The organism is Kribbella sp. NPDC048837, assembly GCF_055586945.1.
Map to the genome: position 1 here is coordinate 278,387 of NZ_JBVJHF010000005.1, position 55,961 is coordinate 334,347.

Annotated in this window: 53 protein-coding genes (2 of these 53 running past the window's edge); 27 read left to right on the top strand and 26 right to left on the bottom strand. The window is 69.1% G+C overall.

The features are described from left to right. Window positions 1-1,033, bottom strand: partial view of a DEAD/DEAH box helicase gene (locus ACZ6O0_RS24775; RefSeq protein WP_465767344.1) — the 5' portion only. 548 nt of this gene lie to the left of the window's left edge; 1,033 of the gene's 1,581 nt are visible here — the first part of the coding sequence; the start codon lies at window positions 1,031-1,033; the stop codon falls past the left edge of the window. A gap of 320 nt (window positions 1,034-1,353) precedes the next feature. Here ACZ6O0_RS24775 and ACZ6O0_RS24780 point away from each other — a divergent pair, with 320 nt between their 5' ends. Next, a complete protein-coding gene (locus ACZ6O0_RS24780) occupies window positions 1,354-2,034 on the top strand; it encodes a ferritin-like fold-containing protein (RefSeq protein ID WP_465767345.1) in 681 nt (226 codons plus the stop codon). Window positions 2,035-2,113: 79 nt separating this feature from the next. On the opposite strand, the gene ACZ6O0_RS24785 is transcribed toward ACZ6O0_RS24780, so the two are convergent. From ACZ6O0_RS24785 to ligD, 5 genes are all read right to left on the bottom strand, one after another. Further along, entirely contained in the window at window positions 2,114-2,389 is a 276-nt protein-coding gene (locus ACZ6O0_RS24785) for a GlsB/YeaQ/YmgE family stress response membrane protein (protein WP_465767346.1), read from the bottom strand. Window positions 2,390-2,535: 146 nt separating this feature from the next. Beyond that, window positions 2,536-2,763: a DUF3107 domain-containing protein gene (locus tag ACZ6O0_RS24790; RefSeq protein WP_132326680.1), complete on the bottom strand. Its 228-nt coding sequence runs from the start codon at window positions 2,761-2,763 to the stop codon at window positions 2,536-2,538. Between the two features lie 116 nt (window positions 2,764-2,879). Next, a complete protein-coding gene (locus tag ACZ6O0_RS24795) occupies window positions 2,880-3,509 on the bottom strand; it encodes a TetR/AcrR family transcriptional regulator (protein WP_465767347.1) in 630 nt (209 codons plus the stop codon). Window positions 3,510-3,635: 126 nt separating this feature from the next. Next, window positions 3,636-3,842, bottom strand: coding sequence for a hypothetical protein (locus tag ACZ6O0_RS24800; protein ID WP_465767348.1), 207 nt, complete (start codon window positions 3,840-3,842; stop codon window positions 3,636-3,638). Between the two features lie 39 nt (window positions 3,843-3,881). Next, window positions 3,882-4,808, bottom strand: coding sequence for a non-homologous end-joining DNA ligase (gene ligD / locus ACZ6O0_RS24805; RefSeq protein WP_465767349.1), 927 nt, complete (start codon window positions 4,806-4,808; stop codon window positions 3,882-3,884). Window positions 4,809-4,850: 42 nt separating this feature from the next. Between ligD and ACZ6O0_RS24810 the strand changes: the two genes are divergently transcribed. From ACZ6O0_RS24810 to moeZ, 3 genes are all read left to right on the top strand, one after another. Next, on the top strand, window positions 4,851-5,765 hold the full coding sequence (locus tag ACZ6O0_RS24810; protein WP_465767350.1) for an alpha/beta fold hydrolase: 915 nt from the start codon (window positions 4,851-4,853) through the stop codon (window positions 5,763-5,765). A gap of 133 nt (window positions 5,766-5,898) precedes the next feature. After that, window positions 5,899-8,661, top strand: coding sequence for a Calx-beta domain-containing protein (locus ACZ6O0_RS24815; RefSeq protein ID WP_465767351.1), 2,763 nt, complete (start codon window positions 5,899-5,901; stop codon window positions 8,659-8,661). Between the two features lie 266 nt (window positions 8,662-8,927). Continuing rightward, the gene (moeZ, locus tag ACZ6O0_RS24820) at window positions 8,928-10,118 is read left to right on the top strand and encodes an adenylyltransferase/sulfurtransferase MoeZ (RefSeq protein WP_131516340.1); all 1,191 of its coding nucleotides are present in this window, start codon (window positions 8,928-8,930) and stop codon (window positions 10,116-10,118) included. Between the two features lie 38 nt (window positions 10,119-10,156). Here the strand turns inward: moeZ and ACZ6O0_RS24825 are convergent, their stop codons facing one another. Together ACZ6O0_RS24825 and ACZ6O0_RS24830 are read right to left on the bottom strand one after the other, a co-directional pair. Further along, the gene (locus ACZ6O0_RS24825; protein ID WP_465767352.1) at window positions 10,157-10,942 is read right to left on the bottom strand and encodes a maleylpyruvate isomerase family mycothiol-dependent enzyme; all 786 of its coding nucleotides are present in this window, start codon (window positions 10,940-10,942) and stop codon (window positions 10,157-10,159) included. After that, window positions 10,939-11,580: a TetR/AcrR family transcriptional regulator gene (locus ACZ6O0_RS24830; RefSeq protein ID WP_465767353.1), complete on the bottom strand. Its 642-nt coding sequence runs from the start codon at window positions 11,578-11,580 to the stop codon at window positions 10,939-10,941. Before ACZ6O0_RS24830 ends, ACZ6O0_RS24825 begins: the two co-directional genes overlap by 4 nt. An 88-nt stretch (window positions 11,581-11,668) precedes the next feature. Between ACZ6O0_RS24830 and ACZ6O0_RS24835 the strand changes: the two genes are divergently transcribed. The 6 genes from ACZ6O0_RS24835 to ACZ6O0_RS24860 all read left to right on the top strand — a co-directional run bounded on the left by ACZ6O0_RS24835 (window position 11,669) and on the right by ACZ6O0_RS24860 (window position 20,119). Next, window positions 11,669-11,935 (top strand): DUF2277 domain-containing protein, encoded by a 267-nt coding sequence (locus tag ACZ6O0_RS24835; protein ID WP_465767354.1) that lies wholly within the window; start codon window positions 11,669-11,671, stop codon window positions 11,933-11,935. A 9-nt stretch (window positions 11,936-11,944) separates the two neighbouring features. After that, window positions 11,945-12,301, top strand: coding sequence for a hypothetical protein (locus ACZ6O0_RS24840; RefSeq protein ID WP_465767355.1), 357 nt, complete (start codon window positions 11,945-11,947; stop codon window positions 12,299-12,301). Window positions 12,302-12,393: 92 nt separating this feature from the next. Then, entirely contained in the window at window positions 12,394-13,233 is an 840-nt protein-coding gene (locus ACZ6O0_RS24845; protein ID WP_465767356.1) for an LLM class F420-dependent oxidoreductase, read from the top strand. A gap of 31 nt (window positions 13,234-13,264) precedes the next feature. Then, entirely contained in the window at window positions 13,265-13,561 is a 297-nt protein-coding gene (locus ACZ6O0_RS24850; RefSeq protein ID WP_465767357.1) for an MGMT family protein, read from the top strand. 205 nt (window positions 13,562-13,766) lie between these two features. Continuing rightward, the gene (locus ACZ6O0_RS24855) at window positions 13,767-16,889 is read left to right on the top strand and encodes an ATP-dependent helicase (protein ID WP_465767358.1); all 3,123 of its coding nucleotides are present in this window, start codon (window positions 13,767-13,769) and stop codon (window positions 16,887-16,889) included. Next, complete coding sequence (locus ACZ6O0_RS24860; RefSeq protein ID WP_465767359.1) at window positions 16,889-20,119, top strand: UvrD-helicase domain-containing protein; 3,231 nt, start codon at window positions 16,889-16,891, stop codon at window positions 20,117-20,119. Before ACZ6O0_RS24855 ends, ACZ6O0_RS24860 begins: the two co-directional genes overlap by 1 nt. Here ACZ6O0_RS24860 and ACZ6O0_RS24865 read toward each other — a convergent pair whose 3' ends face one another. The 3 genes from ACZ6O0_RS24865 to ACZ6O0_RS24875 form a co-directional block, all read right to left on the bottom strand. Next, entirely contained in the window at window positions 20,120-20,680 is a 561-nt protein-coding gene (locus tag ACZ6O0_RS24865; RefSeq protein WP_465767360.1) for a Uma2 family endonuclease, read from the bottom strand. It lies immediately after the preceding gene. 120 nt (window positions 20,681-20,800) lie between these two features. Then, window positions 20,801-21,304, bottom strand: coding sequence for a Uma2 family endonuclease (locus tag ACZ6O0_RS24870; protein WP_465767361.1), 504 nt, complete (start codon window positions 21,302-21,304; stop codon window positions 20,801-20,803). Continuing rightward, complete coding sequence (locus ACZ6O0_RS24875) at window positions 21,301-21,987, bottom strand: mycothiol-dependent nitroreductase Rv2466c family protein (protein WP_465767362.1); 687 nt, start codon at window positions 21,985-21,987, stop codon at window positions 21,301-21,303. The genes ACZ6O0_RS24870 and ACZ6O0_RS24875 overlap by 4 nt, the downstream gene beginning before the upstream one ends. A 60-nt stretch (window positions 21,988-22,047) precedes the next feature. Between ACZ6O0_RS24875 and ACZ6O0_RS24880 the strand changes: the two genes are divergently transcribed. Then, a complete protein-coding gene (locus ACZ6O0_RS24880; RefSeq protein WP_465767363.1) occupies window positions 22,048-22,635 on the top strand; it encodes a TetR/AcrR family transcriptional regulator in 588 nt (195 codons plus the stop codon). On the opposite strand, the gene ACZ6O0_RS24885 is transcribed toward ACZ6O0_RS24880, so the two are convergent. Continuing rightward, on the bottom strand, window positions 22,616-24,349 hold the full coding sequence (locus ACZ6O0_RS24885; RefSeq protein ID WP_465767364.1) for an IucA/IucC family protein: 1,734 nt from the start codon (window positions 24,347-24,349) through the stop codon (window positions 22,616-22,618). The genes ACZ6O0_RS24880 and ACZ6O0_RS24885 overlap by 20 nt on opposite strands. Then, window positions 24,350-24,937: a GNAT family N-acetyltransferase gene (locus tag ACZ6O0_RS24890; protein ID WP_465767365.1), complete on the bottom strand. Its 588-nt coding sequence runs from the start codon at window positions 24,935-24,937 to the stop codon at window positions 24,350-24,352. A 152-nt stretch (window positions 24,938-25,089) separates the two neighbouring features. Here ACZ6O0_RS24890 and ACZ6O0_RS24895 point away from each other — a divergent pair, with 152 nt between their 5' ends. Beyond that, on the top strand, window positions 25,090-25,773 hold the full coding sequence (locus ACZ6O0_RS24895; protein ID WP_465767366.1) for a GOLPH3/VPS74 family protein: 684 nt from the start codon (window positions 25,090-25,092) through the stop codon (window positions 25,771-25,773). Here ACZ6O0_RS24895 and ACZ6O0_RS24900 read toward each other — a convergent pair. Genes ACZ6O0_RS24900 through ACZ6O0_RS24910 form a run of 3 tightly spaced genes read right to left on the bottom strand, consistent with a single transcriptional unit; the run spans window position 25,759 to window position 29,272 of the window. Then, complete coding sequence (locus ACZ6O0_RS24900) at window positions 25,759-27,327, bottom strand: acyl-CoA synthetase (protein ID WP_465767367.1); 1,569 nt, start codon at window positions 27,325-27,327, stop codon at window positions 25,759-25,761. The genes ACZ6O0_RS24895 and ACZ6O0_RS24900 overlap by 15 nt on opposite strands. Window positions 27,328-27,336: 9 nt before the next feature. Next, window positions 27,337-28,461 carry a DUF5938 domain-containing protein gene (locus ACZ6O0_RS24905; protein WP_465767368.1) on the bottom strand — a complete coding sequence of 375 codons (1,125 nt, stop codon included), beginning with the start codon at window positions 28,459-28,461 and terminating at the stop codon, window positions 27,337-27,339. Between the two features lie 4 nt (window positions 28,462-28,465). Continuing rightward, window positions 28,466-29,272, bottom strand: a complete 807-nt coding sequence (locus tag ACZ6O0_RS24910) for an SDR family NAD(P)-dependent oxidoreductase (protein WP_465767369.1) — start codon at window positions 29,270-29,272, stop codon at window positions 28,466-28,468. Window positions 29,273-29,430: 158 nt separating this feature from the next. On the opposite strand from ACZ6O0_RS24910, the gene ACZ6O0_RS24915 reads away from it, so the two are divergent. After that, window positions 29,431-30,087: a TetR/AcrR family transcriptional regulator gene (locus ACZ6O0_RS24915; protein ID WP_465767370.1), complete on the top strand. Its 657-nt coding sequence runs from the start codon at window positions 29,431-29,433 to the stop codon at window positions 30,085-30,087. A gap of 6 nt (window positions 30,088-30,093) precedes the next feature. Here ACZ6O0_RS24915 and ACZ6O0_RS24920 read toward each other — a convergent pair whose 3' ends face one another. Continuing rightward, the gene (locus ACZ6O0_RS24920; protein WP_465767371.1) at window positions 30,094-30,501 is read right to left on the bottom strand and encodes a hypothetical protein; all 408 of its coding nucleotides are present in this window, start codon (window positions 30,499-30,501) and stop codon (window positions 30,094-30,096) included. 125 nt (window positions 30,502-30,626) lie between these two features. After that, window positions 30,627-31,340 (bottom strand): purine-nucleoside phosphorylase, encoded by a 714-nt coding sequence (gene deoD / locus ACZ6O0_RS24925; RefSeq protein WP_465767372.1) that lies wholly within the window; start codon window positions 31,338-31,340, stop codon window positions 30,627-30,629. Between the two features lie 39 nt (window positions 31,341-31,379). On the opposite strand from deoD, the gene nudC reads away from it, so the two are divergent. Continuing rightward, entirely contained in the window at window positions 31,380-32,303 is a 924-nt protein-coding gene (nudC, locus tag ACZ6O0_RS24930) for an NAD(+) diphosphatase (protein ID WP_465767373.1), read from the top strand. On the opposite strand, the gene ACZ6O0_RS24935 is transcribed toward nudC, so the two are convergent. Further along, on the bottom strand, window positions 32,304-34,688 hold the full coding sequence (locus ACZ6O0_RS24935; protein ID WP_465767374.1) for a DUF6923 family protein: 2,385 nt from the start codon (window positions 34,686-34,688) through the stop codon (window positions 32,304-32,306). It abuts the gene before it with no gap. Between the two features lie 98 nt (window positions 34,689-34,786). Beyond that, complete coding sequence (locus ACZ6O0_RS24940; protein WP_465767375.1) at window positions 34,787-35,026, bottom strand: mycoredoxin; 240 nt, start codon at window positions 35,024-35,026, stop codon at window positions 34,787-34,789. 99 nt (window positions 35,027-35,125) lie between these two features. Here ACZ6O0_RS24940 and ACZ6O0_RS24945 point away from each other — a divergent pair, with 99 nt between their 5' ends. The 4 genes from ACZ6O0_RS24945 (at window position 35,126) to ACZ6O0_RS24960 (ending at window position 38,526) form a co-directional block, all read left to right on the top strand. Further along, window positions 35,126-37,249, top strand: coding sequence for an ATP-dependent DNA helicase UvrD2 (locus tag ACZ6O0_RS24945; protein WP_465767376.1), 2,124 nt, complete (start codon window positions 35,126-35,128; stop codon window positions 37,247-37,249). A 393-nt stretch (window positions 37,250-37,642) separates the two neighbouring features. Then, window positions 37,643-37,840: a hypothetical protein gene (locus ACZ6O0_RS24950; RefSeq protein WP_465767377.1), complete on the top strand. Its 198-nt coding sequence runs from the start codon at window positions 37,643-37,645 to the stop codon at window positions 37,838-37,840. A 149-nt stretch (window positions 37,841-37,989) separates the two neighbouring features. Beyond that, the gene (locus tag ACZ6O0_RS24955; RefSeq protein ID WP_131285495.1) at window positions 37,990-38,277 is read left to right on the top strand and encodes a WhiB family transcriptional regulator; all 288 of its coding nucleotides are present in this window, start codon (window positions 37,990-37,992) and stop codon (window positions 38,275-38,277) included. A 30-nt stretch (window positions 38,278-38,307) separates the two neighbouring features. After that, window positions 38,308-38,526, top strand: coding sequence for a hypothetical protein (locus ACZ6O0_RS24960; RefSeq protein ID WP_465767378.1), 219 nt, complete (start codon window positions 38,308-38,310; stop codon window positions 38,524-38,526). Between the two features lie 616 nt (window positions 38,527-39,142). On the opposite strand, the gene ACZ6O0_RS24965 is transcribed toward ACZ6O0_RS24960, so the two are convergent. Next, complete coding sequence (locus ACZ6O0_RS24965; protein ID WP_465767379.1) at window positions 39,143-39,670, bottom strand: NUDIX domain-containing protein; 528 nt, start codon at window positions 39,668-39,670, stop codon at window positions 39,143-39,145. 54 nt (window positions 39,671-39,724) lie between these two features. Here ACZ6O0_RS24965 and ACZ6O0_RS24970 point away from each other — a divergent pair, with 54 nt between their 5' ends. Further along, a complete protein-coding gene (locus ACZ6O0_RS24970; protein ID WP_465767380.1) occupies window positions 39,725-39,898 on the top strand; it encodes a hypothetical protein in 174 nt (57 codons plus the stop codon). A gap of 737 nt (window positions 39,899-40,635) precedes the next feature. Beyond that, window positions 40,636-42,078: an MFS transporter gene (locus ACZ6O0_RS24975; RefSeq protein ID WP_465767381.1), complete on the top strand. Its 1,443-nt coding sequence runs from the start codon at window positions 40,636-40,638 to the stop codon at window positions 42,076-42,078. A 23-nt stretch (window positions 42,079-42,101) separates the two neighbouring features. Here ACZ6O0_RS24975 and ACZ6O0_RS24980 read toward each other — a convergent pair whose 3' ends face one another. After that, window positions 42,102-43,412, bottom strand: a complete 1,311-nt coding sequence (locus tag ACZ6O0_RS24980; protein WP_465767382.1) for an ABC1 kinase family protein — start codon at window positions 43,410-43,412, stop codon at window positions 42,102-42,104. 149 nt (window positions 43,413-43,561) lie between these two features. Next, entirely contained in the window at window positions 43,562-43,720 is a 159-nt protein-coding gene (locus ACZ6O0_RS24985; protein WP_012922897.1) for a DUF5679 domain-containing protein, read from the bottom strand. A gap of 524 nt (window positions 43,721-44,244) precedes the next feature. On the opposite strand from ACZ6O0_RS24985, the gene ACZ6O0_RS24990 reads away from it, so the two are divergent. From ACZ6O0_RS24990 to ACZ6O0_RS25000, 3 genes are all read left to right on the top strand, one after another. Beyond that, on the top strand, window positions 44,245-44,781 hold the full coding sequence (locus tag ACZ6O0_RS24990; protein ID WP_465767383.1) for a YgjP-like metallopeptidase domain-containing protein: 537 nt from the start codon (window positions 44,245-44,247) through the stop codon (window positions 44,779-44,781). A 253-nt stretch (window positions 44,782-45,034) separates the two neighbouring features. Continuing rightward, a complete protein-coding gene (locus ACZ6O0_RS24995) occupies window positions 45,035-47,227 on the top strand; it encodes an MMPL family transporter (protein ID WP_465767384.1) in 2,193 nt (730 codons plus the stop codon). A gap of 93 nt (window positions 47,228-47,320) precedes the next feature. Then, complete coding sequence (locus ACZ6O0_RS25000; protein WP_465767385.1) at window positions 47,321-47,527, top strand: hypothetical protein; 207 nt, start codon at window positions 47,321-47,323, stop codon at window positions 47,525-47,527. On the opposite strand, the gene ACZ6O0_RS25005 is transcribed toward ACZ6O0_RS25000, so the two are convergent. Beyond that, window positions 47,490-48,065: a CGNR zinc finger domain-containing protein gene (locus tag ACZ6O0_RS25005; RefSeq protein ID WP_465767386.1), complete on the bottom strand. Its 576-nt coding sequence runs from the start codon at window positions 48,063-48,065 to the stop codon at window positions 47,490-47,492. The genes ACZ6O0_RS25000 and ACZ6O0_RS25005 overlap by 38 nt on opposite strands. A 67-nt stretch (window positions 48,066-48,132) precedes the next feature. On the opposite strand from ACZ6O0_RS25005, the gene ACZ6O0_RS25010 reads away from it, so the two are divergent. Beyond that, window positions 48,133-49,311, top strand: coding sequence for an MFS transporter (locus tag ACZ6O0_RS25010; protein WP_465767387.1), 1,179 nt, complete (start codon window positions 48,133-48,135; stop codon window positions 49,309-49,311). Here the strand turns inward: ACZ6O0_RS25010 and ACZ6O0_RS25015 are convergent. After that, window positions 49,286-51,547, bottom strand: coding sequence for an FdhF/YdeP family oxidoreductase (locus ACZ6O0_RS25015; protein ID WP_465767388.1), 2,262 nt, complete (start codon window positions 51,545-51,547; stop codon window positions 49,286-49,288). The genes ACZ6O0_RS25010 and ACZ6O0_RS25015 overlap by 26 nt on opposite strands. Before the next feature lie 146 nt (window positions 51,548-51,693). Between ACZ6O0_RS25015 and ACZ6O0_RS25020 the strand changes: the two genes are divergently transcribed. Genes ACZ6O0_RS25020 through ACZ6O0_RS25030 form a run of 3 tightly spaced genes read left to right on the top strand, consistent with a single transcriptional unit; the run spans window position 51,694 to window position 55,520 of the window. Then, on the top strand, window positions 51,694-52,422 hold the full coding sequence (locus tag ACZ6O0_RS25020; protein ID WP_465767389.1) for a 3-hydroxybutyrate dehydrogenase: 729 nt from the start codon (window positions 51,694-51,696) through the stop codon (window positions 52,420-52,422). 15 nt (window positions 52,423-52,437) lie between these two features. Continuing rightward, a complete protein-coding gene (locus tag ACZ6O0_RS25025; protein WP_465767390.1) occupies window positions 52,438-53,739 on the top strand; it encodes an MFS transporter in 1,302 nt (433 codons plus the stop codon). Window positions 53,740-53,756: 17 nt separating this feature from the next. Then, on the top strand, window positions 53,757-55,520 hold the full coding sequence (locus tag ACZ6O0_RS25030; RefSeq protein ID WP_465767391.1) for a helix-turn-helix domain-containing protein: 1,764 nt from the start codon (window positions 53,757-53,759) through the stop codon (window positions 55,518-55,520). Here the strand turns inward: ACZ6O0_RS25030 and ACZ6O0_RS25035 are convergent. Continuing rightward, on the bottom strand, window positions 55,517-55,961 hold the 3' portion of the coding sequence (locus ACZ6O0_RS25035) for a methyltransferase family protein (RefSeq protein WP_465767392.1). Its footprint extends 209 nt past the window's final position; only the last 445 of its 654 coding nucleotides appear in the window; its start codon lies off the right edge, out of view — the gene reads right to left on this strand; the stop codon is at window positions 55,517-55,519. The genes ACZ6O0_RS25030 and ACZ6O0_RS25035 overlap by 4 nt on opposite strands.

A 55,961-nucleotide genomic window follows, 5' to 3' on the forward strand; every position in this document is an offset into this window, starting at 1 on the left:
ACGGCAGGTCGAGCGCCTTGTTGATCGTCTTCCACCGGGTCACGTCCGGCCAGTCGACGAAGGTCACCGCGATCCCGCTCGCGCCGGCGCGACCGGTCCGGCCGATCCGGTGGATGTAGGTCTTCTCGTCCTCGGGGCAGGTGTTGTTGATGACGTGCGTGACGCCCTCGACGTCGATCCCGCGGGCCGCGACGTCGGTGCAGACCAGGACGTCGATCTTGTCGCCGCGGAACCGCATCAGCGCCCGCTCGCGGGCCTGCTGGTTCAGGTCACCGTGGATGGCGGCCGCCTTGAAGCCGCGGTCCTGCAGATCGTCGGTGAGCCGGGACGCCTCGCGCTTGGTCTTGCAGAAGATCATCACCCGGCCGCGGTCGTCGGCCTGCAGGATCCGGGCCACCACCTCGGGCTTGTCCAGATCGTGCGCCCGGTAGACGAACTGGGCCGTGGTCGGCACCATCTGGGTGTCCTCGTGCGACTCCGCCCGGATGTTCAGCGGGTGCCGCATGTGGGTGCGGGCCAGCGCGATCACGGCCGACGGCATCGTTGCCGAGAACAACATCGTCTGCCGGAGCTCGGGCGTCTTGCGCAGAATGCGTTCCACGTCGGGCAGGAAGCCGAGGTCGAGCATCTCGTCGGCCTCGTCGAGCACCAGCACCTTGATGTGGCTGAGGTCGAGGACACCGCGGTTCGCCAGGTCGAGCAGTCGTCCCGGCGTACCGACGACGACGTCGACGCCGGTCTTCAGGGCGTCCAGCTGCGGCTCGTAGGCGACGCCGCCGTACACGGTGAGGATGCGGACGGTACGCACGGTGGACGCGGTCACCAGGTCCTTGGCGACCTGGATGGTCAGCTCACGGGTCGGGGTGACGACCAGAGCCTGTGGCTTGCCGGGGGCGGCCAGCTCCTCGTAGTCGGCTTCGCCGGGGGAGATGGTGCGCTGCAGCAACGGGATGCCGAAGCCGAGCGTCTTGCCGGTGCCGGTGCGAGCCTGGCCGATCAGGTCGGTGCCCATCAGCGCGACCGGGAGGGTCATCTCCTGGATCGGGAACGGCTCGATGATGTTGACGCGCTCGAGCGCGTCGCAGATCTCGGGCAGGACCCCGAGCTCTCGGAAGGTGGTCAGGCTGATCGCCTCTCACATGCTTGGTGCGGACAGGTGTGCTCAGTGGCCGGGCGCCTGGGGCTTCTCAGCCCCGATCGTGAGGCGCGGGGACACTGTGCAAGCACCTCGCACCAGCTTGCCCATCTGGGCGCGTCACCGGCGAATCGCTCACCAGTGTAACCGCAACCGTCGTCAAGCCCGCTTCGTGTGGTTTGCGCCACTCGCACTCCGGGCCGGATAGGGTGCCGGGCATGGAGCAGACGGCCTTTGATGATCCCGCCTACCGGGCCGCGGCGGTGGATCTGCTGGGAGTGCTCGCGTACGGCGAGCTGACGGCGTTCGAACGGATCGCGGAGGACGCCAAACTGGCGCCGACGCTGAACGACAAGGCGGAGCTCGCCGCGCTGGCGACCACCGAGTTCGGCCACTTCCGGCAACTGCGGGACCGGTTGGTCGCGCTCGGCGTGGACCCGATGGAGGCGATGAAGCCGTTCGTCACCCCGCTGGACGCGTTCCACGACCACACGGCCCCGTCGGACTGGCTGGAGGGCCTGGTCAAGGCGTACGTCGGGGACGGCCTGGCGAACGACTTCTACCGCGAGATCGCGTCGTTCGTGGACGCGGAGACCCGGGCCCTGGTGCTCGAGGTGTTCGCCGACTCCGGGCAGGCCGAGTTCGTGGTCGACCGGGTCCGGGCCGCGATCGAGGAGGACCCCAAGCTGGGCGGCCGCCTGGCGCTGTGGGGACGCCGCCTGGTCGGCGAGGCGCTCAGCCAGGCGCAGCGGATCGCCGCGGACCGGGACTCGCTGGCCGCACTGCTGGCCGGCAGCGTCGACCGGCCAGGGCTGGACCTGGCCGCGATCGGCCGGATGTTCACCCGCCTGACCGAGGCCCACACCGCCCGGATGACCGCCCTCGGCCTGCAGGCCTGAGACACACAACGGCCGCCTGCCCGGGAGTGGGCGGCGGCCGTCGGGATGCGCGGGGAACTCGCCCCGCGGGCGGTTGCGGTCAGGCGGCTTTGGCTTTGCTGTTGCGCGACGAGATGAACGCGACGACGATCGCGGCGCAGATGATCTGAATCAGGTACTGGATCCAGTCCGGGCCGGAGGTGTCCTTGACGCCGAGGAAGTAGGCGATCAGACCACCGATGAAGGCGCCGATGCCGCCTCCGAGGATGGTCCAGCCGAGGCTGATGTTCTGCTTGCCGGGGAGCACCAGCCGGGCCAGCGGCCCGAAGATGATGCCCGCGATGAGACTGACGATGAGCATCCAGACCCAGTACACGGTTCCTCCTTTGAGGGATGGCCGACCTGCGCTCCGGTCCGTTTGCCCCGTAGCAACCAGACCACCGCAACGCAGGTCTTACGGCCATCGTGCCCCTTCGGTGGCACTCCGCAACCAAGACACGCGCGACTGTGTCCGGACCGCGATCAGATCGCGCCGAAGCCCACCTTGCGGATCGACACCTCGCCGATCTCGACGTACGCGAGCCGGTCGGCCGGGACGATCACCCGGCGGCCCTTGTCGTCGGTCAGCTGCAACAGACCGGACTTGCCGCTGAGCGCGTCGGCGACGGCCTGCTGCACCTCGTCCGGGCTCTGCTCGCTCTCCAGCACCAATTCACGATTGGCGTGCTGCACGCCGATCTTGACCTCCACGAAACCCTCCGGGCACGTTCCGACCGGCGGCTCTCGCCGGTGACGCTTCGAGCCTATCCGTTGCCGGCCGTCAGCTCTCACCCGTCCGCCCAGAGCAGAACAGCCGGGGCAGCACCTCAGGTGTCGGTGCGGGGGAAACCGCGAATGCCCCGCCAGGCCAGCGAGGCGACCAGGTCGGCGGCCTGCTGCTGGGCCAGCGTCGGGTCGTCGGAGGCCAGCCAGTAGCGGGCGCTGACCTGGGCCATCCCGACCAGGCTGACGGCCAGCACCATCGACTGCTCGCGGCTCAGGCCGGCGTCGGCGCTGATCACCTCCGAGACCGCCTCGGCGCAGGCGTGCGTGACCCGGTCCACCCGCTCCCGGACGGCCGGCTCGTTGGTCAGGTCCGACTCGAACACCAGCCGGAAGGCGCCCTGGGCGTTGGCCACGTAGTCGTAGAACGCGTGCATCGTCGCCGCGACCCGCAACTTGTTGTCCTCGGTCGACTTCAGCGCGTCCCGGACCGAGGCGATGATCGCGTCACAGGACGTGTCCAGCAGCGCCAGGTACAGCTCGAGCTTGCCGGGGAAGTGCTGGTAGAGGACCGGCTTCGAGACGCCGGCACGGTCGGCGATGTCGTCCATCGCGGCGGCGTGGTAGCCGTTGGCGACAAAAACCTCCTGGGCCGCCTCGAGCAGTTGCGCGCGGCGGGCCAGCCGCGGCAGGCGGCTGCCGCGCTTGGGCGCGGTCTCGGGTGTCGTCGACACGTCGGCTCCTTCGGTGGTTCGGCGCCGGCGGCTCGGGCTCGACCGCCGGGTCGTTCCCCGAATCCTACCCAGCAGTCCTCCCGGCCAGTAGCTTCCCCGCCGAACGGCGTTCGAACGTGAGAGCGCTCACCGGTAGTCGTCCTCGCCGGAGTCGCCGATCTCGCGGCGCTGCTCCTCCACATCGGCCGGGTCGGCCTCCAGCAGTACGCCGGAGTCCTCGGGCCGGTCGTCCACCACGGTCGAGCTCTGGCGCTGCTCGAGTACGTCGGCCTCCGGGGCGTCGTCCGGGACACTGCCGGCGGCAGGGCCCTCGTAGTCGCTCTCACTGGTCATGCGACTCGCTCTCCTCTCGGACTGCGATCTGAATGACTCCTACGACGGTAGCGGCTGGGGGTCGTCGTACAGCCCCTCCAGCACATCGCCGTACTCCTCGATCCGGGCCAGGACGTCGTGCGGGAGGAACCTGAGGTCCTCGGGCGTGGTGGCGGACGCCACCTCGTCCCAGTCGATCGGGGTGGACACCCGCGGCTCGTCCGACCCACGCAGTGAGTACGGCGCCAGCGTGGTCTTGGCGCTGGCGTTCTGGCTCCAGTCGATGAAGACCTTGCCGGGCCGGAGCGCCTTGGTCATGTTCGCGGTGACGTTCTCCGGCAGCGCCTCGGCCAACTGCTCCGCCAGTTGTTTGGCGAAGGCGCTCGTACGGCGGGACGACGCGGGCTCGATGGGCACGTAGAGATGCATGCCCTTGTTGCCGGACGTCTTCGGCCAGCCCTCCAGCCCGTAGTGGCCGAGCAGTTCGCGCAGGGCCAGTGCGACGTCGCAGCACTCGACGATGGTCGCGCCCGGCCCCGGGTCGAGGTCGAACACGATCAGGTCGGCCTGCGGGTCCTTGCCGTTGTCCGACAGGCCGATCCGCCACTGCGGTACGTGCAACTCGAGTGCGGCCAGGTTGGCCAGCCACACCACGGTCTGGATGTCGTCGGCGACCACGAAGTCGGCCTCGTCCCGGCCGGTCGAGCTGCCGGGCGTGGGAAGGGTCACGATCCGCACCCAGGCCGGCGTCCCGCGCGGTGCGTTCTTCTCGAAGAAGTACGGCGCCTCCGTGCCGTCCGGCCAGCGCTTTCGGGTCAGGGGCCGGTCGGACAGGTGGGGAAGCAGCAGCTCCGCGACCTGGTGGTAGTAGTCGATCACCTCGGCCTTGGTGAAGCCGGTCTGGGGGTACAGCACCTTGCCGAGGTTGGTGAGCTTCATCGTCTGCCCGTCGACCTCGGTCGTCAGCTGCTGCGGCGCGCTTGCCATGTGTTCCAGTGTCCAGCCTCAGAGCGTCTTAACATGGGTTTCGTGGAGAGTTACGCAGCAGTAACCGGCGACGGAGTGCCGTTGGGGGCACAGGAATGGCCGGCGCGACGAGTGCCGGTCGGTGGCGTGGATCTGCTCGTCAGAGATGCGCCTGGTGCGGCGGCCGACCTGCCGCCGGCGTTGTTCGTGCACGGCCTCGGTGGGTCCTCCCTGAACTGGACCGCTCTCGGGCTCCTGCTCAACGACACAGTCCGCGGTATCGCGCCCGACCTGCCCGGTTTCGGCCGTACGCCGCTGTCCGGACCGGCGGGGATCAGCGAGCAGGCCGCCGTACTGGTCGAACTCCTGGAGCAAGAGGTCAAGCGGCCGGTGCACCTGTTCGGGAACTCGATGGGTGGGGCGTCCGCGGTGACGCTGGCCGCGCGGCGTCCGGACCTGGTGGCGTCGCTGACGCTGATCTCTCCCGCACTGCCGCATCCGCGCGTGTCCGCGAGCGCCCTGTGGTTCACCGCACTCGCGACACCTCGGTTGGGATCCGTCGTCCTGGAGCGGAGCCGGCGGTTGCCGTTCGACCGGAGGTTCCAGGCGTCGCTGGCGATGGTGTTCGGCGATCCGCGGTCGCTTCCGCCCGAGGTGCGAGCGGCGTACGAGGCCGAGCTGCGGCGGCGGGACACCGATCCGTGGGTCGGGCAGGCGACGCTCGACGGGGCGCGGAGCATCCTGCGGTCGTCGCTGGCGCCGCCGCGCCGCTCGTTGTGGGCGGACGCGGCGAAGGTGGAGTGCCCGGTGCTGCTGATCTACGGCGGCAAGGACCGGCTGGTCGACGCCCGGATCCGGACCAAGGCCCAGCGCACGTTCCCGAACGCGCGGCTGCTCTACCTGCCACGGTCCGGCCATGTCGCGCAGATGGAACACCCGGACCAGGTCGAGCACGCGTTCCGCCAGCTGATCTCCTGATCTCGCGGGCTCCTGATCGAGTCGAATCCGACGCCGGACTGAGACACGACTGAGCGGCGGATCCGGTCAACTTTCCTCTCGCCCGGGAAGTCATGACGAACGACCCTGTTCGTCGACGAACGAGAGGACCACTGTGCGAGTGATCGCCCACGCCGTACGAAGTCTGTCGCTGGGGATGGTCGCACTGCTGGGTGTGGGGACGTTGACTGCTGCCGCCGCCCCGCCCGTGCCGCCGCCATCCGTTGTTAAGGGCAACAATTGGACCGTTGAACCGGTTGCCGGTGGCTACCGGCTGACCCTGCGCCTGGACGCGCCGGCGCCGCTGCGGGCGTCGCTGCCGCTGCTCGCGGCCGACGGCGTACCGCTGGGAGTCGCCGCGCAGTCGCCGGACCGGCGGACGCTCACCCTGACCAGTACGGACGCGGCTGTGCTGACGGCCCGCGACGTACGCCTGATCTGGTCCGGCGACCTCGGTAAGGACACCGGCCGGAACCGGAGTCAGGCCGGCGGACCGACCGACGCGGACTGGTTGAAGGCGCGGCGCGGGCCGTTGCTGCCTTCGGATCCGGGGGCGCTGGGGAAGTACAAGGTCGAGACGTCGGAGTACAACCTCGGTGACGAGGCCGCGTACCTTCCGGGCCTCGGGCAACGATCCGAGCTGCGGGGCAAGGTGTACACGCCGAAGGGCGCGATCGGGCCACGGCCGTTGGTGATCTTCCTGCACGGCCGGCACGAGTTCTGCTACGGGGACGACCCGGGCGAGGTGGACAAGCCGTGGCCGTGCCCGAAGGGGATGAAGCCGGTCCCGAGCTTCCGTGGGTACGACGCTCCCGCGACCGCGCTGGCGAGCAACGGGTACCAGGTCGTGTCGATCAGCGCCAACGCGGTCAACGCGTATGACGGCGGTGTCTACGACTCCGGCGCGCAAGCCCGGGCCGAGTTGATCCTCGACCACCTGGCGCTGTGGAAGAAGTGGTCGACGATCGGCGGCGGGCCTTTCGGCCGTGCGTTCGTCGGCAAAATCGATTTGCAGAACGTCGGACTGATGGGGCACTCGCGCGGTGGGGAGGGCGTCGCGCGGGCGGCGGTGCTGAACGCGGACCGCGGCGGGCACTACGGCATCCGCGCCGTGCTGCCGCTGGCACCGACCGACTTCGCCCGGGCCGCGGTTCCGGGGGTCGCGATGAGCGTCCTGCTGCCGTACTGCGACGGCGACGTCTCCGACCTGCAGGGGCAGAAGTTCTACGACGACACCCGGTACTCCGTCACCGGGGATGCCGCGCCGCGGTCGACCATCACCGTGCTTGGCACCAACCACAACTTCTTCAACACCGAATGGACGCCGGGGCAGTCCGAGGCGCCGTCCAACGACGACTGGTTCGGCGACGAGAAGGAGCCGCCGTGCGGTGCGAAGTACGCGGGCCGGTTGACGGCGAAGGAGCAGCAGGCCGTCGGTACGGCGTACATCGCCGGGTTCTTCCGGTTGCAGTTGGGGCATGAGACGAAGTTCCTGCCGCTGCTGGACGGATCCGATGCACGGGCGGCGTCCGCCGGGCGGGCCGTCGTACGCGTGGTGTCGCAGGCGCCGGTGCGGTCACGGCGGGACGTGAATCACTTGGACCAGGCACTGCCGGCCGGATCGGTCACCGGGAAGGTGACTGCGGCGGTGTGCGCGGGTGTGACCCAGCCAGCTGGTCGTTCTGCCGCTGTGGAGACCTGCATGACGTCGGACGATTGGGCTAACGCGCCGCACTGGGGCACAGCGTGGTACGCCGCGAAGACGCCAACGACTGCGGTGACCAAGCTGACCTGGAGCGGTACGAACGGGGTCGTGCGACTTGGTGTGCCGGCCGGGCAGCGCGACGTACGACGGTTCGCCGCACTGTCGTTCCGTGCGGCTCCGGACCCGGTTGGATCGCCGAAGACGGATCTGAGTGTCCGGGTGGTCGATGGGCACGGGCGGGCGGCCGTGGTGCCGGTGTCCGCGGTCAGCGATGCGCTGGTGCGGATGCCGGGGAACAGTGAGGCCGGACTGCCGAAGAACCTGTTGCGGACCGTGCGGATCCCGCTGGCGTCGTTGAAGGGGGTGGATCTGTGGGACGTGCGGGCGGTCGAGTTGCGGACCGACAAGGTGGCGCGAGGGTCGGCGTACGTGAGTGATCTGGCGTTCTCGTCGCCCGGGCTCGGGTTCTCGGCGCCGGCGGTGTTGCTGCCGAAGCTGTCCGCGTCGAACGTGACGGTTCGCGAGGGGGACCAGGGGGTTCGGTCGATGGACTTCTGGGTGACCATGTCGCGGCCGAGCATCCGTCCGGTCAGTGTGTACGTCGAGTCGAACGGCGACCTCGGTGAGTCGGTCGGGGAGGTGGCGCGGAAGCTGGTCTTCAAGCCGGGGCAGGTGCGGCAGAAGGTGAGTGTGCCGGTCACCGGGAACACCCGGGACAGCTACGACCTGCCGTTCAACCTGGTGCTGTCGGCGCCGCGGGAGGGGCTGCTGGACGCGTCGTTCGGCCACGGGCTCGTGGTCGACGACGATCCGACGCCGGCGCTGACCATCGGGAACCTCACGACGGCGGAGAAGACCGGACTGGTCAACTTCCCGGTCAAGCTGTCGGCGCCGAGTGACAAGTACGTCACGTTCTCCGGGGTGCTGAAGGACGGCACCGCGACGATCCGGAAGGACTACACGTCGGTGAACGACGACGGCACCGGCCCCGCCGCCCGAGCCATCGACGGCTTCGTCGAACCCGGCAAGACCACGGGCGAACTGACGGTGAAGATCCTCGACGACACCCTGAAAGAGCCGGCCGAGACCTTCACAGCCGTCATCCAAACCGTCGACGGCGCAACCCTGAAGGTCCCACTAACAGTCACCGCCACCATCCCCGCCAACGACTGAAACGCGTGCCGGGCGCCCTGGGGGCGCCCGGCACGCGGGTCGGCCTGCAGCCGCCGGCACCGAGTGCTGAAGCCACCCCCGCCACAGGCAGCACCACCCCCCCACCCACGCCGCCCGCCACGGGGCGGGCGGTGTTCGTGGGGTGAGATGGGGGGACCGGGATGTGGACCTGGGAGTGAGGGGTTGGGAACGTGCGGGAACATTGAGGAGGGACAGATGGTTGAAAACCGGAGATCCCGTCCGACGTCTTCCTGAGGAGCCGACACGTGTCACTGCCACCGCTGGTCGAACCGGCCGACGAGCTGACCATCGACGAGGTGCGCCGGTACTCGCGGCACCTGATCATCCCCGAGGTGGGGATGGCCGGGCAGAAGCGGCTGAAGAACTCCAAGGTGCTGGTGATCGGCGCCGGCGGCCTGGGCAGCCCGGCGCTGCTCTACCTGGCCGCGGCCGGTGTCGGCACGCTCGGCATCGTCGAGTTCGACACCGTCGACGAGTCCAACCTGCAGCGCCAGATCATCCACGGCCAGTCCGACGTGGGCAAGTCGAAGGCGCAGTCGGCCAAGGAGTCGATTCTCGAGACCAACCCGAACACGAACGTCGTCCTGCACGAGACCCGGCTGGACAACGACAACGTCTTCGAGATCTTCGAGCAGTACGACCTGATCGTCGACGGCACCGACAACTTCGCCACCCGGTACCTGGTGAACGACGCCGCCGTCCTGCTCGGCAAGCCCTACGTCTGGGGCTCGATCTTCCGCTTCGACGGCCAGATCAGCGTGTTCTGGGCCGAACACGGCCCGTGCTACCGCTGCCTCTACCCCGAGCCGCCGCCACCGGGCATGGTCCCGTCCTGCGCGGAGGGCGGCGTACTGGGCGTGCTCTGCGCGTCCGTCGGCGCGGCGCAGGTGACCGAGGCGATCAAGCTGCTCACCGGGATCGGCGACCCGTCGCTGGGCCGGCTGAACATCTACGAGGCGCTCGACCTGAACTGGCGTTCGCTGAAGGTCCGCAAGGACCCGAACTGCGCCATCTGCGGCGAGAACCCGACCGTCACCGAGCTGATCGACTACGAGAGCTTCTGCGGCGCCCTGACCGAGGAGGCGGCCGACGCGGCCGTCGGCTCGACCATCTCGGTGAAGCAGCTGAGCGAGTGGATCAAGCTCAAGGACAACGGCGAGAAGGACTTCGTCCTGATCGACGTCCGTGAGCCGAACGAGTACGAGATCAACAAGATCCCGGGCTCGGTGCTGATCCCCAAGGCCGACTTCCAGACCGGTGTGGCGCTGGAGAAGCTGCCGCAGGACAAGCAGCTGGTCTTCCACTGCAAGTCCGGCGTCCGCTCCGCCGAGGTGCTCGCGATCGCGAAGGGCGCCGGCTTCTCCGACGCGGTCCACGTCGGTGGCGGCGTCGTCGCCTGGGTCGACCAGATCGACCCGAGCCAGCCGTCGTACTAAATCTGCGAAGGGGGCTGGATCACTCCAGCCCCCTTTCCTTAGAAGTCCATCCGGCAACTGCCGACGGCTTCGACGGCAGCGGCATCACCGGTGATCACCGGTGCGTCGTCGCGTCCGGACACCGTCCGCATGTACGCGACGGCGTCGACCGAGGCGCGACCGACCGGCTCGTCCCTCCCCAGCCGGTAGGTCCCACCTCCCTGGCCGGTGAGCTCCAGGACGACGGCCGGACGGTCGCCCCAGAACGGGCCGGCGGCCTCCAGGTCGTAGATGACCTGCGCGATCAGCTCCTCGGCGTACGGACCGGCGTCGAACGAACGCCCCAGCGCCTGGCACACGTCGTCCCGATGCATCCACAGGTCCCGCGCGAGCAGGATGTCCCGCACATACCCGAGCGACATCCGTGGTACGTCGTCCACCTGCATCGTCATCCGCCGGAGCAGCTCCGGATTCCGTGAGATGCTGCGGGTCGCCTTCCCCCACAGCTGATCGAACGACGTGCGCAGCTCCGCCGGCGGCGTACCGCGGTGCTCATCGGCCTGCACCATCATGTGCGCGTCGAACCGGGGCACGCCGGGGTAGACCCGCTTCCCCTTCCGGAACCGCCGTGGGAACGACCACGGCCGGATCACGTCCTCGGCCTGCCCGATCAGGTGCCCGGCGATGTCGGCGACGTCCCACGCGTCGCAGACGGTACGGCGCTGCCACTCGGGCCCCTCGATCGACGCCAGCAGGTCGTGCCACGCCTGGAGCTCCGCGTCCCGGTGGACCCGGCAGCGTTGCCGATCGGCGCGTCCGATCTGCTCCGCGAGTACAGCTGTCATCTCTTCCCCCTGGTTGGTGCGTAGCGCTGGTAGAACATCTCGAGTACGGCGGGCAGCAGCCGGATGAAGCGACCGTCCTCGAACGACGCGTCCGGCTCGTTCGCGATCTGCTGCGAGAGCAGGCCCGCGATCACCGAGGTGAAGAGCGCGAGCCCGTCGTCGCTCGTCGCGTCCGGGTGCAGACGCCCGGCGTCCACCGCCGCCTGCAGGTGGTCCCGGAGATCCTGGAGCGAGTCCTGGGCCGGGGCGAACGCCTCCGGGCTCGGCTCGAAGCCGGGGACCGTCCGCCAGAAGAGCAGCTGCGAGTAGATCTGGTTCTCCAGGCACCACCGGCAGAACGCGCTGATCGCGATCAGGTCGTTCGCGAACGGGTCGGCGGTGGTCGCCGTCGCCAGCGCGGCCCGGTGCGCATCGCGCAGTTGCCGCGCGCCGCGCTCGAAGAGGGCGTCGTAGATGGCCATCTTGGACGGGAAGTACTGGTAGAGCGACGGTGGCTGCAGGCCGAGGCGCCGGGCCACCGCGGACAGGCTGAGCGCGGCGACACCCTCGGTCTCCATCAGTTCGATGGCGACGTCCAGGACCTCCTCGATGGTCTCCTGGCGGCGACGGGTCCGGCGGTCAAGCCCAGCGGTGCTCATACCTTGAGGAAAACCTAAGGCCATTAGGAAAGTCAATACCCCGTAGGTTTCGCGTTGGTTTGTCCCCGCGGCCGACTACTGTCTTGGCATGTGCAGAAACATCACGGTTCTCCGGGGACTCGAGCCGGCCGCGACCTCTGAGGAGGTCTACGCGGCCGCGTTGCAGTATGTGCGCAAGGTGACCGGCGTCGGGTCGCTGAGTGCGACCACCCGCGGCCCGATCGAGCGGGCCGCGACCGAGGTCGCGCGGATCACCGAGCAGTTGCTGGCGGAGATGCCCGAGCGCCGGGTGCCGCCGCAGACGGTCCCACCGCTGCGCCGCCCAGAGGTGCGCGCCCGCCTCGGCCTGGACTAGAGCTTCCCGGTGGGGGAGGAGGCTCGACCGGCCAAGCGCCGGCAGGGGGTGGTGTTCGCGCTGATCATCGTCGGCGTGCTGCTCGCGCTGACGAACACGAACGCCCAGAGCGAGCTGAGCCGTCGTCGTCAGGCCTCCTGCGACGGCACGTTGCCGCTGCCCACGAGTGTCTACTTCCTCGGCTTCGCCGGCCTGGTCGTCGGTGTGATCGCGCTGTTCCTGTTGCTGCGCTGGTTCCACCGCAACCGCCAGCCGATCGCCTTGGTCCTCTTCACCACCGCAACCGCCGCCGTCGTCTTCGAGGTCGTCGCCGTCATCACCGCCTTCCAGGAAGGCCGCCCGGTCGACGCCCTCTGCTTCGGCTAGTTCGCGACGACGGGCACGCATGATCGGCCAACTGCTGCAGTCCCGGTAGCGAGGTAGGGTCGCGTCGGGAAGCGATGACCTAGGAGGTCGGCATGCGGTTTGCGATCAAGACCAGGCCCGAGCACACCACCTGGCAGCAACTGCGGGATGTGTGGGTGGCGGCGGATCAGTTCGAGGTCTTCGAGTCCGCCTGGCACTGGGACCACTTCTATCCGCTCAGCGGTGACATGGCCGGCCCGAACCTCGAGGCCTGGACGACCCTGGGCGCGCTGGCGCAGGCGACCTCGCGGATCCGGCTCGGCTGTCAGGTGACCGGGATGATCTACCGGCATCCCGCCGTACTGGCGAACATGGCCGCGACCACCGACGTCATCTCGAACGGCCGGCTGGAGCTCGGCATCGGCGCCGGCTGGAACGAGATGGAGACCACTGCCTACGGCATCGACCTCTATCCGCTGAAGGAACGCTTCGACCGGTTCGACGAGGGCACCCAGGCGATCATCGCGCTGCTCACCGAGAAGGTCGCGAACTTCGACGGCAAGTACATCAAGCTCACCGACGCGTACTGCGAGCCGAAGGGCGTGCAGACCCCGCACCCGCCGATCACCATCGGCGGCAAGGGCCCGAAGCGCACGCTGCGCGCGGTGGCGAAGTGGGCCCAGCAGTGGAACGTGATCGTCCAGAGCCCGGAGGAGTGGAAGGCGCTCAAGGACGTGCTGGTCGAACGCTGCGATGAGGTCGGCCGCAACGTCGACGAGATCACCTGCTCGGTCAACGTGCGCATCGATCCGGACGAGCCGCTCGACGCCGCGGTCGCCACAGCAGCGGCGTACGGCGAAGCAGGTGTCGACCTGGTCGTCCTGAACCTCCCGCTCGACGCCCCGCCGTCCGTCCTCGAACCCCTCGCCAAGGCCGTCGCCCCACTCGCCTGAACTGTCCACGGTTCCCACTAGGTTTGGGTTCGTGGATCGGGAGGAGTACGTCGAGGCGGTGCTGCGGGCCGTGGAGTCGATCCCGCCGGGCAGCGTCGCGACGTACGGCGACATCGCCGAGTACGTCGGTCAGGGCGGCCCGCGTCAGGTCGGTGCGATCATGCGCGAGTACGGCGGGTCCGTGCCGTGGTGGCGGGTGATCCGCGCGTCCGGCGTACCGGCGGACGAGGTCGGCGACGAGCAGTTGCACAACCTCCGCTCGGACGGCGTCCGGGTCACCAACGGCCGGGTCAACCTGCGCGAAGTGCGCTGGGATCCGCAGGACTGATTCGGCGCAGAGTCAGCGCGCGACTACCCATGTCCTGTCCGCTTTCCGGCTATTGATGGACCTGCCGGAGTGGGCGATCGGGATTGTCGGTGGGGTCTGCTGGGATGGTGCGATGGTCGGCAGACAGGGGTCCCGGTACCGGTTGGTCCGGGCAGCGGGTCGGAGCACGTCGGCACCGGTTCTGGATGCGGATCAGCAAGCAGTGGTGGACCATCCCGGCGGACCTTTGCTGGTGCTGGCCGGACCGGGGACCGGGAAGACGACGACGTTGGTGGAGGCCGTCGTCGACCGGGTGCGGAATCGCGGGCTGAGTCCCGACGAGGTGCTGGTGCTGACGTTCGGGCGCAAGGCGGCGACCGAGTTGCGGGACCGCATCACCGGCCGGCTCGGGCGGACGACCCGGGTGATGCCGTCGATGACGTTCCATTCCTTTTGTTACGCGTTGCTCCGGCGGTTCACACCGGCCGACGCGTTCGACGTACCGCTGCGGTTGCCGTCCGGGCCGGAGCAGTCGCTGCGGTTGAGTGAGGCGCTGTCCGGCAGCCGTGAGGTCGGTGCGGTGCACTGGCCGGGCAGTCTGCATCCGGCGTTGAAGACGCGCGGGTTCACCGACGAGGTGCAAGCCGTGATCGGCAAGGCGCGGCAGCTCGGGCTCGACCCGGAGGACCTGTCCGCGATCGGGCGCTCGGCGGACCGGGCCGAGTGGGTCGCGGTCGGCGACTTCTTCGAGGAGTACCTGCAGATCCTCGACCACGAGCAGGTGCTGGACTACTCCGAGCTCATCCACCGCGCGGTGATCCTGGCCCAGCAGCCGCAGGTGCAGGCCAAGCTGCGGACCGAGTTCAAGGCCGTCTTCGTCGACGAGTACCAGGACACCGATCCCGGTCAGACCAAGCTGCTGCAGGCGATCGCCGGCGACGGCCGCGACCTCGTCGTCGTGGGCGATCCGGACCAGTCGATCTACACGTTCCGCGGCGCGGACGTCCGCGGCCTGCTGCGCTTCACCGACGAGTTCCGTACGGCGGACGGCGCGGAGGCGGCCCAGATCGCGCTGGGCACGACCCGCCGCTTCGGTACGACGCTGCAGCGAGTGTCTCGTAATGTCGTCAGCCGGCTCGGCGTGCCCGGCACACTGGACCGGGACACGTTCGACCGCTTCCGCAACCCGGACGCCAGCGGCTGTGTCTACGGCCACGGCAAGGTCGAAGCGAATCTGTACTCGACCAGTGGCGCCGAGCTCGAGCACATCGCGGACCTGCTGCGTCGTGCCCACGTGCAGGACGGCGTCGGCTGGAACGAGATGGCCGTGCTGGTCCGGTCCGGCAGCCGGTCGATCCCGCCGTTGCGTCGCGCGCTCGCGGCCGCGGGCATCCCGGTCGACGTGGCCGGTGACGAGCTGCCGTTGTCGCGGGAGCCCGCCGTACGTCCGATGCTGCTGGCGTTGCGGGCCGTTGCGGATCCGGCGACGTTGACGGTCGACGTCGTCCGCGCGTTGGCGTTGTCGCCGTTGGGTGCGATGGATGCCGGGCAGTTGCGGCGGCTGGCTCGGGTGCTGCGGCGGCGCGATCGGGAGGCGGCCGGCGGGCAGCGGCTGCCGCGGTCGTCGGACGAGCTGTTGCGCGACGCGTTGATGAATCCGCTGCTGCTCGACGAGGAGGCGTCGCCGGCCGAGGCGCGGTTCGCGGCCCTGGGCGAGAGGTTGCTCAAGGCAAGGAACATCGTGACCGCGGGAGCCGCGCCGGACGAGGTGATGTGGTCGCTGTGGTCGGATTCGCCCTGGTTGCGGCGGCTGCGCGGCCAGGCGCATTCCGGGGGCGAGCCCGCCCGCGCGGCGAACCGGGACCTGGATTCGCTGTGTGCGCTGTTCGACGCGGCGAGCCGGGCCGAGGAGCAGGTCGGGTTCAAGGGCGTATCGGCGTTCCTGAGTGAGCTCGAATCGCTGGACATCGCGGGGGACAACCGGTTCGACGGGACGTATCGCGAGGCCGGCGTCCAGCTGATGACGGCGCACCGGTCGAAGGGCCTGCAATGGCGGCTCGTCGTGGTGGCGAGTGTGCAGGAAGGTCAGTGGCCGGACCTCCGGCGGCGCGGGTCGTTGCTGGAGCCGGACCGGCTGGGACCTGACGGCCTCATCGATCCGTTGTCGGCCGGCGCGTTGCTGGCCGAGGAGAGACGGTTGTTCTACGTCGCGATCACCAGAGCCCGGGAGCGGCTGATCGTGACGGCGGTCCAGGCCCCCGAGGCGGACGGCGACCAACCCTCCAGATTCCTTGCCGAGCTCGACATTCCCTTGAAACTGGTCGCCGGACGGCCGCGGCGGCCGTTGTCGCTGCCCGGTCTGGTGGCCGATCTGCGGTGCGTGCTGGCGGATCCGTCCTCGTCGCCGGCGTTGAAGCGGGTCGCGGCCGATCGGCTGGCCCAGCTGGCCGATGCGGTGGACGATCGGGATCAGCCGTTCGTCCCGACGGCGGATCCGGAGCGCTGGTGGGGTGTGCGGGAGCGGACCCGGTCGGAGCGGCCGATCGCGGATCCGGAGCTGCCGGTGCCGCTGTCGGGGAGTGCGCTGACGACGATCGTGGACTGTCCGCTGCGCTGGTTCCTGACCCGGCGGGCCGGTGGAGAGACGCCGAGTACGTCGGCCACCGGGTTCGGCATGGTGTTGCACACGTTGGCGGACGCGGTCGCCACCGGGACGCTGCCGCCGTCGATCGACGAGCTGAACGGCTGGCTCGACAAGGTCTGGACGCAGCTGGAGTTCGAGTCCGCCTGGATCTCGGACCGGGAGCGGGTCGAGGCGGAGCAGGCGTTGCGGCGGTTCGTCGCTTGGCACCAGGGCCGGCCGGATCGGACGTTGGTGGGGACCGAGGTCGACTTCGACGTACTGCTTCCCGACACCGACAAGCCCGCGGTCCGGGTCAAGGGGCGAATGGACCGGGTCGAGCAGGACGCCGAGGGGACGATCCGCGTGGTCGACCTGAAGACGGGCCGCTCGATGCCGACCAAGCCGGCGGTGGCGCGGCACGTGCAGCTGGCGATCTACCAGCGCGCGATCGCTTCCCGGCAGCTGAAGACCGTCGGCGAGGACCCGGTCGCCGGCGGCGCGGAGCTCGTCCAGCTCCGCCACGACGAGGCCGGCTTCCCCAAGGTCCAGCACCAGGGCCCGCTCGAGACCGGCGACGACGGCAGGACCTGGCTGGACGAGGCCGTCGACGAGGCCGAGTCGATGGTCCGCTCCGAAGAGTTCACCGCCCAGCGCAACGACGGCTGCACCCGCTGCGAAGCCCGTGCGTTGTGCCCGATCCAACCGGAAGGCCGGGAGATCGTCTGATGCCCGCCGCGACACTGCAGACCACGGCTGAACTGTGTGATCTGCTGGGGATTCCGTTCTCCGATCAGCAGTTGGCGGCGATCACGGCTCCGTTGGCGCCTGGCGTGATCGTGGCGGGCGCCGGGTCGGGGAAGACGACGGCGATGGCCGCGCGGGTGGTGTGGCTGATCTGCACCGGGCAGGTGAAGCCGGAGGAAGTGCTGGGGCTGACCTTCACGAAGAAGGCGGCGAACGAGCTGGACGTGCGGATCCGCGAGGACCTGACGAAGGCCGGCGTACTCGGGTCGACGCTGCCGAGGGACCAGCACCCGATCCTCGCGGCGCACCTGCGCAGCAACATCCCGAACTGGGAGCCCGAGGAGCCCGGCGAGCCGGTCGTCTCGACGTACCACGCGTTCGCCGGGACGCTGATCGCCGAGCACGGCCTCCGCCTCGGTCTCGAGCCCGACGCCCGCGTCCTCGCCGACGCAACACGCTTCCAGCTCGCGGGTCGCGTCGTACGGCGATCCGCCGGGCCGATCCGGTTCGCGTCGCATCACGTGCCGACGCTGGTCAACAGTCTGCTGGCGCTCGACGGTGAGCTCGCGGACCATCTGCTCCGGGCGGACGACGTACGCGACCACGACGAGGCGGTGCGGCAGGAGGTCGCGGCGGCCGCCAAGCAGACGGTCGAGGTGCGCAAGCTCGGCGAGACCGCGCTGAAGCGTGGCGAGATCCTGCAACTCGTCGAGGAGTACCAGGCCTACAAGGCGGACCGTGGCGTCGTCGACTTCGCCGACCAGATGGCGCTCGGGGCGCGGCTGGCCGAGGAGTGCCCGGAGGTCGCGGCCGCCGAGCGGTCGCGGTACAAGGTGGTGCTGCTCGACGAGTATCAGGACACATCGGTCTCGCAGCGCCGGATGCTGACCGCGCTGTTCGCCGGGGGCGACGGCCGTGGTCATCCGGTCACGGCGGTCGGTGACCCGTGCCAGGCGATCTACGGCTGGCGTGGTGCCTCGGTCGCGAACCTGGACGAGTTCCCCACACATTTCCCCCAGGCCGACGGCTCGCCGGCGCAGCGGTATGTGCTGAGCGTCAACCGCCGGTGCGGCAGCCGGATCCTCGCCGCCGCCAACGAGCACGCGGCCGAGCTGTATGAACAGCATCCCGGAGTCATCCCGCTCGAGGCTCCCTCCGATGCGCCGGAAGGCGCGATCACCGTCGGACTGTTCGAGACCCGTTCGCAGGAGATCGAGTGGGTCGCCGACGCGGTCGTCGCCGCACACCGCACCCCGAACCGCCGGTGGAAGGACATCGGCATCCTGATGCGGACGAACGTCGACCTCAGCGCGGTCCACGAAGCGCTGATCGCGCGCAAGGTTCCGGTCGAGGTGGTCGGCCTCGGCGGACTGCTCGCCCTCCCCGAGGTCGTCGACGTCGTGGCGACGCTGCAGGCGGTCAACGACCTGACCGCGAACGCCGCGATGCTGCGGATCCTCACCGGCCCACGCTTCCGGATCGGTCACCGCGATCTTGCCTTGCTGGCCAACCGGTCGCGCGTCCTCGCCGATGCCGGTGCGCGGCCGGCCGCCGACGATCTGGTTGCGGCACTCGACGCCGCGGTCGCCGGGATGGACTCGACCGAAGTCATCTCGCTGGCCGAGGCGGTCGACGATCCAGGACCGGACGCTTGGGGTTACTCGCCGGAGGCACTGGTCCGCTTCAAGGAACTCTCGAGTGAGTTGCGTGAGCTGCGGACGCACTCGGGGGAGCCGTTGCTCGACCTGGTCCGACGGGTGATCAGTACGATCGGCCTGGACGTCGAGCTCACCGCCACGCCGGATCACGTCGACTCCGGACGGCGCGATCATCTGGCCGCGTTTTTGGATGCCGTTGGCAACTTTGTGTCCACGGAGTCGGACGGTTCGCTCGACGGTCTGCTGGCGTACCTGGCCGCCGAGGAGGAGTACGCCGCCGGTCTCGACCTCGCCGTACCGAGTGAGGCGGACTCGGTGAAGCTGCTCACCACGCACCGGTCGAAGGGGCTGGAGTGGCCGATCGTGTTCGTGCCGACGCTGGTTTCGAAGGTGTTTCCTTCGGATCGCGGGCGGGACAAGTGGACGACCAACGCGAAGGTGCTGCCGTGGCCGTTGCGCGGTGACGCGGACACATTGCCGGACATCCATGACCTGTCCAACGCCGGGCTGAAGGCGTTCGCGGACGAGTGCAAGAACGTGAACGCGCTCGAGGAGCGACGGCTGGGGTACGTCGCTTTCACCCGGGCGAAGGAGATCCTGGTCGCGACCGGGCACTGGTGGGGGCCGACGCAGAAGCGCCCGCGCGGACCCTCGTCGTACCTGTCGACGCTGAAGAAGCACGCCGGCGAGCGAGTCGTCGAGTGGGCCGAGCAACCTTCGGCGGACGAGAACCCGGAGTTGGCCGAGCAGACGCAGGCGCCGTGGCCGGCGCCGTACGACATGGAGTCGTACCAGCGGCGGCTGGACGCGGCGGCGCTGGTGCGGCAGGCGCGGACGGAGGGGCCGTCGATCGAGGCGGAGGAGTCGCTGCTGCTGGACGAGCAGGCGACGGTCGCGCGGTGGGACTCCGAGATCGAGCGATTGTTGTCCGAGGCAAGGGAAAGCCGGAGCCGGAAGGCGTACGACGTCGAGCTGCCGGCCGCCCTGTCCGCGACCCAGGTGATGCGGCTGGCCAAGGACCCGGACGGGCTGGCGTCCGAGCTGGCCCGCCCGATGCCGCGCAAACCCAACCGGGCGGCGCGGTTCGGCACCCGCTTCCACGCGTGGGTCGAGAGCTACTTCGGCCAGCAGCTCCTGCTCGACCCCGACGACCTCCCCGGCGCCGCGGACGAGGACATCGTCGACGACACCGACCTCACCGAACTGATGGACGCCTTCCGCACCGGCCCGTACGGCGAAACCACGCCGTACGAGATCGAGGCCCCCTTCGCCCTCGCCCTCGGCGGCCGCGTCATCCGCGGCCGCATCGACGCCGTCTACCAGGTCGTCCGCCCCGACGGCTCCCGCGGCTACGACGTCATCGACTGGAAAACCACCCGCACCGAATCCGCCGACCCCCTCCAGTTGGCCATCTACCGAGTCGCCTGGTCCGAACTGATGAACATCCCCCTCCCCCAAGTCACCGCAGCCTTCTACTACGTCCGCACCGCCGACATCATCAGACCCGAGAACCTGCCCGAAAAGCAGCAGCTCATCGAGTTGCTGAACGGGTAACTACAGGGCCGCACGGTTGGCACGGCGTACGAGCTCGGCCGGGACGATGCGCACCGGGAATGGGCGACTGGCCTCGAACACCTCGTCGTCCTTGAACGTCCGCTCGACGTAGTGGCCGTTCTCCAGTTCCAGCACAGTCAGCACTGCCTCGTCCGGCTCGAAGATCCAGTACGAACCGACGCCGGTCGCCTCGTACAAGCGGCGCTTCTTGAGCCAGTCCTTCGCGCGGGTCGACGGTGAGAGAATCTCGACGGCCAGGAGCAACGGCCGGCGAACGCTCGCCGGCTCGACGTCCTCGCAGCGGCACACCAAGAGGTCGGGCTGCAGCGATGTCCGGTCGTCCGGCCGGTAGTCGAAGGGCGCGAAGAAGACCTCCAGATCTTCTGGGCACGCTGAGACCAGCCGCAAGTTGATCTGATTGGCCGCTCTCTGATGAACGGCCAGCGGCGACGGTGTCACCAGCACCTGCCCATCCAGCAGTTCACGCCACTCGCCGTCGTCTGGCAGAGCGTCGAACTGGGCCAGCGTGAGGTTCGTCGGCTCGGTGGTCTCCACGGACACAATGGTGCCTCCTTGTCGGTCACGGGACCAGCATGGTGGCGTCGGACGGATGGTTGGTGCCGTTTCGTGCGTCGGCCCCGGGTTGCCCCACGATCTGCCCCGGGTTGCCCCGGACGAGGGCTAGTTCGTGAGGTTGGCGGGGGTGAGGCTGACCGGGAAGGGGCTTGTGGCGTTGAAGGTTTCTTCGGGGCCTACTACGGCCTGACAGGCGTAGGACGAGTTGGTTAGTTCGAGGACGGTTAGTTCTTGGTGGGCGGGGTCCAGGAGCCAGTACGAGGGGATGGCGTGGGATTCGTAGAGGGATCGTTTGAGGACTATGTCGGTGGTTCTGGTGGAGGGGGAGAGGACCTCTACGGCTAGGAGGGGTGGGGATTTCAGGAGGTGGGGGCCGGCGTCCGAGCGGTGGCAGACGAGGAGGTCGGGGCGGACGGAGACGTCCAGGGTGGGGCGGAAGTCCAGGGAGCCTACGGAGACCAGGAGGTCTCGTGGGCAGGACTGTTTGAGGTGGATCATCAGGGCCAGGACGGCGGCGTGGTGGGCCGGGGGCTGGGCGCCGGTGATCAGGAGGCGGCCGTCGACCACCTCGTAGCGTCTGCCGTCTCTGGGGGTTTCAACGCCGATCACCCCAACAGCTTGACCGATTCCGTCGACGCGCCGCGGGAGTTATCCACAGCGAAGGTGGGCATCGGCAACCGGGTGGGGGAGAAGCCGACGAACGATGGTTCGGCGGTGAGGAGCTCCAGGGCGTCCCAGATCTCCAGACCGTCCTCGGGCGAGACCGGAGCAGAGAGTACGGCGCCGCGGAACAACGCCTGTTGCCCGGTGGCCAGCGTCGGAACCACCGGCGTACCGCCGGCCAGCGCGGACAGCGCACCGAGCCGCGCCATCGACGTCTCGATCGCCTGGTTCCAGCCCGGGTCCGCGGCCGCGGACAGCCAGGACCCCTCCAGCCCGGCTGCCGCGAGCGCCTCCTCCAGTACGGCGGCGGTCGGCGCCTGCGGCGGTCCGGGCACGAACACGCGCGCACCCCACGCCAGGTAGAGCGGCTCGATCACGTCCTCCCGGCCGGCCGCGCGCAGCGCCTCGAAGACCCGCATCACCCGCAGCGATTGCTTGCCGGTGGCAACGGCGATCGCGCGGATGAACTCGGGCATCCCGAGCGCCTGCCGGTCGCCGTCGCGGATCCACAGGCTGTACGAGCGCAGGCTCAGCCGGAACCCCCGCTCGGGCGCCACGGACGTCAGCCAGCGGACGGCCAGCCAGCTCCACGGGCAGGCGGGATCGGCGTACAGGTCGAAGGTCTTCATCAGATTACCTCTCTGTTCATCAGAGTGAGACTATGATGAACAGAGTGATAGATTGACGACGTGGCTGTCAAGGACTCGCACCGCGCCCGGCAGGCGCAGGCGACGAAGGAGCAGGTGGCGCGGGCGGCGCGGGTGCTGTTCGCCGAGCAGGGGTACGTCGCCACGACGATCGCCGCGATCTCGGAGGCGGCCGGGATCCCGGCGCAGACGATCTACTCGGCGTTCGGCAACAAGCCGGCCATCCTCCGCGAGATCGCGCGGATCTGGATCGCCGAGGCCGACACCCGGCGGCTCGCCCAGGAGTCGCTCACGCTGACCGATCCCGCCGACCGGCTCCGCGCGGCGGCGCACTGGCAGACCCGTCAGTTCGAGACCGGGATCGACGTCATCCAGATCTACCAGGAGGCGGCGCGCGCCGACGCCCGGATGGCCGACGAGATGCACCGCGTCTGGGCCGCCCGGGAGGGCGAGCTGAAGATCTTCCTGAAGACCTTCAGCTTCGCCATACCGGCGGCGCGGGCGCTCGACATCTTCCTCGCCTGCACGGCGGCCGAGGTCTACCACCTGCTCGTCTTCGACCGGCACTGGCCGATCAAGGACTACGAAACCTGGCTGGGCGACACCCTGGTCAGTCAGTTGCTTCCGTGACCAGCGGATTCTCCAACGTCCCGACGAACTGCAGCGAGCCCGCGACATCGGTGAGGTCGACCATCTGCTGGTTGTTCTTCAGCTGCAGGCGGTTCAGGCAGGACAGCGCGAAGGACGGCGCGAAGATGTCGTACTTCGCGAACGCCTCGGCCAGCTCCGGTGTCGCGGCCTGGTAGTCGCGGATCGCCGCGGCCACCACCGTCCAGAACTCCGCCGGCGTCAGCAGATCCTCGCGGTCCAGCAGCGGGGACAGGAACCGGAAGATGCAGTCGAAGATGTCGGTGAAGACCGACAGCAGCTTCTCGTCCTCCGGGACCTCGGCGCGGACCCGTTCGGCCTCGGCCGGCAGCGGGGTGGCCGGGTCCATCACCGCGATCTCCTCGGCGATGTCCTTCATGATGACCCGGGTCGGCACCGCGTCCCGCAGTACCAGGATTAGGTTCTCGCCGTGCGGCATGAAGACCAGCTCGTACGCGTAGAAGCTGTGCACGAGCGGGATCAGGTACGCGTCGATGTACGCCCGCAACCACGCCGCCGGCTCGAGCCCGGATGCGCGGATCAACGCCGCGGCCAGTGAGGCACCGTGCCGGTCGACGTGCAGCAGACTCGCCATCGTGGCCAGCCGCTCGCCGGGCTCGAGGCCCGGCACCGGGCTCTCCCGCCACAACGCCGACAGCATTTTCCGGTACGGCGAGGTCTTCGGAGTCGCGTTCTCGTAGTACCGGTTGTGGTATCCCGCCGCCACGATCTCCCGCAGCACGGTGAAGCCGTAGCGTTTCAGGACGAGATCGTTCGAGACCAGTTCGTGGACCCAGTCGTTGATCGCCGGCGTCGCGGCCATGTACGTCGGCGACAGCCCGCGCATGAACCCCATGTTCAGCACCGACAACGCCGTCTTCACGTAGTGCTTCGAAGGCTGCGACCGGTTGAAGAACGTCCGGATCGACTGCTGCGGCTGATACTCGTCCGCACCGGACCCGAGATAGATGATGTGCCGCTGCGCGATGTCCGCGGCGAATGTGATCGACGTCTTGTTCTCCCACTGCCACGGATGCACCGGCAGGAAGGCGTAGTCCGCAGGGTCGGCGCCCACGGCAATGATCTTCGCCGCGAACTGCTGCAGCACAGCGGATCCCAGCTCTGCCTGCAGCAGCTCGTCGTACGAAAGCCTCGTACTGTGCGAGATCGTGGTTCGGTCACGACGGGTTGCGATCCAGACCAGCTCGACAGCCTCGCCGGTCTCCGGTGCGTACGCGCGATAGTCGCCGACCCCGAACCCGAGCCGCCCGTTGTTCGCGACGAAGCACGGGTGGCCCTCGGTCATCGCGGCCTCGATCGTCTGGAAGTCCGCAGTGACCAGATCGGCCGCGGTCCGGTCCGGCTTCGAGAGCTTGTACGCCGCACTCGCGAGCGTGCTGCTGATCTCCTCGAGGTATACCGGCAACATGTCCGCGCCGATCCCGAGCTGCTCGTGGAACTCCGTGATGAAGTCCAAGGCGTCGATCGGTTCGCCGCCGTTCTCCAGCGAGTCGGCGTCGATGTCCCAATGGTTCAAGGGATACCGCCGCGCCGTGAATCGGTAGCGTCCTACCGCGTAGCCGTTGCCGTCAGCAATCGGTTCGAGGATGCGCTCGTGCGCGAACTCGGAGATCGCCTTGCGCACCAGGGCGCGGTTGACGACGGCCCAGACGTCTGGGTTCAGGTGGTGGATCATTCAGCCTGCCTCATTCATCCGGGTCGCTTCGGCGTACTGGTCGCGGGTGCAGAAACTCAGCCAGGCCTGCTTGTCCGGCAGGTCCACGATGCTGTGCTTGCGGAACCCCATCCGTTCGTTCAGCGCCTGGATCTTCACGTTCCTGACATCCGGCTCGACCACGACCCGGTCCACCAGCGGATCGCTGAACAGGCTGTCCAGGATCGTCTCGAACACGGCGCCGGTGAAGCCGCTGATCGGTGTGTCCGGCGGCCCGACGAGCACGTGCATGCCGATGTCGCCCGGCGCCACGTCGTACACCGTGCCGACCGCGTCGTACGACGGCTCGTAGCGCTCCATCAGGAACGCAGGGCTGCCGTCGTGCTCGCCGAGGAAGGCGCGGTGGTGGCCGGATCGCTCGATCCGCTCGTACTCCGCGTGCACGTCCTCGACGGATGCGGTCAGCAGCCCCCAGTACCGCGCGTAGGGCTGGGTGACCCAACCGTGCAGGGTGCCGACGTCCTCGGTCAGGTCGAACGGCCGGAGGCTCAGGGTGCCGACGCCGGCGAAGAACCGCCGGAACGACGGCTCGGGCAGTGCTCTGGTCATGGCGGTCTGCTTTCGAGGTGGGCGAACCTGCTTAGCTAAGGCTTACCTTACTAGATCCCTGACCGTGCATCGAATCCCGATCCAGGGGTGGACCCGCCGGGTCGTCCGCGCGGTGGATGCGAGCGGGCGGAGGGTGTGCCTACGTTGGAGGCATGTTGATTGCCGAGGATCTCTTGTTGCTGCTGTACGACGACGAGAGCGGGAAGCCGATCGCGGGTTCACCCGGGCTGGACTATGCGCTGGCCGGAGCGGTCCTGATCGAGCTGACCGTGCTCGGGAAGATCGACGTCACGAGTGCCGGTGACGGGGTCAAGGCCGGTCGGTTGAAGGTGCTGGACGCCTCGCCGACCGGGGACGCGATCCTGGACGAGCGCTTGGCCTTTGTCGCGGGCAAGCCCGGTAAGCGTCCCAAGGACCAGATCGGCCGGTTGTCGAAGAAGCTGCGTGACCAGCTGCTCGCCCGGCTCGCGGAGCGCGGTGTGCTGCAGGCGGACCAGGGCAGGATGCTCGGTCTGTTCCCGGTGACGCGCTGGCCGGCCAAGGACGCGCGGCACGAGGCCGAGGTGCGGTCCAAGCTCGAGAGTGTGCTGAAGGTGGGCACCACGCCGGATGAGCGCACCGGCGCGCTGATCGCGTTGCTGAGCGCGCTGAACGTCGTACCGAAGGTCGTCACCGACGCGGTGGACAAGAAGGCGCTCAAGCAGCGGGCGAAGCAGATCGCCGAGTCGGACTGGGCCGCGGACGCCGTGAGGAAGGCCGTCACCGAGATGCAGGCCGCCGTCACCGCGGCAATCGTCGTCGCCAGCTCGACGGCCGCCGCGTCAGGGAGCAGCTGACTCCGCCAACCGGGACTTGATCTCCGGCTTGAGCACCTTGCCGACCTTGGAGCGCGGCAGGTCCGGCCAGACCAGCACGTCCTTGGGCGCCTTGACGCTGCCGATGCGTTGCTTCGCGAACGCGATCAGCTCGGTGGCATCCGCTGACGCGCTCGGCTGCAGCTGGACGACCGCCACGACCCGCTCGCCCCACTTCTCGTCGGGCAACCCGATCACCGCGCAGTCTTGGACCGCGGGGTGCGCCATCAACGCCTGCTCGACCTCGGTGGAGTACACGTTGAAGCCGCCGGTGATGATCATGTCCTTCGCCCGGTCGACGATGTACAGGTAGTTGTCGTCGTCCAGGTACCCGATGTCGCCGGTGTGGTGCCATCCGTACGCCGATGCGGCCGCGGTGGCCTCGGGGTTGCGGTAGTACCCCTTCATCACCAGCGAACCGCGGACCACGATCTCGCCCCGCTCCCCCCGTGGGAGCAGGGATCCGTCCGCGGCCATGATCGCGGTCGTGACCAGTGGCGACGGCCGGCCGGCCGACGCCAGCCGCTCCCGGGCAATGGTGCCGGAGGCATCGAAATGCTCCGCGGGGGGCAGGATCGAGATCATCATCGGTGCCTCGGTCTGCCCGAACAGCTGGGCCATCACCGGCCCGATCCGGTGCAGCGCCTCCTCGAGTCGCGCCACCGACATCGGCGCGGCGCCGTACCAGAAGCAGCGCAGCGACGAGAGATCCGTCGTGTCCAGCTCCGGAGCGGCCAGCACCATGTAGATCAGCGTCGGCGGCAGGAACGTGTGCGTCACGCCGTGCCGCGGGATCAGCTCCAGGAACACCTGGACGTCGGGGGTCCGCATGATGACGATCTCGCCGCCGCACGCGAGGACGGGGAAGCACAGTACGCCGGCCGCGTGGGTCAGCGGAGCGAGCGCGAGATAGACCGGCCGGTCCCCGAACGGATAGCCCATCAGCGTCAGCGCCGTCATCGTCTCGATGTTCGTCGTGCTGAGCATCACGCCCTTCGGCCGTCCGGTGGTTCCACCGGTCCCGACGATCAACGCCAGATCGTCGGGACCGGTGAGATCAGGTGCCGGCTGGGACACGCCCCCGCAGAACGCGTCCCAGCCGACGCTCCGGCCCACGAGGTGGGGGGAGGGGCCGGAGCCCGGATCCCGGTCCAGGCAGACGAAGGTGTGGACCTTCGGCAGCTCGGGCCGGATCCGGTCCACCAGGGGCTCGAAGGCCGCCTGGTAGATCAGAACCTCACAGTCGAACTGGTCGAGCAGTTCGCGATTCTCCGCGGCCTCGTTGCGCGGGTTGATCGGGCACCAGACCGCACCGGCCCGGCTGATCCCGAACACGCAGCTGAACGCGATCGGATCGTTCGCCGACAGGATCGCGACCTTGCCACCCGGCCGTACGCCGCTCGCCGCGAGGCCGGCCGCGATCCGGTAGGACAGCTGCTGGACCTCGGCGTACGAGAGCGTCTCGCCGTCGGTGGTCAGGCAGGCTGCGTCCGGACCGAGCGAAGCGCCCTTGTCGAGGTAGTCGACCAGTCGCACTGTGACTCCCTAGCGCAGCGACGTCAGCTGTGGCTCGGACACCAGCCCGAAGCTGCGCAGTACGCCGAGCAGCTCCCGGTGACCGAACGCCTGGCAACCACTGGCGAACCCGACGCGCTTCGGCGGTGTCTGCAGCAGTGAGTACGCCGCGTACGCCTGGAGCAGACCGGTCTGCTGGTAGTTGCTGTTGCCGTGGATGACGCAATGCGCCCGGCCGAGTGGACCGGAGGCGTGGACGGAGTCCAGCGTCTTGTTCACGCGCGGGTTCTCGCGGGGCGGCATCTGGTTCATCACCTGACGAGCGGTCTCGGTCAGCGCCGCGTTGCGTTCGTCCGGAGCCATGTCCTTGGTGGCTTCCAGTGCGGCGGCGACGATCTGCGGTACGCCGTTCATCAGTGCGGCGTTGAAGACACCGCCTTGGGACTTGCAGTTGGCGACCCGCGGGTCGCGCTTGAACCAGACCGGGTGCGACATGCCACCCCACGGCAGCGACAGCGCCAGCTCGTGCTGCCCGGGCACCACCAGAGGCACGAGGCCCTGCTCGGGGAACTCGACGTACGCGTTGTGCTCGAGGTAGTGCGCCTTGGACGTCGCTGCGTTCACCAGGATGGTCCGGGTCGACGCGATGGTCGGACTGCCGCCCCAGAACACCGCTATGTCGAGCGTGTCCAGGCCCGGATCCTCCAGACACAGCTGCGCGGCGATCTCGCTGGTCGTGTACATCTGTGCGATCCCGGGAGCCAGCAGCAGGCCCGCCTCGGCGAACTGCGGACCATAGGTCTCGTCACAGGTCATCAGCCAGTCCTGCTCGCCGGTCGTGTCGGTGTAGTGCGCACCAGCCGCGAGTGCGGCCTCGACAGCCGCAGGGCCGAGCTCACTGAACGGTCCGACCGTATTGAGCACCACGGACGCGCCCTTGAACAGATCGGTCAGTGCGGACACGTCGTGGTCGACGGTGGCGATCTCGTACTCGGCTGTCTCGATGCCGGGCACGTGGGACTCCATCGACTCCTTCAGCTTGTCCTCGCTGCGACCGGCGGCCACGAACGGGACGTGGTAGTGACGCAGGTACTCACACACCAGCCGGCCGGTGTAGCCGGAGGCGCCGTACACGACGACGGGCTTGGTGGTCATCGGCTCACATCCCCATTCCGCCGTCGACCGGCAGGCCGATGCCGGTGATGAACCGGGCCTCGTCCGACGCCAGGAAGACCACGGCGTCGGCCATGTCGCTGACCTCACCGAGCCGGCCGGCCGGAGTCAGCCCGATCACCGCGGCGACCGCGGCCTCGGGGGACTCGAACAGTCCGAGCTGCGCGACGTCGTTGGCCAGGCCGGCACCCATCGGGGTCGGCACCAGGCCGGGGTAGATGCAGTTGACGCGAACGCCGTACCCGAGCTTGCCGGACTCCATCGCGGCGACCCGGGTGAGCCGGTCGACCGCGGACTTGGTCGCGGAGTAGACCGCGATGCCCGGGAACGCGATGGTCGCGGCGACCGAGGCCACATTGATGATCGCGCCGCCCTGGCCGGCCAGCCCGTCCGGACGCATCGTCCGCAGGCCCCACTTGATGCCGAGCGTGGTGCCGAGCACGTTCACGTCGAGCATCTTGCGGATCTCTTCCGCGGTCACCTCGGTGAGCAGGCTGGTGATCTCGATGCCCGCGTTGTTCACCAGGATGTCCAGGCCGCCGAGGATGTCGTTGGCCGCGATGACGGCGTTCTCCCAGCTGGCCTCGTCGGTGATGTCGTGGGCGACGAAGCCGTTGCCGTCGCCGTACTCGCTGTCCAGCGCGTCCGCGACGGCTTCGCCGGCGTCCTTCTGCAGGTCGGTGACCACTACCTTGGCGCCGGCCGCCGCGAGCGCCTTCGCCATTCCCTCGCCGAGTCCCTGCGCTCCGCCGGTGACGAGGGCCTTGCGGCCAGAGAGATCGAGTCCGCCCATCTGAAGCTCCTTGTGGTCGAGGGACACCGGGGTCGTTTCACACTCTGGCCAGGCTTTTGACAGTCGTCAAGACTTTGTTTGACACTTGTCAAGAAATCTCCCCGCCACGGGACGCGCCTGGCCCGTGGCGGGGTACGCTGACGCGAACGAACCCGGCCGTGCGACAGGGAGTGGGTGGTGGCGTGACCTCGGCGAACGCCGCGCAGGAGGACCGGCCCGCCCGGGTCTCGGGGATCGACAAGATCGAACGCCGCCGGGTCGCGCTGGCCGAGTCGGCGCTGAAGACCCTCGGTGAGCTCGGGTACGCGCGGACCAGCCTGCGGGAGATCGCGAACAACTCCGAGTTCACCCACGGCGTCGTGCACTACTACTTCCGCGACAAGATCGACCTGATCAGCTACTGCGTGCGGCACTACAAGACCAAGTGCGCCCAGCGGTACGACGAGGTCGTCGAGACCGCGACCTCCGGCGACGAGCTGGCCATCGGGTTCCTGGGCAAGATGACGCAGACGCTGGTCGAGGAGACCCCGATGCACCGGCTCTGGTACGACCTGCGGGCCCAGAGCATGTTCGAGGAGCAGCTGCGACCGGATGTGGTCGCGATCGACCAGTTGCTCGAGCAGATGATCTGGCGCATCCTCACCCGCTACGCGGACCTGACCGGGACCACGCCGACGGTCGACGCGCCCACGGCGTACGCGTTGGTCGACGGCCTGTTCGAGCAGGCCGTCGTCGCGTACGCCGAGGACGCGGACAACGTCCCGGACCGGCTGACCGATCGGGTCAAGCAGGTCCTCCCGAAGCTGGTCGCCTAGCCGGAGCTACTCCGCCTGGCAGTTCACCTTGCAGAGCTTGTCGGTCAGGGTGAGGTTGGCGCCGGGTTCATCGGTGTCGACCTCGGCCGAGAACTCGACCAGCCAGTCGCCGGCGGTCATCTGGCCCGTGGTCTGACCCTTCTGCTGGTCGAACCAGGCGGCGATCTCCGCGCCCTGGTTGATGTGGGCCAGCTCGAGGACCTGCGGCAGCACCTTGGAGATCTCGGCCGACGAGGTCTCGACCGGCCCGGCCGCGTGCACCGACACCACCGGGGGACGTGGGTGCGAGCCGGTGAGGAGCCCGACCGACGCGGCCCCCGACGTACAGGTGACGTACGCGACGTCCGGGACGCATTTGTAGCCGGCGCCGGTGAAGGCTGCGACCACCTGGGTGGTGTTGATGGTCGACAGCACGGTCGGCGTCGGACTGGCCGTCGACGCCTGGGTCTCGGCCGGTTTCTCGTCGTTGGGTTTCTCGCCCCCGGACGAGGAGCACGCGGTCAGGAGCAGCAGGGCAGCCAGGGCGGTGGCGACCCGCTTCAGACCGGCACCTCGATCGCCGCGTCGAGGGCGATGGTGATCATCTCGGAGAACGTCGTCTGCCGTTCCTCCGCGCTGGTCACCTCGTGCGTGATCAGGTGGTCCGACACCGTCATGATGCCGAGCGCCCGGCGGCCGAACTTCGCCGCCAGCGTGTAGAGCGCCGCGGCCTCCATCTCGATGCCGAGGACGCCGTACTCCGCGGTCCGCGAGACCAGGTCCGGACGGTCGTTGTAGAACAGGTCGCCGGAGAACACCTGGCCGACGTGCACGTTCAGTCCGGCCGCCTCGGCCGCGTCCACGGCGGCGCGGAGCAGCTGGTAGTCCGCGGTCGGCGCGTAGTCGATGCCGTGGAAGCGCAGCCGGTTCATCTGCGAGTCGGTGCTCGCGGACATCGCCACGATCACGTCGCGGACCCGGACCGCCTCGGTCAGCGCGCCGCAGGTGCCCACCCGGATCAGGGTCTGGACGTCGTACTCCTCGAACAGCTCGTTCGCGTAGATGGAGGCGGACGCCTGGCCCATGCCGGAGCCCTGCACGGAGATCCGCTCACCCTTGTAGGTGCCGGTGAACCCGAACATGTTCCGGATCTCGGTGTAGCAGACCACGTCCGACAGGTAGGTCTCGGCGATCCACTTGGCCCGCAGTGGGTCTCCGGGGAACAGCACGCGCGGTGCGATCTGCCCCTTCTCGGCGGCGATGTGAATACTCATGCGGGGATGCTCTCACGCGGCCGGGATATGTTGAGTCATGTGGCCTACTCCATCGCTCCAGCTTCCCTAGCGCTGTCCCGGTCCGTTCTGGATCGGGCCGCCGACCGCCGACGTGACGAAGAGTGGCTGGCCAAGGCCTGGGCCGCGCCCGACACGCAGGTGGTCGTGGTGTCCGAGGACAAGCTGCGGCTGATCCCCGACCGGACCGCACTGCTCTTCGTGCCGCCCGCCGACGCGCCCGAGGGCGTCCGGGTCTTCCTGGGCATCGACCGCGACTCCGGCGCCGGCCAGACCGCGGACGGCCGCGCGGTGTTCGCCGTACTGGTCGGCAGCGAGGCCGACGAGTCGTATGGCGGCCTGCGTGAGATCGGCGCGGTCCTGGACGACCGGGAGGCGGGCATCGCGGTCAACGTGATCGGACTGTCCAACTGGCACGCCGTCCACACGCACTGCGCCAACTGTGGTGCGCACACCGAGGTCATCGAGGCCGGGCATGTCCGGCAGTGCCCGGTGTGCGGCCGCTCGCACTTCCCGCGCAGCGATCCGGCGATCATCGTGCTCGTCACCGACGACCAGGACCGCGCACTGCTCGGCCGCAACGAGGCGTGGCCGGAAGGGCGGTACTCGACGCTGGCCGGCTTCGTCGAGCCCGGCGAGTCGCTCGAGGCCGCCGTACGGCGTGAGGTCCTGGAGGAGACCGGTGTGGTCGTCGGACCCGAGATCGAGTACGCCGGCAGCCAGCCGTGGCCACTGCCGTCCAGCCTGATGCTCGGCTTCTACGCCAAGGCGTCGGCCTTCGACATCGAGGTGGACGCCGACGAGATCGCCGAGGCCAAGTGGTTCACCCGGGAGGACCTTCGTGCGCTGGTCGAAGCCGGCACGATGGCCCTCCCCGGCAACATCTCCATCTCCCGCCGCCTGATCGAAGGCTGGTACGGCGAGGAGCTCACCGGAAGCTGGTGATCACCGGCCCACGTCCGATCGGGCGGCGGCGACGCGGATCAGGATCCCCTCCCAGCGCTCCACCGTGCCGTCGGACTCGAGCTGCCTGAGCTTCTTGTCCACGGCGACGACGTAGGCGGCATGGCTCGGCCAGTCCGCCTTCGCATCGGGCAGGACATCGGTCAGTGTGCAGCCATAGCTGACGAAGCGGTTCTGCACGTGGCTGTTGATGTTCCCGGTCCACACTGCGGCCCGGATGTCGGACTGCGGACAGGTGTCGGCCGGTGGGGTGTACGAGCCCAGGTTGGTCGGGCTGGTGTAGCCGTCCGGCCGCAGCAGTGTGTAGTACGTGCCGTCCGGCGTCTGGGTGAGCCGGTTGAGGCCGTGGTCGCGCAGGATCGTCGACTCGCCGCTGAGGATGTCCAGGACGAACAGTCGACCGCCGGTGACGCCGTACAGGTAGCCGTCGCGCCAGGACAGCGCTCCGTCGTTGGCACCGGTGACTCCGCTGAACACCGGGAGCTGACGGATCACCTGGCCGGTGGACGGCTTGACCACGAACACGATCCCGTCCGCCAGGCCCCACAGGTTGCCGTCCGGTCCGGCGATCAGTTCGTTGATGCTGGCCGCGCCGGGCACCGGCACGATGTCGGACAGCACCTGGCCGGTCGACGGGTCGACCTTGATCAGGTGGGCCTCGGTGGCCTTGGGCACGGTGCCCTGGCCGCCTTCGATGCCGGAGCCCGCCCACACGTCCGCGCCGATCGGCAGGACGGACGCGATCGTCTGGTCGGCGACCAGGTTGCGGTAGACGGTGTAGGCACCGGTCGGGACATCGAGCACGGTCAGTGCACCGCCGTACTCGCCGTACGCCGGAGTGGTTCCGACGTACACACGGTTGCCCGCCGGTACGACGGACACCGGCCGGTTCTGGTGGTAGCTGTCGACCAGGCTGAACAGTTCCTTCGGATTGGTCGGGCTGTCCGGGGCGGTCGGGTCCCAGAGGGACAGGCGGCCGTACGGGTAGATGCCGACGTACAGCTTGCCGTTGCCGTCCCAGTTCCAGCCCTCGACCTGTCCCTGCCGGGTGGTGATCGTGGTCTTGCCGGTGGCTGGGTCGAAGATGCCGGTGGACCCGTTCAGGTAGACGTTGACGAACACCTTGCCGGTACTGGGATCGGCGAGCTCGTGCATGAGCGGCGACGGCACGTACTGGAACGGTGAGCTCCACTGTGCGAGCGTCCCGTCCGCCGGGTTGTACCGGAACGTTCCACCGGAGTAGTTGCCGGCCAGGCCGTACAGCACCGGTACGCCGTTCTCGGTCACCCAGCCGTACCCGATCGAGGCGCCACGCGTCACCGTCCGCGGCGGTGAGACCGGACCGACGGTGTTGGTGTCGAGGTCGTAGTGCGTGAGGGACAGCGTGTTGTTGGTGAAGTACACGCCACCCGGACCGGCGGCGGAGACGCCGCGGGCGGCGATCGGGTAGTCCATCACCTGCGTACCGGTGGCGGAGTCGGTGAACTTGACCTGCTCACCGGTGACCGCGTCGACCACGACCAGCCGGCCACTGGCGTTGGCGAAGACCTTTCCGCCGGCGTAGTCCAGGTCGATGAAGTCCTTCGCGGTGGTGCCCGGGGGAGTGATGTCCTCGACCGCCTTGGTCGCCACGTCGATGCGCAGGAGCCTCGCGTTCGGTGTGGAGACGCCGACGAACAGCTTGTTGTGATCCGGGTCGTAGACCGTCGACCGCGCGTACTGCTGCACCGGGTCGAGGGAGCCGTAGTCGGTGACCTGTCCGTTCGACGGGTCGTACTTGAAGGCGTGAGCCGTCGGATAGGTCCCGGCGTACACGTTGCCGTTCCGGTCGGCGGTCAGGCCGTAGATCTGGGACTCGCCCGGAATCGGCTGACCCAGGTCGGTCACCGTGCCGGTGGCGGGGCTGTAGCGGTAGAGGTGCGCGTTCGGGTAGGTGCCGAGGTAGACGCTGCCGTCCGGTGCCACGACGATCGCCCATCCGCCCGCGGCGCCCGGCAGCGGCGTCGCGCTGATCAGCTGGCGGGTGTGCAGGTCCACCACGTTGAGACGGGCGTTCTCACCGGCGGGTACGGCGTACACGACGTCGCGTCCGTCGGGCAGCCGGCCGACCGCGCCCTCCATGACGGTCAGCGAACTGACCGGCGAACCGAGGTCGCGGATGACGTCGTCCGCCGGTCCGAACGGAGTGGTCGGCGGCTGGATCGGGCCGTTCTCCGACGGGAACGGGAAGGGTAGTTCTCCTGTCCCGGTCGGATCAGGCGGCCCGGCGGTCGCGCCCGGGCCGCCGCTGGCCAGGAGGCCCAGCGTGACGGTCAGGGTCGCGACGGCGCGTGCGAAGGCAAGGCGGAGTGGACGGCGCGGAATCATGGGCGGGCTCCCTGCGACGTTGTTCACAGGAAGGTATAACGGTCATGACCGTAATGTCCATAACTCAGGCGATATGACCCGCCCGGGTTCCGGAAAGATCAGGCGACGAGCTTCTCCGCGACCTGGGCCAGCGACGGGTTCGTCATCGCGGTGCCGTCGGGGAAGACCACGGTCGGCACGGTCTGGTTGCCGTTGTTGATCTTCTCGACCAGCTTCGCCGCGTCCGGCTGCTGCTCGATGTCGACCTCGGTGAACTCGATACCGGCCCGCTTCAGCTGACCCTTCAGGCGGTGGCAGTAACCGCACCAGGGCGTCGAGTACATGGTGAAAGCCGGCATCGGCTGACTCCTTGAGAGTGGGAGGGGTTTCTGTCGGGCGACCCGTCTAGGGTTGCCTTCGACATATCCGAACCTTGCCGCAGGTGGTGCTGTTCCCTGATGTCCCCGTCCGTGAGCGATCTCACACACTCCGCGTCCGCGGACGCCCTGCTCGAGGCGCTCGATCCGGAGCAGCGGGCGGTCGCGACGACCCTGCACGGGCCGGTCGTGGTGATGGCCGGAGCGGGGACGGGCAAGACGCGGGCCATCACCCACCGGATCGCGTACGGCGTCCGGACCGGGACCTTCGACCCGCTGCGGGTGCTGGCCGTGACGTTCACCCAGCGGGCGGCGGGTGAGATGCGTGGGCGGCTCGCGCAGCTCGGGGTCGAGGGCGTGCAGGCGCGCACCTTCCACTCGGCCGCGCTGCGCCAGGCGAGGTTCTTCTGGCCCAAGGTGTACGGCGGGGAGCTGCCACAGATCGCGGACCGCAAGTTCCCGCTGCTCACCGAGGCGGCGTCGCGCTGCCGGGTCCGGGTGGACACCCCCGCCCTGCGCGACCTGGCCGGCGAGGTCGAGTGGGCCAAGGTGAGCAACGTCCGGCCGGACGACTACGCGCGGCTGGCTCCGCGCGCGGGCCGGACCCTGGCGGCCTTCGACCCGGCCACGATCGCCCGGATCTTCGCGGCGTACGAGGACGTGAAGCTGGAGCGCGGGCGGATCGACCTGGAGGACGTGCTGCTCTGCGCGGTCGCGCTGCTCGCGGAGGACGAGCGGGTCGCGGCCGAGATCCGGCGGCAGTACCGGACCTTCGTCGTGGACGAGTACCAGGACGTCTCGCCGCTGCAGCAGAGTCTGCTCGACCTGTGGCTGGGTGGTCGCGAGGACGTGTGTGTGGTCGGTGACCCGGCGCAGACGATCTACTCGTGGGCGGGCGCCGAGCCGGAGAACCTGGTGCGCTTCGCGTCCCGGCACAAGTCGGCGACGCTGATCAAGCTGGTCCGGGACTACCGGTCCACCCCGCAGATCGTGGACGTCGCGAACAAGATCCTGGACGCGGCCGGTCCGTCGGGTCTGCCGGGACGCGTGACACTGCGGTCGCAGCGGGAGGCCGGTCCGTCGCCGGTCTACCGCGAGTACTCCGATGAGGTCGCGGAGGCGGACGCGGTGGCGCGGGCGGTCACCCGGCTCCAGGACGAGGGCGTCGCACTGCGGGACATCGCCGTACTGTTCCGGACCAACGCCCAGTCGGAGAACTTCGAGCAGGCGCTGGCCGAGCGGAAGATCCCGACCGTGCTGAAGGGGGCCGAGCGGTTCTTCGAGCGAGCCGAGATCCGGCAGGCCGCCGTACTGCTGCGGGGTCAGGCGAAGGCCGGGGACGTGTCGGACGACCTCGTCGAGGTGGTCACCGGGGTGCTCGGCGGGGCCGGGTGGACGCCCGAGCCGCCGACCGGGACGGGTGCGGTGCGGGATCGGTGGGAGTCGCTGAGCGCGCTGGTGACGATGACGTCCGACTTCGCCGCGGCCAATCCTTCGGCTCGGTTGGGCGACCTGATGACGGAGCTGGACCGGCGTGCGTCGATCCAGCACGCGCCGCTGGCCGAGGGGGTGACGCTGGCGACGCTGCACGCGGCCAAGGGGCTGGAGTGGGACTGTGTCTTCATCGTGGGCGCGCACGAGGGGACGCTGCCGATCAGCTACGCCCAGACGCCGGCGCAGGTGGAGGAGGAGCGGCGGCTGTTCTATGTCGGCGTCACGCGGGCGAAGCGGCAGCTCTTCGTCAGCTGGTCGACGTCACGCTCACCGGGCGGCCGTGGTCAGCGCGGGCCGACCCGGTTCCTCGACCCGATCGGCGTTCGTACGGCGCGCACCGAGTGGAACTCGTCGTCCGTCGGCTGGGAGCGCCCGTCCCCCGAGGCCCGCTCCAGCCGGTCCGGCCGGCCCATCCCCAAGTGCCGGGTCTGCGGCCGGGGCCTGCTCGACCCGGGCGCCCGGAAGCTCGGCCGCTGCGAGGACTGCCCGTCCACCATCGACCAGAAGCTGTACGACGCTCTGATCGCCTGGCGCACCGAGCAGGCCGAGACCGAGCGGATGCCCGCCTTCGTCATCCTCACCGACGCCACCCTGACCGCGATCGCCGAGACCCGGCCGACCGACGAGCAGTCCCTGCGCAAGATCCCCGGCATCGGCCACACCAAGCTGACCAAGTACGGCGAGCACATCCTCAACCTCTGCACCGCCTAGCGCGCTTCGCGTGCCGCCAGGTTCAAGCGTTGGCTGCGGCCGGGTTGCCCTTCCGGGCAGAAATCTGTTGCCAGGCACGGGGTTCGAGGCGCACTCTGGAGGACGTGCCGAGTTCTGCTCCTGGCAGACGTGGCATTTAGGTGACAGAGGCAACGATCCCGGAGCGTGCGGACGGCGTCCCGGAGCGTGCCGGAAGCCTGTCGCGGCAGCCAGATCCGGTCGCCGGGGCGGCAACTTCCGGCCAAGTTCGCAAACTGGCGATAAATAGTTTGCGGGCTCCGACTCCGGCGGCGTACTGTTCTTTCTGCGGTCGAAGCCTGGCCGAAAACTTCAAACCACCATAGCGATCGAGCTAACCGCCCGCTTCGCCACAACGAGAGGAGGTGCCCTGGAATGATCACCAACACGGTCAAGAAGCCGTTCAGCAACGCTGCCGCGCTGCCGTGCGCCCCGATTCAGGGTGCCTCGCCGCGTCTGCACGTCGCGACCGTTGTGCTCATGGCTTCCAGCGCTACCCCGTTCCGGGGCGGAGCTGTGGGCGATGTGAAGTACGGCGGTTCGGGTTCTCGAGCATGGAGTCCACCGGTCTGACAGTTGTCAGAGCCGGCACCTCCAAGGCCGCGGAACCCGAAAAGGGTCCCGCGGCCCTTTTGTTTGTCCCTGAATTTGGCAGCCGTCAACCGGCGGCAGTCACCGACGACAAGAGATCAGCAACCAAAAGTCACTGGGAGGTGACCGGAATGAGCGTTAGCTTCCTCGATGTCTTCACCGAGGTGGCAACGTCGCAGGACCTGCCCTGTCGGTCCTACGCGCCAGAACTCTTCTTCGCCGAATCGCCGGCGGACGTCGAGTACGCGAAGTCTCTCTGCACGACCTGCCCGCTGAAGGCCGAGTGCCTGGCCGGAGCGCTCGAGCGTTCCGAGCCGTGGGGAGTGTGGGGTGGCGAGCTGTTCGTCCAGGGTGTGGTGGTTCCGCGCAAGCGGCCCCGTGGGCGTCCCCGCAAGAGTGACACCGTAACCGCGGCCTGACGAAACCAATCCGAATCGAGACTCCGAACCATGACCAGCCAGATTTCGCACAGGAGAACTGAGATGCATTTACTTCACGAAGATCTCGCCCGTGCTCATTGTCGTAGCTCGTTGCACGACGCAGAGCAGAACCGGCGCTTCCGCCTCGCTCACCAGATCGAGAAGGCGCAGAAGCAGGCCGAGCGGGCCAGCCGGCGAGCGGAGAGGGCCAGCGCACGCGCGCGCCTCGCACTCGCCCGCCTGGTCTGATCAACCAGCCACACCGCCCGCCGGGACCGGTCCGCAAGGAGGACCACCCCGGCAGGCCAGCCTGACCAGCTGAACCACCGAGGGGCGGCACCCACCAGGGCGCCGCCCCTCGGCCACACCCAGCCGCCCTCACCCACGCCCCTCACCCACGCGCCCGGCCAGGCTCCTCGGCCAGGCTCCTCGGCCGCGCCGGGCCACGCTCCTCGGCCGCGCGACGTCGGCCACACCCCCGGGTCACGGCCCCTCATCAACGCGGCGCCGGCAACGCGCCGGCCCACGCGCCCGGCCGCGCCTCTCGGCCACGTCCCTCAGCCACGCACCGCCGGCCCACGCCCCCCGGCCAGGTCCCGGACACGCGCCCCCGGCCGCGCGGCCCCGGCCGCGCGGCCCCGGCCGCGCACCCCGGCACGCCCCTCGTGCCACCCCCGGTCACGCTCGTCTCAGCCACCACTCCTCGGCCACGCCCCCGGTCACGCGCCCCCGGCCGCGCACCTCGTGCCACGCACCCCGACCACGCTTGTCTCAGCCGAACTCCTCGGCCACGTCCTCAGCCACGCCCCTAGCCACGCGCGCCCCGCGGCCACCCACCCCGGCCGCGCCCCCGGCCACGCTCGTCTCAGTCGCGTTCCTGGAGCAGCGTCTGTTGCAGGCCGAGCAGGGTGATGCCGCTGACGATCTCGTGCCGGGCGATCATCCCCGGGATGTCGGCCAGCGGGATCCACTCGAGCCGGTCTGACTCGTTTCGCTCGGTCGGCTCACTGCCGTACGTCGCCGACACCGCGCGGAACACGTGATGCGTCGAGTCCATGATCCCGGCCCCCGGCTGCGAGCGGATCAGCTCGGTCAGCGGCCCGGCCCGCCACCCGGTCTCCTCCTCGAGCTCACGTGCGGCCGCCTCAGCCGGAGCCTCGCCGGCCTCGATGATGCCCATCGGCAGCTCCCAACCCCAGGTGTCGGTCAGGAACCGGTGCCGCCACATCAGCAGCACCCTCCCGTCGACGGTCACCACCGTGGCGGCGACGTCACTCAGCCGCACCGCGTGGTAGTCCACCCGGCGCCCGTCGGGCTGCTCGACGTCCAACCGCCGTACGCTCAACCACGGACTGGCCCAGACCTCTTCCTCCGCATGAACTTCCCAGCGCATGCTGGGGAGCATAGGGGCCCGGCGGGGGACCGGTGCCCGGGGAGGTGCAGACTGATGCGCATGGTGAGAGCGACCTGTGGGTTGTGTGGTCAACAGGCCGAGTCGGAGGACGTCCCGCTGACGTGGGCGACGTCGGTGGAGGACGGACGGAAGCTCCTGTACTGCGACCGATGCGCCCGGGAGAACGTCCGCAACATCGAAGGCAAACTAGACACCGTCTACTGGTAACCAGGCAAGCGAGCCTCAAAAGCACGCCGCCCCCGGAAAGGCCATCGCTCCGCGGCGGCAGTCCTGTTTGCCGCCTGCGGCGGCGTGCGCAGAGCCGGGTCGCGGATCGGCGTGGTTGGCATCGGGTGCTCTGGGGGCGAAGGGGTACGTCACGCGGTTGCAGCTTCGCGGCGGCTGCTTAGTTGGTCGCCCTGGGCGGTTGGCGCGGGGCTGGGTCATGGGTCGGCGTGGTGGCGTCGGTGCTCTGGGCGAGGGGGCAAGTGAGGCGGTCGCCGTTTCGTGGCTGCAGGATGTGGCCGCCTTCGGCGGCGGGCGCGGGGCCGGGGCGCGGGTCGGCGTGGTTGGCGTCAAGGGCTCTGGTGGACGCGGCTGCGGGTGGGAGGGCGGCGCTTCGGGGTAGCAGTCCTGGTAGCTGCCTCCAGTGGGCGCGAACTGGTGAGGGATGGGCGGGCGGGTCGGCAGTCCGGGTGCCGTGATCGTCGGGCTGGAGCGGCGCGGACGGGCTGTTGTGGCGGGCGGGTGTGGTCGACCCGTGCCCGGCGTGCGTCCGCTTCGAGGTACTCCCCGGCGGCGGCTCGCCCACGGACGGGTTCCCGGGCGGCGCCGTACCCCGCCGGGCCGACGCTCCGACGGATCTACCCGGGGGATGTCGAAATCGGGGGGAGCTGCCCGACGCAGGGGTGACGGGACTCCTGGGGAAGGGTTTGATGATGGCGTTCACCACCGAAGGTGGGGCTGTGGTTACCGGCCGGCGGCCGTGGGTTGCGCTGGGTGTGTTGTGTTTGGCGACGTTGCTGGTGTCGCTGGATTTGTTTGTGATGTTGCTGGCTGTGCCGGCGGTGACCGAGGCGCTGGGGGCTACGAGTAGTCAGCAGCTGTGGATTCTGGATGTCTACGGGTTCATGGTCGCGGGGCTGATGATCACGATGGGCAACCTGGGGGACCGGATCGGACGGCGGCGGCTGCTGTTGGTTGCGGCTGGTGTGTTCGGGGTGGCCTCGGTTGTGGCGGCGTACTCGGTCAGTCCGGGGATGCTGATCGGTGCCCGGGCGGTGCTGGGGATCGCGGGGGCCGCGATCGCGCCGTGCACGTTGTCGTTGATCTCGACGCTGTTCCCGGATGCGCGGCAGCGGGCGACGGCGCTGGGAGTGTGGGGCGGTTGCTTCACCGTCGGGGCGACCGTTGGCCCGATCGTGGGTGGCGTGCTGCTCAACCACTTCTGGTGGGGGTCGGCGTTCCTGATCGGCGTACCGGCGATGGTTGTGCTGCTGGTGGTCGGTCCGGTGCTGCTGCCGGAGTACCGGAACGAGCGGGCCGGGCGGATCGACGGACCTAGTGTGCTGTTGTCGCTGGTGGCCATCCTGCCGGCGATTCACGGGCTGAAGCACTTGGCGTCGCACGGTGCGGGGGTTCAGTCCGTCGGGGCGCTGCTGGTCGGTGGAGTGTTCGGCTGGGTCTTCGTCCGCCGTCAGCGTCGGCTGGCCGACCCGCTGGTCGACGTACGGCTGTTCACCCGGCGGACCTTCAGCGCGACGCTCGGCAGCATGATGTCGTACTCGATGCTGTCCGGCGGCGTCATGGTGTTCGTCGCGCAGTACTTCCAGCTCGTGCAAGGCATGACCCCGCTGGCCGCCGGGATCGCGCTGGTGCCGGGCATGATCACCTCGACCATCGCCTTCCAGGTGGCGCCGCGGTTGGCGCAGCGGATCCGGCCGGGCGTACTGATTCCCGCCGGCATCGCGTTCACGATTGTCGGGATGGCCGTGATGACGCAGGCGACATCGACCACCGTCCTGGTGCTCGCGTTCGCGGTCGAGTGCATCGGTGCCGCGCCGCTGGTGACGCTGGGGACGAACCTGGTGATCGGGTCGGTCCCGCCGGAGAAGGCCGGGACCGCCGGCGCGCTGACACAGACCGGCAACGAGTTCGGCTACGCGCTGGGCATCGCGATCCTGGGCAGCGTGGTCACCGCGGTGTACCGCAGCCAGATGGGCGGCCGCGGCGGCAACTCTCTCGGCGAGGCGATCACCCAAGGCGTCCCGGCCGACGTCCTCGCCCAGGCCCGCGAGGCCTTCACCAGCGGCTTCCACCTCGCCGCGGGCATCACCGCCGTGGCCCTGACCGCCATCGCGATCCTGCTGGCGGTCACCCTCCGCGCGACCCCGCCGCTCAGCCGGTAAAGCCGCCCAGTCGGTGAAACGGCTCAGTCGGTGAAACCGGGCAGGAACTCCTCCAGGACGGACCGGAACGGCGCTTCCGCCTCGAGCTGCGAGAGTACGGCGATGCCGCCGATCCACACGCGGTGGATCAGCAGGTACGACGGCGGGAGGTTGATCTTGAGCGCCATCGACGCGCTGGGGGAGCGGAAATCGCCCGTCCGGTTCGCCTGGGCCCGCATCCAGGCCCGGCTGAACTGGAACGTCTCGGCCCGGGCCGGCTCGGCGAACGGCGACAGGTAGTCCATCAGCTGGTGAGGGTCGATCTCCATCCGCGGCTTGATGAAGCCCTCCTCGCGCAGCCCGGCCAGCACGGCCGCGGCGTCGCCCTCGAGGGAGATCCGCAGCAGCCGCCCGATCGCGGGCGGCAGGCCGTCCGGCAGCCGGGCACACAGCCCGAAGTCGACCACGCCGAGCCGGCCGTCGGCCATCACCCGGAAGTTCCCCGGATGCGGGTCCGAGTGCAGCAGGCCGGCGTACTTCGGTCCGCTGAACATGAACCGGACGTACTTCAGCCCGATCTCGTCGCGCTCCTGCTTGGTGCCGTCGGTGATGAACGACGACAGCGGCCGGCCCTCGATCCACTCGGACACGATGACCGAGGGGGAGTGCTTGATGACGCGGGGCACGACGAACTCGTCGTGGTCCTTGAAGGCGTCGGCGTACTGCTGCTGGGCCTGCGCCTCGCGGTCGTAGTCGAGCTCCTCGCCGATCCGCTCCTGCAGTTCGGTGACGAGCGGCTTCATGTCCAGCCCGGGGACGAACGTCCCGAAGGTCCGGGCGAACCGGCCGAGCTGGCGCAGATCCGCGCGGAGGGCGTCGGCGGCGCCCGGGTACTGCAGCTTGATCGCGACCTCGCGGCCGTCCATCAGGACGCCGCGGTGCACCTGTCCGATCGACGCGGCCGCGGCCGGCAGGTCGTCGAACTCGGCGAACCGGTCCCGCCAGCGCTTGCCCAGCTCCCGGGACAGGATCGTGTGCACCGTCGAGGCCGGCATCGGCGGGGCGGAGTCCTGCAGCTTGGTCAGGGTGGCCCGGTACGGCGCCGCGAGCTCCTCCGGCATCGCGGACTCCATCAGGCTGAGCATCTGCCCGAACTTCATCGCGCCGCCCTTGAGCTCGCCGAGGACGGCGAACAACTGGTCGGCGGTCCGGCGCTGGAACTCGGCGAGCACGGTCTCGGCCGGAGCGCCGCCGATGCGCTTGCCCAGGCCGACCGTCGCCCGCCCGGCGGCACCGAGGGGCAGGCTGGCGAGTTTCGCGGTCCGGCTCAGCGCCTTACGAGGAAGGTCCGACACGTTCCCATTCTGTCCGGTCACCCAAGTGCCTGTCCGGCCGGGTCACCGGCGGGTCGGGTACGGCGTTCGCCGTACTGCGGCTGTGGACCACGGAGGGGCGGCGTCCGGCACGCGCAACGTGCCGGTCACCGCCCCTACGACTTGGTGCGTCAGGCCTTGCCGAGGATCCGGTTCAGGTTCGTACCGCACTCGGGGCACTTGGCCTTGGCCATGCGCGTGCCCTTGTCGTTGACCTTGACCTCGCCGTCGGCGGTGCGCTTGGCCTTGCACTTGACGCAGTAGAACTCGCCGCTCCAGGTCTCTGCCATGAGGGCCCTCTCCTTGCTCTGAATACCAGCCCGGGGTTCCGACCCCGCGGCCGTCGTGGATGCTAACGGCAGACCGTTCTGCCGTAGGCCGTTCGGCCCAGTCGGGATTCACCCTACGGCAGCCTGGCTCACGCTCAAGCGCACCTCCCGGCCCGCGTGCCGCTGGAATCCCCCGAGGAAAGCCCTTTCCGAACCCCTCGGCAGCACGGAACAGGCTCCCGGGGATCCGCCTCCGGAACCGCTCGGCTTCCCCTCCGAACGGCCCCGGAGGCGGTCCGGGAGCCTGTTGACCCCGACGCTAGGTGGCGGCGGTGGAGGTGGCAAGCCCGGGTTGTCCACGCCTGTGGATAACCCTGTGCGCAACCTGTGGGACGCGCCGCCGGGCGCTGTGGACGGGCGGGGGAACAGGATGTGAACAACCGGGATCGGCCGGCCCAAGATCTGGCGTCTGACCTGCGAAAACGTGGATGCACAGGATGTGGACGGAAGAAAGTTGTCAGATTCTGGGGGTACATTTTTGACCCATGGCCGACTCTCCACCGCGCCCGATCCCGCCGTACGTGGACATCCGTCGCAGCAAACGGCGCAAGCGGACCGTCAGCGCCTACCGGGACGGCGAGCGGGTGGTCGTGCTGATGCCCGACCGGCTGTCCGCCGCGGAGGAGGCGCGCTGGGTCGAGACCATGCTGGCGCGACTGGACAAGCAGCGCAGCCGATCCCGCGTGTCGGACGAAAAATTGTTGGCCAGAGCACATGAACTCGCGTGTCGTCACCTCCCGGAAGTGCCCGAACCTGCGTCTGTGAGGTGGGTTTCGAACCAAAACAGACGGTGGGGATCCTGCACTCCGGCGGACAGATCCATCCGTCTGAGCACCCGTCTGCAGTCGATGCCGGGCTGGGTGGTCGACTACGTGCTCATCCACGAGCTGGCCCATCTGGTCGAGCCGGCCCACAACGCCGCCTTCTGGGCGCTGGTCCACCGCTACCCCAAGGCCGAGCGTGCCGAGGGGTATCTCGAGGGCGTCTCGGCCGCCTCCTCGCTGGACCTCGACGACTTCTGAGGCCCCTCCCGCCGGTGCCGTGAGGCGGGCCGAGACTACGACGCTCCGGGGCCGGAGCCGTCCCAAAGCTCCGATCACCCCGGTGTCGTACGGCCTACGAGAAAGGGTGGGGTGGGGTTAGCCCCAGGGTGTACTGGGTGGCTTCCTGCATGGTCGCGACCCCGCTTCGCCAGCCAGGCTTTTTCCCGTAGCCAGCGCCACGCCAGGTGCGCTGGGTGGGGCGCCGGTGGGTGCGCAGAGGGGCAGGGAACGTATGGCCAGGGGACAGATCACGGTCCGGGCGGCGCGCTGGAGCGCCACCCATCCGTGGCGGGCGATCGCGATGTGGGTGGTCGTCGTGATCGCCTGTTTCGCACTCGGCTCGGTGACCGGGACCAAGGAGTCCGAGAACGAGGGCGACATCGGTGAGGTGACCCGGGCGGACAACATCGTCAAGTCCGGCAACTTCGCCGACCCGGACGTGGAGAGCGTGCTGATCACGGCTCCGTCCGGGACGCTCGACCAGGCGGCGGCCGGCAAGGCGGCCGGAGTGGTGATCCAGCGGATGCGCGCCCTCGGTGGGGTCGCGGAAGTCGCCCAGCCGATGCCGTCGCCGAACAAGGAAGCGGTGATCGTCAGGGTCACCCTGAAGGACGGCGACGGTGACGAGCGGGTCCAGCCGCTCCTCGACACCACGGCCAAGATCCAGCAGGAGTATCCGGACCTGCGGATCGAAGAGGTCGGTGGACTGTCGATCGACAAGGCCTTGAACGAGACGCTCGGCAAGGACTTCAAACGCGCCGAGATGTTCAGCCTGCCGGTGACACTCGCGATCCTCCTGATCGCGTTCGGCGCGCTGATCGCGGCCTCTGTGCCGCTGGTACTCGCGCTCTCCGCGGTCGCAGCCGCGATCGGTCTGTCGGCGGCGGCGTCGCAGCTCATTCCCGCGGTCGACGCGGTGAACAGCGTGATCCTGCTGATCGGTATGGCGGTCGGCGTGGACTACTCACTGTTCTACCTGCGCCGTGAACGCGAGGAACGCGCCAAGGGTCGCGGTCACGTCGACGCGGTCGAGATCGCAGCGGCCACGTCCGGCCACGCCGTCGTCGTCTCCGGTACTGCGGTGATCATCTCGATGGCCGGGCTGTTCCTGGCCCGGGACGCGGTGTTCTCGTCCTTCGCGGTCGGCTCGATCCTGGTCGTCGCGGTGGCCGTCGTCGGCTCGCTGACCGTGCTCCCCGCCGTACTGGCGAAGCTCGGTCGCTGGGTGGACCGCCCGCGGATCCCGTTCGTCTGGCGGCTGACCGCGAACAAGGACAAGGCGCGGTTCTGGCCGGCCGTCCTGAAGCCGGCGCTGAAACACCCGGTCGCCACGCTGCTCGTGTCCGTCACCGCGCTGCTCGCGGTCGCGTCGCCGGCACTCGGGATGACGCTGAAGTTCCCGGGCACCGAGGACCTGCCGCGCACCACGTCGGTGATGAAGGCGTACGACCGGTTGACCGCGGCCTTCCCGAGCACGGGGACCAGCCACGAGGTCGCCGTCCGAGCGCCGGCCGACCAGGCGCCCGCGGTCAAGGCCGCCCTGGCCGAGCTGGTGCGGCTCACGCAGGACGACAAGCTCTTCGCCCAGGACGGTCTCGAGGAGCCGCGGGTCTCCAAGGACGGCACGGTCACGACCCTCGAGGTCGCCACGCCGTACGAGGGTGGCAGCCAGCAGGCGCGCGACTCGCTGACCAAGCTGCGCACGGAGCTGATGCCGGAGACGGTCGGCAAGGTGCCCGGAGTCGAGTACGCCGTCGGCGGGTTCGTGGCCGCGGATGTCGACTATGCGGCGCACACGCGGGACAAGCTGCCGCTCGTGATCGGGTTCGTGCTGCTGCTGACGCTGATCGTGATGATGGTGACGTTCCGGTCCGTGGTGGTCGCGTTCACCGCGATCGCGCTGAACCTGCTGAGTGCCGGAGCGGCGTACGGCGTCGTCACGGCGGTCTTCCAGAACACCTGGGCCGAGGGGATCCTCGGGTTCACGTCGAACGGCGCGGTGGTCAGTTGGTTGCCACTGTTCCTCTTCGTGGTGCTGTTCGGTCTGTCGATGGACTACCACGTGTTCGTCGTCAGCCGGATCCGCGAGGCGGTGCTGCGCGGCGTACCGACCAAGCAGGCGGTGGCCGAGGGCATCACCGGCTCGGCCGGCGTGGTCACCAGCGCGGCGGCCGTGATGATCGGGGTGTTCGCGGTCTTCGCGACGCTGAGCACGCTGGACATGAAGCAGCTCGGTGTCGGCCTCGCGGTCGCCATCCTGATCGACGCGACGATCATCCGGGCGGTCGTCCTGCCGAGCGCGATGACCCTGCTCGGCGAGGCCAACTGGTGGGCGCCCAAGTGGCTCCGCCGGACCCCGCGGAAGCACGCGATCGAGCCGCCCGCCGCCCCGGAAGAGGAGCGCGAGCTCACCCCGGTCGGCTGACCTTCCGTCACAACGCGAGTGCCCCACCAGCCGGTGGGGCACTCGCTCGTTGCGTCGGCTGCTAGCGTCCTTCGCTCTGGGGAAGGAGAGGCTGTGGATCAGCGGGCCGCGATGGTGGTGCAGCTGGCGGAGTTGGTGCTGGCCGCTAAGCATCGCTACCTCACCAAGTACATCCCCGGCGAGCGTCTGTACGTCGATCAGGTTCGCCCGCGAGACCATGCCCAGATTGTGGTGAGCAACGAGGATCCGGCCAGGCCGACCCTCACGAGACCTGCCGAGCGCGATGTGCGGCGGCTTTGACCCGGCTCTGACACTGGGGTGAGCAGAACCGGCGTTGGCCGTTGCGGGAGATGTCGACGAAGACGCGGTCGCAGTGCGGTGCCGCGCAGACGCCCAGGCGGCCGGCCAGGCCTGTACCCAGTGCCAGGGCCAGACCGGCGGCGCAGCCCGCGGCCCAGCCGTTGACGAGTCCGTCGTCCGGGCCGTGGAAATGCAGACTCCAGCCGTCGTCGCGCCGGTCCAGCTGGGGTCGGGAGTTGGTGTCGATGAGGAGGGCGTTGACCTCCGCCGCGGCCCGGTCGAGGTCGCCCGCGTGCGCCGCCTCGAAGACGATCCGCATCCGCCCCGCGAGCACCGCCAAGCGCCGTGCGTCCGCCGGCTCGACGGACGGCCGCGGGTAGCCGATGGCAGCCAGGGCCTCGGCGACGGCCTGCGCTTCGTCGGACGGTCCGGCGTACGCGACGCCGCCGGAGTAGCCGGGGGTCAGCCGGTTCACGTACTCGACGGACGCCGCCAGCACGTTCCGGGCATGACTATCAAAAGACACTTGACCGGTCACAGGGTCTCTCCGTAGGCTCGAGCTCGCGTGACCGATCATATCCCTTTAGACAGTCATGGAGCCGGAGATGAGTGCTGCCGCGACACTGACCGCGCCGTGGCGTGGGTTGTCCCCGGCCGTGTGGATCCTGGTGGTGGCGCGCGCGGTCAACCGGATCGGTACGTTCACGCTGCCGTTCCTCGGGGTGGTCCTCGCCGTGGAGTTCGGCGCATCGCTCGGGCAGACCGGTGCGATCCTGGCGCTCTTCGGGGCGGCCACGATCCCGTCCCGGCTGCTCGGCGGTCACCTCGCCGATCGCCTCGGGCGTCGCCGTACGATCGTCCTCGGCCTGACCGGCTGTGCCGTCGCGCAGATCTGGATCGCGCTCAGCCAAGTGCTCTGGTCCGCCGTCCTCGCCACCTTGCTGCTCGGGCTCGTCTTCGAGATCTACGAGCCGCCGAGCCAGGCGATGATCGCCGACGTCACCAGCCCGGCCGACCGGCCGGCGGCGTACGGCTTGTACAGCGCGGCACTCGCCGCGGCTGGAGTCCTGGCCGGCCTACTCGCTGCCGCGATCAGCCACGTGGACCTCCGCTGGCTCTTCGTCGCTGACGCCATCACCTGCCTCTCCTGCGCCATCCTGGTAGCCCTCGCCCTCCCAGCCGACGTACGCCGGGGAGGTGAGGAACACGTGACGCCCAAGGTGGTTTCGGTCTGGCGGGACCGGCGGTTGGTACTTCTGCTGGCGAGCGGCACCATCTTCGCCACCATTTATATGCAGCTGGTGATCGGTGTGCCGCTGACGTTGCTCGAGCAGGGGCTGCCGAAGTCCGGCACCGGCTTCATCCTGGCGGTCTCGGCAGTCACGCTGATCGTCGCCCAGCGTCTCCTGCGGATGCAGCACCTCGACGACTTCCGGGCGATGACGATCGGCTACGTCCTCCTCGGAGCAGGACTACTCGTCAGCGCCGCGGCGCACAGCCTCGCCATGTTCCTGCTCGCCGCGGTGCTCTGGAGCCTCGGCGACCTCTTCCTCCTGACGCGCTACCTCACGCAGGCGTCCGGCCTCGCGCCAGAGCATGCCCGCGGCCGCTACCTCGCCGTCTTCGGCCTGAGCTGGGGCATCGCGACCACCATCGCGCCACTGACCGTCACCCAACTCCTCGCCGCAGCGGGCCCGAAAGGTCTGTGGCTCACCAGCGCCGCGGTGGCCGTCGTCCTCGCCCTTCTCCAGCCGTGGTTCAGGAAGCGACTGGCTCCAGCCTGACCGTCAGGCCCTTCGCGACGGGTGTGTTGCTGCCCTTCGCGACATCGTCGGCAGCCATCAGCACATTGGTCTCCGGGTAGTACGCCGCCACGCAGCCCCGAGCCGTCGGATACGACACCAGGCGGAACCCGGACGCCCGCCGCTCGACACCCGCGAACTCGCTCACGATGTCGACGTACCCGCCGTCCTTCAGGCCGAGCTCGGCCAGGTCGTCCGGATGCACGAAGACGACCTCGCGCGTCCCGTGCACGCCGCGGTACCGGTCCTCGAGCCCGTAGATCGTGGTGTTGAACTGGTCGTGGCTGCGCATGGTCTGGAGCAGCAGCCGACCAGGTGCCGTCGGCAACCAGGTCAGGTCGTTCGCGGTGAACTGCGCCCGCGCGTCCGATGTCCGGAACTCACGCTTGTCGCGAGCCGCGTGCGCCAGCAGGAACCCGCCTTCGTTGGCCCGCAGCCGCGCCTCGAAGTCCTCGTACCCGTCGGCCACCCGCCCGATCCGCTGCCGGATCAGGCTGTAGTCGTCGGCGAAATCGGCCCACGGAATCTGCCCGACGTCCGGTACGACGGCCTGCGCCAGTGCACAGATGATGCCGATCTCGGACTTCATCTCCGGCCCCGGTGGGATCAGGTTGCCGGTGGACAGGTGGACCGCGCCTTGTGAGTCCTCGACCGTCACCGACTGCGGACCCGCCGCCGTGTGGTCGTGGTCGGTCCGCCCGAGCGTCGGCAGGATCAGCGCCTCGCGCCCGGTGACGGTGTGCGAGCGATTGAGCTTCGTCGACACGTGCACCGTCAGATCGCACTCCCGCAGACCGCGATGCACGACCTCGGTGTCGGGTGTCGCGGATGCGAAGTTCCCGCCCATCGCGAAGAACACGCGAACGGCGCCGTCCCGCAGCCGTTGCACGGTGGTGGCCGCGTCGATGCCGTGCTCGCGGGGTGATGTGAACGAGAACTCGTGGTCCAGCCTGTCCAGGAAGGCGTCCGGCACCTTCTCCCAGATCCCCATGCTGCGGTCGCCCTGCACGTTCGAGTGGCCGCGCACCGGGCACGGGCCGGCGCCGGGCTTGCCGATGTTGCCCTGCAGGAGCAGGACGTTGACGATCTCGCTGATCGTCGCGACGGCCTCGCGGTGCTGGGTCAGGCCCATCGCCCAGCAGATCACCGTCGCCTTGGACTTGATGAACCGCTGGGTGAACTCCTCGATCTCGGTCCGTCGCAGGCCGGTGGCCAGCTCGACCGCAGCCCAGTCGATCTCCCTGTTGTGCTTGGCGTACAGGTCGTACCCGCTGGTGTGGTCGTCGATGAAGGACTTGTCCAGCACGGTCCCCGGACTGGCCGCCTCGGCGTCGAGCAGCAGGTGGCCGACGGCAAGGAACAGCGCCTGGTCGCCGCCGATCCGGATCTGCAGGTGCTGGTCGGCGAGCGTCGTCCCCTTGCCGATCCAGCCGCGCGGGCGCTGCGGGTTCTTGAAGTTCATCAGGCCGGGCTCGGGCAGCGGGTTCACCGAGACGATGTCGCCGCCGTTGCGCTTGGCGATCTCGAGGTGGCTCAGCATCCGCGGTGCGTTGGTGCCCGGGTTCTGGCCGACGACGACGATCAGCTCGGCCTGCTCGAGCATCTCCAGCGTGACCGCACCCTTGCCGCTGCCGATCACCCGGGACAGGGCTGTCCCCGAGGACTCGTGGCACATGTTCGAGCAGTCGGGCAGGTTGTTGGTGCCGTAGGCGCGGACGAACAGCTGGTAGAGGAACGCGGCCTCGTTGCTGGTCCGGCCGGAGGTGTAGAAGACGGCGTCGTTCGGGTCGATCAGCGCCTTCAGGTGCCGCGCGACGACCTGGAACGCCTCGTCCCAGCCGACCGGCTCGTAGTGCGTCGCGCCGGCCCGGAGCAGCAGCGGCTCGGTGATCCGGCCGAGCTTGCCGAGCTCGAACTCGGAGATCTCGTTCATCGCGTCGACCGAGTGCTCGGCGAAGAAGGCGCGCGGGACCCGCTTGCGGGTCGCCTCCCAGGCCACCGCCTTGGCGCCGTTCTCGCAGAACTCGGCCGCGTGCTTGCGTTTGTGGTCGGGGTCCGGCCAGGCACAGGACGGGCAGTCGAACCCGCCGTCCTGGTTCATCTTCAAGAACACCTTGCCGGTCCGCGCCGGGCCCATCTCCCGGAAACCGAACTTGAACGACGAGAGCACCGCGGGGACGCCGGCCGCCTTCTTCTTCGGCTGTTCGATATCGACCATGTTTCAACAATAGGTCCACCTATCGTCACGCGCTGCTCTGATAGGCGAAGTTGTGGACAAGTGGCGCAGAACACCACTGACCGGGGTCGGGATGTGTGCCCGGATCCCATAGTGCGGCTGAGCCTGGATTTCTACAGTCGTCGGCCATGGAGACCCGTCGAGCCCTCGTCACCGGAGCTGCGTCCGGCATCGGCGCCGCGTGTGCCCGGCGCCTCGCGGCGGACGGCGTCCACGTCGTCGCCGTCGACTTCGACCCGGCCGGGCTCGACGCGCTCGAGGGTGTGGAGACGGTGGTGGCCGACCTGTCCGACCTGGAGCGTCTGCCGGACCTGCCGACGGACGTGGACATCCTGGTGAACAACGCCGGGGTCCAGCAGGTCGCGCCGATCGAGCAGTTCCCGCCGGAGCGCTTCAGCTACATCCTGCGGCTCATGCTCGAGTCGCCGTTCCGGCTGATCCGGCAGTCGCTGCCCCACATGTACGGCGCCGGCTGGGGACGCGTGGTCAACATCAGCTCGGTACACGGCCTCCGGGCCAGCCCGTTCAAGGCGGCGTACGTCGCTGCCAAACACGGACTCGAGGGACTCAGCAAGGTCGTCGCCCTGGAGGGCGCGGCACATGGGGTCACCAGCAACTGTGTGAACCCGGCCTACGTCCGTACGCCGCTCGTCACCGCACAACTCGCGGACCAGGCGGCCACGCACGGCCTGTCCGAGGCAGAGGTGCTGGACAAGGTCCTGCTCGAACCGGTCGCGGTGAAGCGGCTGATCGAGCCGGCCGAAGTGGCGGAGCTGGTCGCGCTGCTGTGCGGCCCGGCGTCCGCCTCCATCACGGGGAGCTCGTTCGTACTCGACGGCGGCTGGACCGCCCACTAGCAACTGGAGCCCGCCATGACAGCAACACAACCGGTTCGGACCCGGCCGGCGATCGTCCGCGTGGTCGGCGCGAGTCTCGTCGGTACGACGGTCGAGTGGTACGACTTCTTCCTTTACGGCGTCGCCGCGTCGGTGGTGTTCGGCGACCTCTTCTTCCCGAAGGGCGAGGAGCTGACAGGGACGCTCCTGAGCTTCGCCACCTTTGCGGTGGGCTTCTTCGCCCGGCCGATCGGCGGAGTGGTGTTCGGCCACTTCGGCGACCGATTGGGGCGCAAGCAGCTGCTGGTGCTGTCACTGCTGCTGATGGGCCTCGCCACCTTCGCCATCGGCCTGCTGCCGACGTACGCACAGGTCGGTGCGCTCGCTCCGATCCTGCTGACCGTGCTGCGGCTCATCCAGGGCTTCGCACTCGGTGGTGAGTGGGGTGGCGCCGTACTGATCGTGTCTGAGCACGGTGACCCCGCGCGGCGTGGTTTCTGGGCTTCCTGGCCACAGGCCGGCGCTCCGGCCGGTCAGCTGATCGCCAACGGCGTACTGGCCGGGCTGGCGGCGTTCCAGTCAGATGAGGCCTTCAACTCATGGGGCTGGCGCATTCCGTTCCTGTTGTCCGCCGTGCTTGTCCTGGTCGGGCTGTGGGTGCGGCTGCGGATCGAGGAGTCGCCGGTGTTCCAGGAGGCGCGGGAGAAGCAGCAGCCGACGGACAAGCTGCCGATTCTCGAGGTGATCACGCGCTACCCGCGTGAGGTGCTCACCGCCATGGGTGCCCGGATGGCGGAGAACGTCAGCTACTACATCTTCACGATCGTCATCGCGACGTACGCGAAGGAGCACCTGGGGATGGGCAAGTCCTTCGCGCTGAACGCCGTACTGATCGGTGCGGCCATCCACTTCTTCGCGATCCCCTTGTGGGGCGCGCTGTCGGACCGCATCGGCCGCCGACCGGTCTACCTGATCGGTGCGTTCGGAGTCGGCATCTGGGCCTTCGTCTTCATCGCCCTGGTGGACACGAAGAACTTCGCCCTCGCCACCCTGGCCGTCACCGTCGGACTGGTGCTGCATGGCGCGATGTACGGACCGCAGGCCTCGTTCTTCACCGAGCTCTTCGGTACGCGGGTCCGCTACTCCGGTGTGTCCGTGGGCTACCAGCTCGCATCGATCGTCGCGGGCGGCCTGGCGCCGTTCATCGCGGTAGCGCTGCTCAAGGCGTACGACTCCGGCTATGCGATCGCGGTGTACGTCGCAGTCTGCGCAGTGATCTCGATCGTCGCGGTGACGTCGTACACCGAAACGCATCGCCGGGACCTGACCACCCTGTAGGTGGCATCATCCCGGACATGGAGGAGCTGCTCCGGCTGCTGGCCGAGGACGCGCCCGGGAGTGAGCTGGCCCGGGCGGCGGGCGAGGACGCGGTGGCACGCGACCTCGCCCTGCGGATCCGGGCCGGCATCGACGCCAGCAAGAAGCGCGAGGCCGAGCTGTCCACGCTGGTCGACGTGGCTCGCGAACTCGCCTCCGCCCGCGACCCGGGCGGCGTGCTCGACACCATCGTCCACCGGGCCCGCACCCTGCTCGGCGCGGACGTCGCCTACCTGACCTTGCACGACGAGGCACGCGGTGACACGTACATGCGGGCGACCGACGGGTCGGTGTCGGCGGCCTTCCAGCAGGTCAGGCTCCCGCTGGGTGCGGGACTGGGCGGTCTGGTCGCGGAGACCTACAAGCCGTACTGGACCGCCGACTACCCGTCGGACCACCGCTTCCGGCACACCTCGTCGATCGACCACGCAGTCGGTGAAGAGGGCCTGGTCGCCATCTGCGGTACGCCGCTCGTCGTCGACGGAGCGTTCGTCGGCGTGCTGTTCGCGTCCAACCGGACCAGGAGACCGTTCAGCCGCGAGGAGGTCTCGCTGCTCGGTTCCCTGGCCGCACTGGCAGCGGTGACCATCGTCCAGGTCCGCGCCGCCGCAGAGACAGCGGCCGCGCTCGACCAGCTCTCCGCCGCGCACGCGGGTGTCGAGCACGCCGCGGCAGCGCACGACCGCTTCGCCGGGATCGTCCTGTCGGGTGGCGACGTGGACGCGGTCGCCGCCGCACTGGCCGAGCTCCTCGACGTCTGGGTCGTCCTGGTCGATGCTGTCGGCAACGAGCTGGCGGTGGCCGGTGGCGCACCCAGTACGACGGTGCCCTGGCAGGGGTCCGAGTCCGGTCGGTTGACCCGCGTCGGCGACTGCTGGGTGGTCGCAGCGACCGCCAAAGGTGAGCGACTCGGCGCACTGGTGATCGGCGGCGTCGACGACCTCTCCGGCGCCGACCAACGCATCGTCGAACGGGCCGCCGTTGTCACCACCCTGGTACTCCTGTTCCGCCGCCAGGCCGCCGAGCAATCTCAACGTGCACAGGCGGATCTGCTGGCCGACGTGCTCAGCGGCAGCGCCGACCCGAGGACGCTGACCGATCGACTCCGTCTGCTCGCGCCGAACCGCCGCCACGATCGCATGGTGGTCGCCGTGTGCCGCGGCGACCACTCCGCCGTACGTGCTCGGCTCTCGGCACCACTCGAGGACAAGCTGGTGCTGTCCGGTCCGTATGGCGGCGACCTGGTGCTGCTGCTCGGTCGCACGGACCCTGTCTCGGCTGCACGTGAGCTGGCCGAAGTGGCCAAGCGGGCCGGAGTGACCATCGCTGTGACCGGACCGGCCGGCTGGAGTTCGCTGGTCGACGCCCATCGACAGGCTGCCCGGCTCGCGGCGACCATGCTTCGCCTCGGCCGCACCGGCGAATCCGCGACACCCGACGACCTCGGCGTCGCCGGCCTGGTCGGTGCCGCGGAGGTCGACGTACAGGCGCATGTACAGCACGTCCTGGGCGCAGTCCTCGACTACGACGCGCAACGCGGCACCGACCTGGTCGGCACACTGGATGCGTACTTCGCAGCCGGCCAGAGTCCGACGAGAGCCGCGACCTCACTTCATATTCACCCCAACACCGTCCAGCAACGCCTGGACCGCATCACGTCCCTCCTTGACGACGGCTGGCAGTCGCCAGAGCGTGCCCTGGACATCCAGGTCGCCTTGAGGCTCCGTTCCGCACTCGGTTAGAAGACGCCGGGGAGCAGCGCCGCGGTCCGGGTGCGGTAGGTGGCGTACGTCGGCAGCGTGCCGATCAGGACCTCCTCCTCACGGAGCGCGCGGTAGACCTGCAGTGAGACGAGCATGATCCACGCACCGGCCGCGGCGACGGTGCCGGCCGCGATGGCGAGCCCGAGAGACGAGACGATCTCGCCCGTGTAGAGCGGGTGCCGGATCCACCGGTAGGGGCCGTGCTCGACGACCTCGCGCGCCTGGGCGATGACGGACAGGTTCCGGCCCAGGCTGCGGAGCGACCAGACCGACCAGGCGGTGCCGCCGACGAGAAGGATGTCTGCGACCAACTCTCGACCCACGCTCACCGTCGAGCCGGTGAGTATCGGAAAGGCGAAGGGGGTCAGCGTTGCGGTGATCGCGGCCGCGTGCGCGGTGACAGAGGTGCTCGTGGCCTTC

What these genes read in the sequence shown, in the direction of transcription:
- ACZ6O0_RS24780 (WP_465767345.1), top strand. Translation starts at nt 1,354, where the DNA reads ATGGAGCAGACGGCCTTTGATGATCCCGCCTACCGGGCCGCGGCGGTG.
- ACZ6O0_RS24800 (WP_465767348.1), bottom strand. Translation starts at nt 3,842, where the DNA reads ATGACCAGTGAGAGCGACTACGAGGGCCCTGCCGCCGGCAGTGTCCCG.
- ligD (WP_465767349.1), bottom strand. Translation starts at nt 4,808, where the DNA reads ATGGCAAGCGCGCCGCAGCAGCTGACGACCGAGGTCGACGGGCAGACG.
- ACZ6O0_RS24825 (WP_465767352.1), bottom strand. Translation starts at nt 10,942, where the DNA reads ATGACAGCTGTACTCGCGGAGCAGATCGGACGCGCCGATCGGCAACGC.
- ACZ6O0_RS24830 (WP_465767353.1), bottom strand. Translation starts at nt 11,580, where the DNA reads ATGAGCACCGCTGGGCTTGACCGCCGGACCCGTCGCCGCCAGGAGACC.
- ACZ6O0_RS24835 (WP_465767354.1), top strand. Translation starts at nt 11,669, where the DNA reads ATGTGCAGAAACATCACGGTTCTCCGGGGACTCGAGCCGGCCGCGACC.
- ACZ6O0_RS24845 (WP_465767356.1), top strand. Translation starts at nt 12,394, where the DNA reads ATGCGGTTTGCGATCAAGACCAGGCCCGAGCACACCACCTGGCAGCAA.
- ACZ6O0_RS24860 (WP_465767359.1), top strand. Translation starts at nt 16,889, where the DNA reads ATGCCCGCCGCGACACTGCAGACCACGGCTGAACTGTGTGATCTGCTG.
- ACZ6O0_RS24875 (WP_465767362.1), bottom strand. Translation starts at nt 21,987, where the DNA reads ATGAAGACCTTCGACCTGTACGCCGATCCCGCCTGCCCGTGGAGCTGG.
- ACZ6O0_RS24885 (WP_465767364.1), bottom strand. Translation starts at nt 24,349, where the DNA reads ATGATCCACCACCTGAACCCAGACGTCTGGGCCGTCGTCAACCGCGCC.
- ACZ6O0_RS24890 (WP_465767365.1), bottom strand. Translation starts at nt 24,937, where the DNA reads ATGACCAGAGCACTGCCCGAGCCGTCGTTCCGGCGGTTCTTCGCCGGC.
- ACZ6O0_RS24895 (WP_465767366.1), top strand. Translation starts at nt 25,090, where the DNA reads ATGTTGATTGCCGAGGATCTCTTGTTGCTGCTGTACGACGACGAGAGC.
- ACZ6O0_RS24905 (WP_465767368.1), bottom strand. Translation starts at nt 28,461, where the DNA reads ATGACCACCAAGCCCGTCGTCGTGTACGGCGCCTCCGGCTACACCGGC.
- ACZ6O0_RS24910 (WP_465767369.1), bottom strand. Translation starts at nt 29,272, where the DNA reads ATGGGCGGACTCGATCTCTCTGGCCGCAAGGCCCTCGTCACCGGCGGA.
- deoD (WP_465767372.1), bottom strand. Translation starts at nt 31,340, where the DNA reads ATGAGTATTCACATCGCCGCCGAGAAGGGGCAGATCGCACCGCGCGTG.
- ACZ6O0_RS24935 (WP_465767374.1), bottom strand. Translation starts at nt 34,688, where the DNA reads ATGATTCCGCGCCGTCCACTCCGCCTTGCCTTCGCACGCGCCGTCGCG.
- ACZ6O0_RS24940 (WP_465767375.1), bottom strand. Translation starts at nt 35,026, where the DNA reads ATGCCGGCTTTCACCATGTACTCGACGCCCTGGTGCGGTTACTGCCAC.
- ACZ6O0_RS24945 (WP_465767376.1), top strand. Translation starts at nt 35,126, where the DNA reads ATGTCCCCGTCCGTGAGCGATCTCACACACTCCGCGTCCGCGGACGCC.
- ACZ6O0_RS24950 (WP_465767377.1), top strand. Translation starts at nt 37,643, where the DNA reads ATGATCACCAACACGGTCAAGAAGCCGTTCAGCAACGCTGCCGCGCTG.
- ACZ6O0_RS24955 (WP_131285495.1), top strand. Translation starts at nt 37,990, where the DNA reads ATGAGCGTTAGCTTCCTCGATGTCTTCACCGAGGTGGCAACGTCGCAG.
- ACZ6O0_RS24960 (WP_465767378.1), top strand. Translation starts at nt 38,308, where the DNA reads ATGACCAGCCAGATTTCGCACAGGAGAACTGAGATGCATTTACTTCAC.
- ACZ6O0_RS24965 (WP_465767379.1), bottom strand. Translation starts at nt 39,670, where the DNA reads ATGCGCTGGGAAGTTCATGCGGAGGAAGAGGTCTGGGCCAGTCCGTGG.
- ACZ6O0_RS24970 (WP_465767380.1), top strand. Translation starts at nt 39,725, where the DNA reads ATGCGCATGGTGAGAGCGACCTGTGGGTTGTGTGGTCAACAGGCCGAG.
- ACZ6O0_RS24985 (WP_012922897.1), bottom strand. Translation starts at nt 43,720, where the DNA reads ATGGCAGAGACCTGGAGCGGCGAGTTCTACTGCGTCAAGTGCAAGGCC.
- ACZ6O0_RS24990 (WP_465767383.1), top strand. Translation starts at nt 44,245, where the DNA reads ATGGCCGACTCTCCACCGCGCCCGATCCCGCCGTACGTGGACATCCGT.
- ACZ6O0_RS24995 (WP_465767384.1), top strand. Translation starts at nt 45,035, where the DNA reads ATGGCCAGGGGACAGATCACGGTCCGGGCGGCGCGCTGGAGCGCCACC.
- ACZ6O0_RS25010 (WP_465767387.1), top strand. Translation starts at nt 48,133, where the DNA reads ATGAGTGCTGCCGCGACACTGACCGCGCCGTGGCGTGGGTTGTCCCCG.
- ACZ6O0_RS25015 (WP_465767388.1), bottom strand. Translation starts at nt 51,547, where the DNA reads ATGGTCGATATCGAACAGCCGAAGAAGAAGGCGGCCGGCGTCCCCGCG.
- ACZ6O0_RS25020 (WP_465767389.1), top strand. Translation starts at nt 51,694, where the DNA reads ATGGAGACCCGTCGAGCCCTCGTCACCGGAGCTGCGTCCGGCATCGGC.
- ACZ6O0_RS25025 (WP_465767390.1), top strand. Translation starts at nt 52,438, where the DNA reads ATGACAGCAACACAACCGGTTCGGACCCGGCCGGCGATCGTCCGCGTG.
- ACZ6O0_RS25030 (WP_465767391.1), top strand. Translation starts at nt 53,757, where the DNA reads ATGGAGGAGCTGCTCCGGCTGCTGGCCGAGGACGCGCCCGGGAGTGAG.